Origin of the sequence: uncultured Brachyspira sp., from assembly GCF_910588665.1 — a bacterium.
GTDB lineage: Bacteria > Spirochaetota > Brachyspiria > Brachyspirales > Brachyspiraceae > Brachyspira.
Window position 1 is genome coordinate 1 of sequence record NZ_CAJUPR010000014.1, and the last position, 45,178, is coordinate 45,178.

General features: G+C 28.1%; 39 protein-coding genes and 2 tRNA genes. 18 read left to right on the plus strand and 23 right to left on the minus strand.

What is annotated here, in order from left to right:
• Positions 1-294: 294 nt before the first annotated feature.
• On the plus strand, positions 295-1,215 hold the full coding sequence (locus tag QZ306_RS09305; protein WP_295163299.1) for a hypothetical protein: 921 nt from the start codon (positions 295-297) through the stop codon (positions 1,213-1,215).
• Between the two features lie 4 nt (positions 1,216-1,219).
• Here the strand turns inward: QZ306_RS09305 and QZ306_RS09310 are convergent, their stop codons facing one another.
• The gene (locus tag QZ306_RS09310; RefSeq protein ID WP_295163300.1) at positions 1,220-1,840 is read right to left on the minus strand and encodes an HAD family phosphatase; all 621 of its coding nucleotides are present in this window, start codon (positions 1,838-1,840) and stop codon (positions 1,220-1,222) included.
• 93 nt (positions 1,841-1,933) lie between these two features.
• Here QZ306_RS09310 and QZ306_RS09315 point away from each other — a divergent pair, with 93 nt between their 5' ends.
• On the plus strand, positions 1,934-3,520 hold the full coding sequence (locus QZ306_RS09315) for an AAA family ATPase (protein ID WP_295163302.1): 1,587 nt from the start codon (positions 1,934-1,936) through the stop codon (positions 3,518-3,520).
• A complete protein-coding gene (locus QZ306_RS09320; RefSeq protein ID WP_295163304.1) occupies positions 3,507-4,913 on the plus strand; it encodes a VWA domain-containing protein in 1,407 nt (468 codons plus the stop codon). The genes QZ306_RS09315 and QZ306_RS09320 overlap by 14 nt, the downstream gene beginning before the upstream one ends.
• A 1-nt stretch (position 4,914) precedes the next feature.
• On the opposite strand, the gene murI is transcribed toward QZ306_RS09320, so the two are convergent.
• Entirely contained in the window at positions 4,915-5,742 is an 828-nt protein-coding gene (murI, locus tag QZ306_RS09325) for a glutamate racemase (RefSeq protein WP_295163306.1), read from the minus strand.
• Positions 5,743-5,910: 168 nt separating this feature from the next.
• Here murI and QZ306_RS09330 point away from each other — a divergent pair, with 168 nt between their 5' ends.
• The 7 genes from QZ306_RS09330 (at position 5,911) to hflX (ending at position 13,398) form a co-directional block, all read left to right on the plus strand.
• Positions 5,911-6,156 (plus strand): OadG family transporter subunit, encoded by a 246-nt coding sequence (locus QZ306_RS09330; protein ID WP_295163308.1) that lies wholly within the window; start codon positions 5,911-5,913, stop codon positions 6,154-6,156.
• A 36-nt stretch (positions 6,157-6,192) separates the two neighbouring features.
• The gene (locus tag QZ306_RS09335; RefSeq protein WP_295163310.1) at positions 6,193-7,998 is read left to right on the plus strand and encodes a biotin/lipoyl-containing protein; all 1,806 of its coding nucleotides are present in this window, start codon (positions 6,193-6,195) and stop codon (positions 7,996-7,998) included.
• Between the two features lie 34 nt (positions 7,999-8,032).
• Entirely contained in the window at positions 8,033-9,409 is a 1,377-nt protein-coding gene (locus QZ306_RS09340) for a sodium ion-translocating decarboxylase subunit beta (protein ID WP_295163312.1), read from the plus strand.
• Between the two features lie 207 nt (positions 9,410-9,616).
• Positions 9,617-10,573: an ABC transporter ATP-binding protein gene (locus tag QZ306_RS09345; RefSeq protein ID WP_295163314.1), complete on the plus strand. Its 957-nt coding sequence runs from the start codon at positions 9,617-9,619 to the stop codon at positions 10,571-10,573.
• 116 nt (positions 10,574-10,689) lie between these two features.
• Positions 10,690-11,679: an ABC transporter ATP-binding protein gene (locus QZ306_RS09350; protein ID WP_295163316.1), complete on the plus strand. Its 990-nt coding sequence runs from the start codon at positions 10,690-10,692 to the stop codon at positions 11,677-11,679.
• Between the two features lie 35 nt (positions 11,680-11,714).
• Positions 11,715-12,287: a bis(5'-nucleosyl)-tetraphosphatase (symmetrical) YqeK gene (yqeK, locus tag QZ306_RS09355; protein ID WP_295163318.1), complete on the plus strand. Its 573-nt coding sequence runs from the start codon at positions 11,715-11,717 to the stop codon at positions 12,285-12,287.
• 7 nt (positions 12,288-12,294) lie between these two features.
• Entirely contained in the window at positions 12,295-13,398 is a 1,104-nt protein-coding gene (gene hflX, locus QZ306_RS09360; RefSeq protein ID WP_295163320.1) for a GTPase HflX, read from the plus strand.
• Positions 13,399-13,404: 6 nt separating this feature from the next.
• Here the strand turns inward: hflX and QZ306_RS09365 are convergent, their stop codons facing one another.
• The 6 genes from QZ306_RS09365 to QZ306_RS09390 all read right to left on the minus strand — a co-directional run bounded on the left by QZ306_RS09365 (position 13,405) and on the right by QZ306_RS09390 (position 22,464).
• A complete protein-coding gene (locus QZ306_RS09365; protein ID WP_295163321.1) occupies positions 13,405-13,797 on the minus strand; it encodes a CAP domain-containing protein in 393 nt (130 codons plus the stop codon).
• Positions 13,798-13,904: 107 nt separating this feature from the next.
• A complete protein-coding gene (locus QZ306_RS09370; protein ID WP_295163322.1) occupies positions 13,905-15,614 on the minus strand; it encodes a DNA adenine methylase in 1,710 nt (569 codons plus the stop codon).
• 320 nt (positions 15,615-15,934) lie between these two features.
• Positions 15,935-16,897, minus strand: a complete 963-nt coding sequence (gene thrB / locus QZ306_RS09375; RefSeq protein WP_295163323.1) for a homoserine kinase — start codon at positions 16,895-16,897, stop codon at positions 15,935-15,937.
• Positions 16,898-16,899: 2 nt separating this feature from the next.
• Positions 16,900-17,952 (minus strand): threonine synthase, encoded by a 1,053-nt coding sequence (gene thrC / locus QZ306_RS09380; RefSeq protein ID WP_295163324.1) that lies wholly within the window; start codon positions 17,950-17,952, stop codon positions 16,900-16,902.
• A gap of 240 nt (positions 17,953-18,192) precedes the next feature.
• Positions 18,193-21,630, minus strand: a complete 3,438-nt coding sequence (locus tag QZ306_RS09385) for a DNA translocase FtsK (RefSeq protein ID WP_295163325.1) — start codon at positions 21,628-21,630, stop codon at positions 18,193-18,195.
• 24 nt (positions 21,631-21,654) lie between these two features.
• The gene (locus QZ306_RS09390; RefSeq protein ID WP_295163327.1) at positions 21,655-22,464 is read right to left on the minus strand and encodes an undecaprenyl-diphosphate phosphatase; all 810 of its coding nucleotides are present in this window, start codon (positions 22,462-22,464) and stop codon (positions 21,655-21,657) included.
• A gap of 174 nt (positions 22,465-22,638) precedes the next feature.
• On the opposite strand from QZ306_RS09390, the gene QZ306_RS09395 reads away from it, so the two are divergent.
• The gene (locus tag QZ306_RS09395; RefSeq protein WP_295163329.1) at positions 22,639-24,369 is read left to right on the plus strand and encodes a hypothetical protein; all 1,731 of its coding nucleotides are present in this window, start codon (positions 22,639-22,641) and stop codon (positions 24,367-24,369) included.
• A gap of 9 nt (positions 24,370-24,378) precedes the next feature.
• Here QZ306_RS09395 and QZ306_RS09400 read toward each other — a convergent pair whose 3' ends face one another.
• The 3 genes from QZ306_RS09400 to QZ306_RS09410 all read right to left on the minus strand — a co-directional run bounded on the left by QZ306_RS09400 (position 24,379) and on the right by QZ306_RS09410 (position 24,966).
• Positions 24,379-24,720: an ankyrin repeat domain-containing protein gene (locus tag QZ306_RS09400; RefSeq protein ID WP_295163331.1), complete on the minus strand. Its 342-nt coding sequence runs from the start codon at positions 24,718-24,720 to the stop codon at positions 24,379-24,381.
• A 66-nt stretch (positions 24,721-24,786) separates the two neighbouring features.
• Positions 24,787-24,860 (minus strand) — tRNA-Ala (locus QZ306_RS09405).
• 32 nt (positions 24,861-24,892) lie between these two features.
• A tRNA-Ile gene (locus tag QZ306_RS09410) sits at positions 24,893-24,966 on the minus strand.
• A 170-nt stretch (positions 24,967-25,136) separates the two neighbouring features.
• Between QZ306_RS09410 and QZ306_RS09415 the strand changes: the two genes are divergently transcribed.
• The 7 genes from QZ306_RS09415 to QZ306_RS09445 all read left to right on the plus strand — a co-directional run bounded on the left by QZ306_RS09415 (position 25,137) and on the right by QZ306_RS09445 (position 32,929).
• Positions 25,137-26,450 carry an AI-2E family transporter gene (locus tag QZ306_RS09415; RefSeq protein WP_295163333.1) on the plus strand — a complete coding sequence of 438 codons (1,314 nt, stop codon included), beginning with the start codon at positions 25,137-25,139 and terminating at the stop codon, positions 26,448-26,450.
• Positions 26,447-26,977: an SRPBCC family protein gene (locus tag QZ306_RS09420; protein ID WP_295163335.1), complete on the plus strand. Its 531-nt coding sequence runs from the start codon at positions 26,447-26,449 to the stop codon at positions 26,975-26,977. The genes QZ306_RS09415 and QZ306_RS09420 overlap by 4 nt, the downstream gene beginning before the upstream one ends.
• A 73-nt stretch (positions 26,978-27,050) precedes the next feature.
• Positions 27,051-27,995: a phosphatidylglycerol lysyltransferase domain-containing protein gene (locus QZ306_RS09425; protein ID WP_295163337.1), complete on the plus strand. Its 945-nt coding sequence runs from the start codon at positions 27,051-27,053 to the stop codon at positions 27,993-27,995.
• Positions 27,996-28,121: 126 nt separating this feature from the next.
• Positions 28,122-28,364, plus strand: a complete 243-nt coding sequence (locus QZ306_RS09430) for an FmdB family zinc ribbon protein (RefSeq protein ID WP_295163339.1) — start codon at positions 28,122-28,124, stop codon at positions 28,362-28,364.
• Positions 28,365-28,430: 66 nt separating this feature from the next.
• Positions 28,431-29,459, plus strand: a complete 1,029-nt coding sequence (gene rlmN / locus QZ306_RS09435) for a 23S rRNA (adenine(2503)-C(2))-methyltransferase RlmN (protein ID WP_295163340.1) — start codon at positions 28,431-28,433, stop codon at positions 29,457-29,459.
• A gap of 75 nt (positions 29,460-29,534) precedes the next feature.
• Positions 29,535-32,198 carry a DUF4132 domain-containing protein gene (locus QZ306_RS09440; protein ID WP_295163342.1) on the plus strand — a complete coding sequence of 888 codons (2,664 nt, stop codon included), beginning with the start codon at positions 29,535-29,537 and terminating at the stop codon, positions 32,196-32,198.
• Positions 32,199-32,206: 8 nt separating this feature from the next.
• Positions 32,207-32,929 carry a polyprenol monophosphomannose synthase gene (locus QZ306_RS09445; RefSeq protein WP_295163344.1) on the plus strand — a complete coding sequence of 241 codons (723 nt, stop codon included), beginning with the start codon at positions 32,207-32,209 and terminating at the stop codon, positions 32,927-32,929.
• On the opposite strand, the gene aroA is transcribed toward QZ306_RS09445, so the two are convergent.
• From aroA to QZ306_RS09505, 12 genes are all read right to left on the minus strand, one after another.
• Positions 32,926-34,185, minus strand: coding sequence for a 3-phosphoshikimate 1-carboxyvinyltransferase (gene aroA, locus QZ306_RS09450; protein ID WP_295163346.1), 1,260 nt, complete (start codon positions 34,183-34,185; stop codon positions 32,926-32,928). The genes QZ306_RS09445 and aroA overlap by 4 nt on opposite strands.
• Before the next feature lie 32 nt (positions 34,186-34,217).
• On the minus strand, positions 34,218-35,174 hold the full coding sequence (ftsY, locus tag QZ306_RS09455; protein WP_295163348.1) for a signal recognition particle-docking protein FtsY: 957 nt from the start codon (positions 35,172-35,174) through the stop codon (positions 34,218-34,220).
• A gap of 132 nt (positions 35,175-35,306) precedes the next feature.
• Positions 35,307-35,915 carry a rubrerythrin family protein gene (locus tag QZ306_RS09460; RefSeq protein WP_295163350.1) on the minus strand — a complete coding sequence of 203 codons (609 nt, stop codon included), beginning with the start codon at positions 35,913-35,915 and terminating at the stop codon, positions 35,307-35,309.
• Positions 35,916-36,193: 278 nt separating this feature from the next.
• The gene (locus QZ306_RS09465) at positions 36,194-37,381 is read right to left on the minus strand and encodes a PLP-dependent aminotransferase family protein (RefSeq protein WP_295163352.1); all 1,188 of its coding nucleotides are present in this window, start codon (positions 37,379-37,381) and stop codon (positions 36,194-36,196) included.
• Between the two features lie 154 nt (positions 37,382-37,535).
• Positions 37,536-39,743, minus strand: coding sequence for a transcript cleavage factor (locus QZ306_RS09470; RefSeq protein ID WP_295163353.1), 2,208 nt, complete (start codon positions 39,741-39,743; stop codon positions 37,536-37,538).
• Between the two features lie 5 nt (positions 39,744-39,748).
• On the minus strand, positions 39,749-40,729 hold the full coding sequence (locus QZ306_RS09475; RefSeq protein WP_295163355.1) for a hypothetical protein: 981 nt from the start codon (positions 40,727-40,729) through the stop codon (positions 39,749-39,751).
• 295 nt (positions 40,730-41,024) lie between these two features.
• Entirely contained in the window at positions 41,025-41,207 is a 183-nt protein-coding gene (locus tag QZ306_RS09480) for a hypothetical protein (protein WP_295163356.1), read from the minus strand.
• Between the two features lie 100 nt (positions 41,208-41,307).
• A complete protein-coding gene (locus QZ306_RS09485) occupies positions 41,308-42,015 on the minus strand; it encodes a phosphatase (RefSeq protein WP_295163358.1) in 708 nt (235 codons plus the stop codon).
• A gap of 9 nt (positions 42,016-42,024) precedes the next feature.
• On the minus strand, positions 42,025-42,648 hold the full coding sequence (locus tag QZ306_RS09490; RefSeq protein ID WP_295163360.1) for an AAA family ATPase: 624 nt from the start codon (positions 42,646-42,648) through the stop codon (positions 42,025-42,027).
• A gap of 105 nt (positions 42,649-42,753) precedes the next feature.
• A complete protein-coding gene (locus QZ306_RS09495; protein WP_295163362.1) occupies positions 42,754-43,554 on the minus strand; it encodes an AAA family ATPase in 801 nt (266 codons plus the stop codon).
• Position 43,555: 1 nt separating this feature from the next.
• Positions 43,556-43,750, minus strand: coding sequence for a hypothetical protein (locus QZ306_RS09500; protein WP_295163364.1), 195 nt, complete (start codon positions 43,748-43,750; stop codon positions 43,556-43,558).
• A 124-nt stretch (positions 43,751-43,874) separates the two neighbouring features.
• Positions 43,875-44,834, minus strand: coding sequence for a radical SAM protein (locus QZ306_RS09505; protein ID WP_295163366.1), 960 nt, complete (start codon positions 44,832-44,834; stop codon positions 43,875-43,877).
• Between the last annotated feature and the right edge of the window lie 344 nt (positions 44,835-45,178).

A 45,178-nucleotide genomic window follows, 5' to 3' on the forward strand; every position in this document is an offset into this window, starting at 1 on the left:
AAAACTCAAAACTCAAAACTCAAAACTCAAAACTCAAAACTCAAAACTCAAAACTCAATAATATTATACTATAAAATATATTCTCTTTCCTATAAGAATCAATTGCTATTGCAAAACTTTTTTTATAATAAATATATATTAGTTTTTAAAAAAAATTATTTGATCATTAAAAATAAAATTATATATTTTAATATACGCTTTAAATATGCATGCATAATAACTCTTTTCTGCATATATATAATCTGATAAATATTTTTCATCAATTATATATCTCATAAATTAAAGGAGTTTTTTATGTACTTGGCGCCTGTAGGCTTAGTGGTTTATAATAGAATAGAACATACAAAAAGAGTAATTGAAGCATTAAAGAAAAATACTTTAGCCTCTGATACGGACTTATATATATTTTCAGATGCTCCAAGCAGAAAAGAAGATGAAAAAGCCGTTTTTGAAATCAGGGAATATATTAAAACGCTGAATGACGGATTTAAAAATGTTTATATATATGAATCTCAAAAAAACTTAGGCATAAAATATTCCACAATTAAAGCCGTAAATACAATATTTGAAAAGCATGAGTATTTTATCGGTTTGGAAGATGATATTGAAACTAATAAATATTTTCTTGAGTTTATGAATAATGCCTTAAATTATTATAAAGATGATGAAGATGTTATTTCAGTAACAGCATTTTCTCATAAGCATGCCACTGAAAAACATAAATATGATGTTATATTTACTTATGCTTTTCATAGCTGGGGCTGGGGTACTTGGAGAAGTAAATGGCAATGCATAAATTGGGATACATGCGATATTTCTTGGTATAATAAAAGCATTAAGCATAAAATATTAGGCTCTGTTTTTTCTTGGTTTCATTTACTGGCTGTAAAAAAATCGGTGAAGCATAATTATAAAAATAATTTATGGGATGTTTATTTTTCATTTATTATGTATAAAAGAAAAAAATTATGCGTTTGGCCTTCAAAAAAATCTTTTACAAATAATATAGGTTTCGACGGTACAGGATATCATAAGTTTAATTTTCATCATGGTTATTTTGAAATGAATTTAGATAATGATAATATGCATATAGAGTTTTCATCAGATAAAAAAATGAATTTTTTTGAATATTTAATTATATCTATAAAGATAGGAATATTCAGCTGGACTAAAGGATTTATAAGTATGTTTTTCAATAATTTTTTAAAAAAATAATAAACTATAATACAGACCATTTTTCAATCTTTATAACCCAAGCATTTGTTTTATTAGCAGCTTCAAGTCCTACTCTGCTGTCTTCAAATATAATGCTTTCTTTCTCGGACACCTTAAAATGCTCCATACATTTAAAGAATATTTCAGGGTCAGGTTTTTTATTTTCTATATCATCTCCAGTTAAAATTAAATCAAATAATCCGTTAAGGTTAAACTCTTTTAGTATGCCGTATACTCCGTTAGGAGAGGCGGTTGTTGCCAATGCCGTATATTTCTTATTTTCTTTTTTATCTTTATTTTCAATTAAAGTTTCTAACATAAAAGGATGCATATTAATCATATTAAGATTTCCTAAATATATTTCTTCTTTTTTGTTATGTATTTCTTCTATAAGCTGATTATTTTTACCGTCATCATCTGCAAGCTTATTCTTTAATTTTAAAATACTTCTTATAAATACTTTATAATGAAGCCCGAAACATTTATTATAATAATATTCTTTATCCAATTCTATATTAAATTGCTTTAAAGCATTGTAATATGAATAATAATTTAAGCAGGCGCTGTCTATCATAGTACCGTCCATATCGAATATCAAGAGCTTTATTTTTTCTAATTGAATCATTTTTTATTTCCATTTTGAAATTTAATATTAGTCAATTATATCATAATAAAATAAATAATTCCAATTTATAATAAAAATGCTATAATAAATATTATGAAAGATACTAAATCAAGAATAGAAAAAATTATTAAGCTTCTTTCTGAAGATCTTTATGAAAGAGAGGAAATAGCGGCATTAACTTTGCTTAGCGCTTTGGCAGGAAAGCCCGTGTTTTTATACGGTCCTCCGGGTACGGCTAAAAGTTTTATAGCAAAGAGAGTATCTTCGGCATTTAAAGATTCTAAATATTTCGGATATTTGATGCATAGATTCAGCACGCCTGAGGACATATTCGGACCTATTAGTTTAGAGGAATTAAAAAACGACAGATATGTCAGGAAAACAGAAGGCTATCTGCCAGATTGCGATTTTGCATTTTTAGATGAAATTTGGAAAAGCACTCCTGCAATATTAAATACGCTTCTTACAATAATAAATGAAAGAGTTTTTAAAAACGGTTATGAAGAAATAAAAGTTCCGCTTAAGGCATTGATTTCGGCAAGTAATGAAACTCCGCCAGAAGGACAGGGACTTGAGGCTTTATATGACAGATTTATTATGCGTTTAATGGTAAGCCCTATAAAAAATAAAAATAATTTTGAAAAAATACTTCAGAATACTGAAAGTCATTCATATATAGATATTGATGATGATTTAAAAATTTCATCAGATGAATGGATAAAAATAAGAAAAGAAGCAGGCAATATAAAGCTTTCAAAAACGGTTATTGATATAATTCATAATATAAAGCTTTCCATAGAAAAATTTAATGAAGATAATAAGAATATCGCAATATATGTGTCAGATAGAAGATGGCAGCATATTTCATATTTATTAAAAATGTCAGCATATTTAAGCAGAAAAAACGAGGCGGATATTTATGAAGCTTTTTTAATAGAATATTGCTTATGGAGCAGCGAAGAGCATATTGATGCTGTAAAGAAAATCGTTGAAAGCTCTATTAAAAAATCATGCCGTTTTTATAATGATAATATTAATGAATGGAGAGAAAACTTTCAAAAAATTCAGAAAAATATTGATGAAGAGTTTTATAATTTAGAAAAAAAATATGATACGGAAAATATTGATGATAAGCCGCATATAGCTAAAACTTTATCAGTAAATATAGATAAATACGGCAATAAGGGAGAAACAATAATTTATATACCTATAAAACAATTAGGAAAGAAAGGATATTTTTATCCGTTGGATATAGGGCGAAATCAAACCAGAAAATTCAGATGCAATTTTAACTCTTCTGATAAATGCACTGTTGAAATAAACTCAGCCTTATTTGCCAATGGTTTTTCTGCCGATATGCTTTCAAAAAATTATGAGTTTTTAGATTATGCAGAACCTGAATATTATATGAAGAAAACAAGTATGAAAAAGCAGACTAAAGAGAAAAAAGAAGAATATTTAAATCTTATAAACTCTCTGCTATTAAGTATTGAAAATATTATAAATACTTCAAAAAATAATTTTAATAAAAGTAAATCATATTCAAAGAGCGTTTTTATGCCCGGAGAAAAATTCTGCTTATATGAAGATATATTTAATTCCTATACGGCAGGTCTTGAAAGCGAAAAATTGGATGCCGAAAGATTAAAAAGCGAAATAGAAAATTATGAAGCAATTTAATATAGATTCTTATAACAAAGAGATAAATAAAACAGAAGTTATGGCTAGAGGCTTATTTTACGGCTCTTTTAACAATATTGATGATGACAGATTGAAAAATGAACTTGAAATAAAGATTACAAAATGGAAAAAAGATTTAGATACTTTTGTTCATGAAAATAATCCTTATAATGATAATAAAATAGAATTAGATATTGCATTAAAAAAACTAAAAAATAAATATGCATCCGAAGAGGATATATTAAACGATTTAAATAGCTTTAGTATTTTATCAAGTGATGCAAATACCGATTTTTGGAAAGATAAAATAAATAGCGGTTATAATTTAAATATTATTAAAAATAATATTGTTTCATTATGGGAAAAAAATTATAATATAAAAAATAATGATTGGCTTGTATATACCGTAAAAGAAAGAAGAAAAAAATTTATTAATGATATAGAATCTTGGATAATTTTATTAAAAAAATTAAAATATATGTCAAATATTTTAAGAATAAAAACGGGAGTATTATGGGATTTCAGAGCAGGAGAACTTGAGGAAAAGGATATATCTTTATTAAATAGATGGGTTGATTTTATTAATGAGTATAAAGATATAGAAATTATATGCGATACTATGGGAAAAAGAGCTGATGCTGAAAAATCTTTAACGAATATTGAGTTTAAAAATACATACAAATATACAAATAAGATGATAAGTTCTAAAGAAGAGATTGTCGGAATATATTTTGCAAAAGACATAGAAAATATTATTCCAGAGGAACTTTCTCTTTTATGCAATGAAAACAGTGAGAAGCTATTTAAACTAAAATATATAGAAAACAGACTTATGTGTTTTGATAAAAAAGCTTATGCATTTAATGAAAATGAATTTAACAGAATTAAAGCTGGATATAAAGAAGGCAAAGGAGATATGATTATATGCATAGACACAAGCGGTTCTATGAAAGGCATTAATGAATATATCGCCAAAGCCGTAATGTTTAAAATGGTTATGCAGGCTTTATCGGAAAACAGAAATGTTTATCTTATCAATTTCAGCACAGAAATATATTCATGCAGATTCAGCAGATATAACGGGATTGAAGATTTAATAAAATTTTTAAAGCTTAGCTACTATGGAGGATCCGATATATATAAGGCTCTTTATGAAGCAAATAGGATTATGAATACTTCAAGCTTCAAAAATGCCGATGTGCTGGTATTATCCGATTTTATAATGGAAGATATTCCTAATAATTTAGCTGCTATATGCTTAAGCCAGAGAAACAGGGGAAATAAATTTTTTGCAGTATCAATAGGAAAATTTCCATTCGGATATTCATATAGAAAAGTATTTAATAAGCATTGGATATTTGATATTGATAAAGGCATAAAAGAAATTTATTAATTTATAATTTTATTTGATTAAAATCATATATTTCGTCTTTGGACATAAATATATTTATGATTTTTTTTTCTCTTTCTATATTTTCAGTTGTGTATATATTTATTTTTTTTTGATTTCGCATATTAAGAATATTGTTTTTTTCTAAATATTTTTTTACGGATAAGGCTGTATAATAGGAAGGATCTATTATATTTTTTATTGAATTACTAATATCGGTTTTCAGTAAATTTTGTATATCGTTAATTATATGAGGATAATGAGTGCATGCCAGTATTAAAGTATCCGATTCTTTATCTATATTTTTTAAATAATTTTTCAGCACATCGAATCTGTTTTTATGACTATCCCAATTATTTTCTATCATAGGGCATAATTCTTTGCATATTACCTGAGTAACTTCAGCATTCCTGCTTTGTTGTGTTATTTTATCTTTGTATATATTTGAATGTATTGTAAACTCTGTGCCCATTATTGATATATTATTGTTTTTTGTATTATTCAAAGCTTCTCTTATGCCATTTGATATAACCTCTATTATAGGAATTTCATATTTCTGCTTTAAAATGTCATAAGCGCAGGCAGATATGGTATTGCATGCTATTATTAAAATTTTGCATTTTTTGCTTATTAGAAATTCCGTCATTTTCAATGTAAGATTTATTATTTCATCTTTTGATTTGTCTCCGTAGGGAATGTTGATATTATCTCCGATATATATATAATTTTCATTAGGCAGTATTTTTAATAATTGTTTTAAAACTGTTAATCCTCCAAAACCTGAATCAAAAATTGCTATCGGCATATCTGATATAGATGAATTAATATTCATATATTACCTTAATTTAAGCTGACTAAATCGGTATTATTATATAAAGTATTTATATAAAGTCAATAATATTGTGAAATAAACATTGTATTTTGTAATAAAATTACTTGTATATAAGTAAAAAATAGTGTATAATTTAATAATTGAAATTTATATAAATAGGAGTTTTTAATGAACAGCAGTATCATAGAAGCGCTACAAATAATGATCATAGGAATAGTCATTGTTGTATTGTTTTTAATCATATTAGTATATGTTATGAAGCTAGTTGCAGCTATAGTTGCTCAGGTAGATAAATTAATGCCTCCTCCTAAAACGGAAGCTGCTCCTTTACCTTCGGCAGTTCAAGCATCGGGTAATGATAAAATGACGGCTATTGCTATTGCTTTGGCGCATATTCATATCGCTAAAAAATAAAAAAGTTATATAATAGTAAAATAAGGAGAAATGATAATGGCTAAAAAAGAAATAAAATTTATGCTAACGGCATTCAGAGACGGTTTTCAATCCGTTTACGGCGCTAGAGTATTATCTAAAGATTTTATGCCTGCTGTAGAGGCATTTGTAAAAGCAGGCGTTACATATTTTGAATCGGGCGGAGGAGCTACTTTTCAAAGCGCATTTTTCTATAATAATGAAAATGCTTTTGATGTAATGGACACTTTCAGAAAAACTGTCGGTAATGATGTTAATTTACAAACTTTAGCCAGAGGGGTTAATGTTGTAGGTTTGGAATCTCAGCCTAGAGAAATGATAAAAATGCATGCTCAGTTATTTAAAAAGCATGGCATAACTACAATAAGAAATTTTGACGCTTTAAATGATGTAAATAATCTTATTTTCAGCGGAAAATGCATTAAGGAAGCAGGACTTAAGCATCAGGTATGCGTCAGTATGATGGCCTTGCCCCCTGGATGCGAAGGCGCTCATGATGCCGATTTTTATATTAAAGTATTAAAGCAGATTAAGGATAATGTTGATTTTGATTCCGTATGCTTTAAAGATGCTTCAGGCACTACCACTCCTCAAGTTGTTTATGATACAGTTAAAGAAGCTAGAAAACTTTTAGGTTCCGATATGCATATACAAGTTCATAGTCATGAAACTGCAGGCATAGGCGCTGTTCAATACAGAGCCGCTTTAGATGCAGGATGCGATTGCATTGACCTTTCAGCCGCTCCTGTATCAGGAGGTACCTGTCAAACCGATTTAATTGTTATGTGGCATGCCTTGAGAGGCACAGATTATACTCTTAATATAGATATAGATAAAATAAGAGAGGCTGAGGAAGTATTTAAAGACTGCATGAAAGATTATTTCCTTCCTCCTGAAAGCAGAACCGTAGAGCCTATGATTCCTTTTGCTCCTATGCCGGGCGGTGCTTTGACTGCAAATACTCAGATGATGAGAGACATTAATGTTATGAATAGATTCCCTGAAGTTATAAAAGCTATGACTGAGGTTGTTAAAAAAGGAGGATTCGGTACTTCCGTAACTCCAGTATCGCAGTTCTATTTTCAGCAGGCTTTTAATAATGTAATGCAGGGAAATTGGAAAAAAATAGCCGATGGTTACGGCAAAATGGTATTAGGTTATTTCGGCAAAACTCCTTCAGCTCCAGATCCTGAAATAGTAAAAATAGCAGGCGAACAATTAGGCTTGCAGCCTACAACAGAACTTGCTATGGATATAGATGATAAAAATCCTAAAAAAGGAAGAAAAGCCGCTGAACAGGCATTAAAAGATGCAGGCATAACAGATCTTTCCGATGAAAATGTATTTATAGCAGCCGCTTGTAAAGAAAAAGGCATACAATTTCTTAAAGGAGAAGCTAAACTCGGCATTAGAAAAAATGCAGGAGCTTCTTCTTCAGACGGTATTAAAGCTGCAGGTAATGAGGTTACAGTTACTGTTGGGGGGTCAAGCTACGGTATAAAAATAGAAAACGGAAAAGCTCTAGTTGATGGCGTAAGCTATGATTATACAATTAAAGACGGTATTGCTGCAGGCTCCGTTCAGTCATCAGCTCCTGCTTCAGGAGGTTCTGCTACACCTGTTACTGCAGGTTTGCCGGGTACGGTTCTTAAAATACTTGCCCCAGCAGGAACACAAGTTCAGGACGGTACTACTATATTGGTAGTGGAGGCTATGAAAATGGAAGTAGAAATAAAATCAACTATTAACGGCACGGTAAAAGAAGTTAAAGTTAAACCGGGCGATGCTGTAGTTGCAGGTCAGGAATTAGCTATTGTCGGCTAATAATTTATACCTGTCTTTAAGGAGATAAAAAATAATGAAAAAAATATTTTTAGTATTTGCACTTATCTTTATGACAGCATCTGTGGTGCTGCCTCAGGAAAGTACTGATAAACCTCTTAATATAAAAGATTCGCTTATTTCTTTAGTGAGAAATACAGCTTTTGGAGGACTATTTCCCAGAAGCGAGCAGGAAATAGCCGAAACTAAGATGAAAGCTGAAAACAGCAGGCAGGAAAAATATCAAACTAAATTAAACGATATTAAAGTAAAATCTGTACCTCTATGGCAGAATGCAGTAATGATTTGTGTGGGGCTTCTTTTAGTTTATCTTGCAATTGCTAAAGGATTTGAACCTCTTCTTCTTATTCCTATAGGTATGGGCGGAATACTTGCCAATATCCCTATTGCTAATATTGCCTCTTTGCCTATAGTGGAAATTATTAATGGAATACCTATAACTTTAAATAGCGGAGGCTTTTTAGGTCAGATTTATACTTTTGGTATTGAATCAGGATTATTTCCGTTATTTATATTTATAGGTGTAGGAGCTATGACAGATTTCGGCCCGCTTATTGCAAACCCTAAAACTGCATTATTAGGCGCTGCAGCTCAAATAGGAATATTCGGTACTTTGCTAGGTGCTATGATTATATCCGCTTATGTGCCTGTTATTTCCTTCTCTCTAAAAGATGCCGCTTCAATAGGTATAATAGGAGGAGCCGACGGTCCTACAGCCATATTTACATCTTCAAGACTTTCTCCGCATCTATTGGGAGCTATAGCTGTTGCCGCTTATTCATATATGGCTTTAGTTCCTATTATTCAGCCACCTATTATGAAAATGCTTACTACCGAAAATGAAAGAAAAATTGAAATGAAGCAGCTTCGTCCTGTAAGCAAAAGAGAAAAAATTATTTTCCCTCTTGCAGTTATAATTTTGGTTGCTCTGCTTTTGCCTGATGCAGCGCCTCTTATTGGGGCTTTAATGTTCGGAAACCTTATAAAAGAATCTGGAGTTACTGATAGGCTTTCAAAAACGGCTCAGAATGAATTAATAAATATAGTAACAATTATGCTCGGATTATCTGTAGGAAGTAAATTGGCTGCCGATAAATTCCTACGCTTTGAAACGCTTGGTATATTGGTATTAGGCTTAATAGCGTTTTCTATGGGTACTGCAGGAGGAGTTTTTCTTGCTAAATTTATGAATGTATTCAGCAAAGAAAAAATCAATCCGCTTATAGGAGCAGCAGGAGTGTCCGCTGTACCTATGGCTGCAAGAGTTGCTAATAAAGTGGGTCAGGAATCTAATCCTCATAATTTCCTGCTTATGCATGCTATGGGTCCTAATGTTTCAGGCGTAATAGGTTCTGCAGTTGCCGCAGGAGTGCTTTTGGCTATACTTGGTTAATATAATTAATTTAATATTATAAGGGAGTAAATCTTATTTAGATTTACTCCTTTATTATTTGCTAAATAAAAAAAGTGTAAAATATAAAGCAGTCAATATATACCGCATTTTTCCAGTAAATAAAAACAAAAAATATAATTGTAAAATATTAATATTGTATTATAATTAACATAATATTTTTTTATTTTGAATTAAAATGGAAATAAAATGCAGGATATATTAAAAGTAGAAAATTTAAAAATGTATTATCATACTTCAAACGGTATAGTCAAATCAATTAATGATATTAGTTTTGAAATAAAAAAAGGAGAAACTTTAGGAATTGTCGGAGAATCGGGATGCGGAAAAACTAGTCTTGCTGCATCTATTTTAAGAATGCCTCCTGTACCCGGAAAATATGAAGGCGGGAGAATTATTATTGACAATGAAAATATCATTGATATGAAAGAAGAATATATCAGAAAAAATATAAGATGGTCAAAAATTTCTATGGTTTTTCAGGGGGCTATGAATTCCCTTACTCCTGTATACACTATAGGCAGTCAGATGCTTGAAACTTTAAATAGGCATATTGATATGGATAAATCTCAGGCATATAAACTTATAAAAGAATACCTAGAATATGTAGGTCTTCATTCAAGCACCGCTGAAAGATATCCTCATGAACTTTCAGGAGGCATGAAGCAGAGAGCCGTTATAGCATCAGCATTATTTTTAAAACCTAAACTAATTATACTTGATGAGCCTACTACAGCATTAGATGTTATAGTTCAGGCTCAGATAATAAATTTGCTTAAAAAATTAAAAAAAGATTTCGACTTATCATTTATATTTATAACTCATGATCTGGCATTGGAGGCTGAAATTTCAGACAGAGTATGCGTAATGTATGCAGGAAAAATAGCGGAACTTGCATTTAATGAGGATATATATAAAAATGCAAAACATCCGTATACAAAAAGACTGTTAGCAGCTACCCCAAGACTAAATAAATCATTAAGCAAATTAGAGTTTATAGAAGGCGCTCCTCCTGATTTATTAAATCCTCCGAATGGCTGTATGTTTTATGAAAGATGCAAAGAAAAAATAGATAAATGCAGATATGAAGAACCTATACTAAAAGATACAGGAAATAATCATTTATGCGCTTGTCATTTAATTTAATAATATTATTCAACTTTAATTAAAAAATAAAATTATATAAAATAATATTAAAATACTTGATTTCTGTATTATAATATATTACTATTATTTAAGAATTAAACTATTAAGAGATATAAATGAATCCTGATATAATATTAAAACTTGAAAATGTAAAAAAATACTTTACTGCGCATACCAATATTATTGAAAGTTTTATAAAAAAATCAAAAGTAATAAAAGCCGTTGATGATATCAGCTTCAATGTAAATAGAGGAAAAATATTCGCAATTATAGGAGAATCAGGAAGCGGAAAAACCACTGTAGGAAAACTTATAATGAAATTAATAACTCCTACCTCAGGAAATATTATATTTGAAAATGAAAACATTAATAATTTCAACAAAGAAGAAGCATCAAGATATAGAAGAAATGTTCAGATGATATTTCAGGATCCCTATGCTTCTATGAATCCAAGATTTAAAATAAAAGATGTATTAAAAGAGCCTCTTTATATTCATAATATTGAAGGCGATGAAAAAAAATATAATGAAATGGTTATTAAAGCTTTAAGCGATGTAAAGATAAATCCGCCTGAAGAGTTTATGGAAAGATATCCGCATATGCTTTCTGGAGGTCAGCGTCAGAGAATAGCAGCGGCAAGAGCTTTGATACTAAATCCTAAATTGATAGTTGCAGATGAACCTGTTTCTATGATAGACTTATCCACCAGAGCGGAAATTTTATATATGATGAAAGAACTTCAGATAAAAAAGAATTTAAGTTATATATATATTACTCATGATCTATCAACTGCAGGATATTTTGCAGACACAATAGCCGTAATGTATTTAGGAAATATTGTAGAGATAGGCAATTCTGATGAAATAATAAATAATCCTAAACACCCTTATACTAAAGCATTAATTGCCGCAGTGCCTGACGCCTCTTCAGGAAGAGTGAATATAATAAAAGAACTTCCCATCAAAGGAGAAATACCAAATGATGTACCATCAGGATGCAGATTTCATACAAGATGCATATATGCCAAAAGTGAATGCAGAAATACCATTCCTAAATCAAAAAATATTAATGATAATCATTTCGTATCATGCTTATTTGCAGGTTGATAAAATATATTTAATATAATAGGAGATTACAGATAATGGAAAAGCTTAGTAATAAAGAATTAGAAATTATAGAATATATAAAAAAATTTCTGCCTTTTAGAGAAAAACATATATTATCTGCGAGAGAGCTTTCTGTAGAAATATCCAAAAAATACGGCATAGACATATATAAAGCCTCAATTGCAGCTTTATGCCATGATTTGGGAAAAAGATACAAAGACGATGAAATGAAAAAAATAATAATAGAAAATGATAATACAGAATATCCAAGCTATATAACGGGAGCTTTGATACATGCAAGAGTAAGTTCCATAATAGCTGAAAAAGAATTAAACATAACTGACAAAGAAATTTTAAATGCTGTGGAAAGCCATACTGTCGGACATGGAAATATGAGTATGCTTGATAAAATAATATACGCCGCCGATTATCTTGAGCCTACCCGTAATCTTGAAGCAGCCGATAAAATCAGAGAAAAAATTTTTATAGATTTTGATAATGCATTTCTTGAAATTGTATTGGAATCGGTTATTTTTGTTATGAGCAAAAGGCAGTATTTATCTGATAAAACTATAGAACTTTATAATTCACTGATAATTAGGCAGTAAATTTTTTATGCATAGTAAAAATAATATATTAAAAAAAGCATATATAATACTCATACAGCATAAAAACAATAAAATAAATGCAGATAATATTTTAAATGAACTATATATGCTATGCAATACGGCAGGATACGAAGCTGCAGGCAGATACTCATTTATACAGCAGAAAATATATTCAGATGCTTATATAGGAAAAGGTAAATTGGAAAGTCTGAAAGAGAAAGCTTACATTGAGGATGTAAAATATTTTATATTTGATAATGAACTTAGCGGCTCTCAGGTAAATAAAATAGAAGAAGGTTCAAATATAACGGCACTTACAAGAACGGAAATAATATTAGAAATATTTGCCATACGGGCTAAAACTATGACTGCAAAGATGCAGGTAGAATTAGCTTTTTTAGAATTTGAATATCCGAGATTAAAAGGAAAAAGAACAAATTTAAGTCAAATAAAAGGAGGCATCGGATTAAGAGGAGGTGCAGGTGAAAAACAATTGGAATATGACAGAAGAAGGGCAAGAGAAAGAATACATAAATTAAAAAATCAATTAAAAAAAGCAGAAAAATCCGCTGTTACTGGAAGAAAAGGAAGAGAAAATACATTTAGGATTGCAATAGTAGGATACACCAATGCAGGGAAAAGCACATTATTTAATTTGCTTTGCAAAGAAAGCGTATATGTTGAAGATAAATTATTTGCCACTTTAGATACTCATACTAGAAAATTATATATAAGCGATGATGCCCCTATGGAAGTTATAATAAGCGATACAGTAGGTTTTATAGACAGACTTCCGCATACTTTAGTGGCATCTTTTAAATCCACATTGTCTGAGGTTGCAGAGGCTGATTTGCTTTTGCATTTATCCGATGCAGGCGACAAAAATATAGATGAAAAACTTATTCATGTTGAAAGTATTATTAAGGAAATAAATGCATCTCATATAAAAAGTATTCTTGTATTTAATAAATCCGACAGCATAGATGAAATACAGAAAAATAAAATACTAACTTCTTATGATGATGCCCTATTTATAAGTACCAAAAACAATATTAATATAGAAACTTTGAGAAAGAAAATACTTGATATTATATTAGAATTAAAAAAATAATCTGTTTTATCTTACTAACTGTGCAAATATTACAGCCCAATAATCTTCTCCGTTGCTGTAATAATGAGCTATACCTACATGCGTAAATTTATCGCTTAGAATATTAAGTTTATACTGATTTGAATTCATCCAATAACTTACAACAGTCTGAGGATTTTTAAATCTGTAAGCTATATTTTCATCAGACGAATAAACAATCACTCTGTTCTCATAAATTAATTCATCATATTTAGTATTATTCGGTCTGATATGCGAAAAATTAACGGATAGTTCTTTAGCTCTTATATCGGCAATTTCATTTAAAGTATCATTAATTTCCAACGGATATAAATTTTTCTTTTCTCTTATATCATTAAATATTTCTAATGTATCGGCTATATCGCTATTTTGAGTATACAAAAAACTAAATCCGAAAATCATTATAAAGGCAATTTTTATAAAAATATTAATCATATATAATCACTTCATTATTTTTTATATATTTAAAAATATATAATGTTTTTTTATTATTTTTCAAGTCTAATTAATAATTTATTTTTGCTTGTTTCAGAAATATTTGAATGCTTTATATTATAAATAATTCTCTGTTTTATTTTATAAATAATACTTATTTCATTATTACAGTAAGATATAATATCTAAAATACTGCTGGTAATATCAATCAAATATTCGCTGGATTTTTTAGTGCATAATCTGCTGTAAACCTTAAGTACATATTCTCCGAAATATTTAATAAGCCTCACATTATTAGAAAGAATGGCGCTGTTAAAATGATAAAAATATATTTTAAGAGCCTCAACGCTGTTTTCTTTTACATATTTATCCAAAAACATAGAAAACATTTTTATATAATCTAAATTCTTATTTTTAAGACTATTGCATATCTCATCTTTATTTATTATATGAGTTGAATACTGCAAATTTAATATTATTATATTTTCTTTATCATAATCAAATGTAATATTATCTTTAGAACAATCTAATGGATTATCAAGCTTTAATCTTATATCCTCTATATACTTTAAATTCTTATTAACAGAACTTAATTTTTTCTTTTCCGTATCAATTACAAATAAATACTCTATATTTTTAGTTCTATTAACTATAGATCTTTTGGCTCCCCTATACTTAGTGTACTCAGAGCTTACAATACTTAAATGTCCCCTATTTTCTAATATAGATATTAAATCGTCATATTCTATTATACCGTCAGTAGAATAGCTCATAACCACATGCTTTGAATCTATATTGTCCAGCAGACTTATCAAAGTGTCTTTTGCTGTTTTTTTATAGCAATATAAAGATCTTGTCTTTATCCAATCTTTTCTAATACCGCCTTTATTTATTTTTTTACCGTTTAAATAAATATTTTTATTAATATCGGGTTTATCCCATAAAGCTATTGTATTTAACAGATGATAATTGCTTCCGTATTGATGCTGATTATAAGGAGGATCTAAATATACTAAATCAAAATGATTATTCTTATTTTTTACAACAAATTGATTAGCATCTTCCATACTTACATGGCAATTCCTGCCAGAATATAAAGGTATCTGCTTTAATGATATACGAGCCAATATTCTATGCAAAGCATCTTTATTTCTTCCTCCAAAACCTGCATGAAAAGCTTTGAATACTCCTGAAGTATTTGTATGAGTAGCGGCTTCATATATAAGAGAAGCTATTAAATAATAATATTCTTTTTTATCCAAAACATTATTTTTATAAAGTCTCTCTATATTATATCTTATAATATCAATTTTCTTGGCATTGTAATGAGTGTAAAATAATCTTTCATTTTCCAAATCAGGATTATTATCATCTAAAGGAGCATAATATTTGGATATATATCTCTCTTCATCGTCTATATGTTCAATATTATTAATCATATTTATGGTATTAATAAGCCCGCCTGTATGAACAAACATATTATCTAAATCTTCAATATTTATGGATAAATGAGCGTAGTTTAAAATATAAGAATAATATTCCCAATCATTAGAATAAACTTCCAAATTTAAAGTTTTTAAAAGTCTGGATACACTTCCGCTGCCTGCAAATAAATCCAATGCATTTTTTATTTTATTATTTTCTAATATTCTCAAAATTGTACTTTCTATAAATGGAAGAAGTCTTCTTTTATTGCCAATATATGCTATCAAATTTTCTTTTAAGTATTTATCTTTTATACTGTCTTTAGTATTAATTATCATAATCTTATTATCATAATATAGTTTACATAACTATATTAACATAATACAAATAAAATATCAATATAATAATAAATATTTATTTTATGTAAAGTATTTAATATTTTTGCATAATTAAATTATAATATTTAAGTTTTAATGAGAGAAATAAATTTAAATAGGTTATATTTATATTCAATGATAAAAATAATTAAAAAATAAGAATAGCTTAGTCCTTAAATTTTTACTGCTGTATATGGCGGTGTTATTCTTACTCATACTTAAATTTTAATTAACAATTAATAATAAAAAACATACAGATAATATTTCAGTATGTTTTTTATCTATTTTATTATTATACCTTTCATCGGTATATTTAAAACTTTTATTTCAGATTCTATTTTCTTTTTAGAAAAACTATTTTTCATAGCATAAGATACTTCTTTAATTATTTTTTCATCATTTCTGACTAAAGCAAGTATTGAAGAGCCAGCTCCACTTATAGTAACAGAATATGCGCCGCACTTTTTTGCCTTTTTAAATAATTCTTTTAATCCTGGTATAAACTTTGCTCTGTAATCTTGATGAAGTTTATCATCGGTTGCAACTTCAAGCAAATCAAATCTATTTGAATAAAATGCAGATGTGAGAAGAGCAGCTCTGGAAATATTAAACACTGCATCTTTAAAATCTATCTCTTTTGGCAATGCATCTCTTGCAGTTTCAGTGCTTAAATAAAAATCAGGAACGGCTACTACAGCTTTTAAGCTTTTAGGAGGATTTATTTTTACATATTTAAAATCTTCATTTTTACGGACAACTCCTGATATTATACCGCCCAATATTGCAGGAGACACATTATCCGAATGACCTTCTAATTGTACAGCCATATTTAATATATCATATTCAGCCGAAAGCTTATTTCCTAATATATAATTAGCGCTGAGAAGTCCGCCTATTATAGCCGCAGAACTGCTTCCAAGACCTCTTGAAAGCGGTATTCTGTTTATGCATTTTATGATATATCCTCTATTTGGTTTTTCCTTTAGTCTTTTATATACTAATTTCATAGCAGAAAGTATCATATTATCATCTTTAGATATTTCTTTTTCGCCCTCACCTATTATTTCAAATTCTATTTTTTTTGAATTTTCATTAGAGTAAATATGTATTTCATTATACAAATCCAAAGCAATCCCGATACTATCAAATCCGGAACCGATATTTGCAGATGTTGCTGGTATTTTAAAAGTTGCAAGTTTATTATTTTTTAATATTTTAGATTTGCTGTCCCAAAGTCTCTTCATTATTATATTCCTATAGCCTTTCTTATATCTTCCGCATTATTATCAACTTTTATAGGCTTTTCGGATATTTTTACCGCATTATCAGCATCCTTAAGTCCGTTCCCAGTCAGTACGGAAACTACTAAAGAGCCTTTTTTTATTTTTCCTGCTTTGCATGATTTTATAATACCTGCAATAGAAGCGGCAGATGCAGGTTCTGCAAATATTCCTTCTTCCGAAGCAAGCATTTTATAAGCTTCTAATATCTCATCATCAGTAACGGAATTTATAAAGCCTTTTGACTGCTTTGCTGCATTAACTGCAAGTTTCCAGCTTGCAGGATTTCCTATTTTTATAGCGGTGGCTAATGTTTGAGGATTCTCTATAACCTTATTCTGCACTATAGCAGCAGAGCCTTCAGCCTCAAAACCTATCATCTTTGGAAGATTGTATATTTTACCATTTTCCTTATACTCTTTAAATCCAAGCCAATAGGCGGATATATTTCCTGCATTTCCGACAGGTACGGATAAATAGTCAGGCGCCTTGCCCAATACATCGCAAATCTCAAATGAAGATGTTTTCTGTCCCTGAAGTCTGTAAGGATTTATAGAATTTACCAATGTTATAGGAGATTTATTTGTAATATCCACAGCCGCTTTCAAAGCATCGTCAAAGTTTCCTTTAATAGCTATAACCTTAGCTCCGTACATTAAAGCCTGAGCTAATTTTCCTAAAGCAATATTTCCGTCAGGTATGACTACCACACAGCTTATACCGCTTTTAGATGCATAAGCTGCGGCAGATGCAGAAGTATTTCCTGTAGAAGCACACATTATAACTTTAGAACCCTCTTCAATAGCCTTAGAAACGGCCATAACCATTCCTCTGTCTTTAAATGAACCTGTGGGATTAAGCCCGTCATATTTTAAATATAATTCCAAGCCTAAATCCCTGCCTATTCTTTCGGCTTTTATCAGCGGAGTATTTCCTTCATGCAAAGTTATTAATGGAGTTTTATTTGTAACAGGAAGATATTTTTTGTATTCTTTTAAAAGTCCTCTCCATGCTTTCATAATATTGTCCTTTCTTATTTGTTGATTATTTTATTATCATTAATAGTATAGAATATAATATAAATTATATTTTTTCAAGTTTTTAATTAAAGTCAAAATATAAAATATTATATAATCACTGATTAATATAGATTTATTATGCAGTATTAATCTTATATTATTTATTATTATCTGATATTATAAATAAAAATCGGGAGAATTAATTTTTAACTTTACCCCATTTTATAAGCATATATATCTTTATTCGTCTAAAGTTATTAAAACCTCTCTGGGTTTGCTTCCGTTTTCAGGTCCTACTATGCCCTGACGCTCCATTATCTCAACTATTCTTGCGGCTCTGTTATAACCTATTTTTAAACGGCGCTGTAAAAATGAAGCGCTTGCTTTTCCCGTCCTTGCAACGAGCTTCACAGCATCTTCCCAAAGCTCTTCGTCAAGTATATCTTCTTCGTCCGTATTTTTATCGTCTGCATCGCTTCCCTCTAAAGCTGCAATCAAACTCTCATCAAACATAGGAGACATTTGTCCTGATAAATAATCAACAACCTTCTTAACTTCATTATCGGATACAAAAGCCCCCTGAACTCTGTCAGGCATCTGACTTCCTGAAGAACAAAATAAAGCATCTCCTTTGCCTAATAATTGTTCGGCTCCAGACATATCAATTATAATTCTTGAATTGGTTTTATTAGGCACTTGGAATGCCACTCTTGTAGGCAAATTAGCTTTTATAACACCTGTAACTACATCTGCTGAAGGTCTTTGAGTAGCTATAATCAAATGTATTCCAACTGCCCTGCTCATCCCTGCCAAACGAGATATCAAATCCTCAACCTCTTTTGATGCAACAACCATTAAGTTATGAAGCTCATCTATAACAAGAACTATATACGGAAATAACTCTAAGGGCTCTCCGTTAAATTCTGTTTCTCCTTCTTTTAATAATTGCCTAACCTTCTCATTATATGTTTTTACATTTCTTACAAAAAATCTCTCCATTCTCTCATATCTTTTTTCCATTATATCCACAATATATCTTAATACTATAGTGGCTTTTTTCTCATCGGAAACAACAGGCGACATTAAATGAGGTATACCGTTATATATGGAAAGCTCTACTCTCTTTTTATCCACAAATATAAACTTTAATTCATCTGGTCTGAACTTATATAAAAGCGAAAGTATTATTGTAGATAAGCATACGCTTTTACCCGAACCCGTAGTGCCTGCAACAAGTAAATGCGGAGCTTCCGACATATCTGATACAACATTATTTCCGTATATTCCTTTTCCAAGCACAAAAGGTATATCCAATTTTGACTGTCTGAAATCGGTACTTTCCAGAACATCTCTCAAAAAAACTGCATTTCTGACTTTATTAGGTATCTCTATTCCTATAACAGAGCGTCCTGGTATAGGAGCTATTATTCTTACACTCTCAGAAGCTAATGCTAATGCTATATTATCCGTAAGGTTTGATATTTTTGAAACTCTTATTCCTGATGCGATTTCAAGTTCATATCTTGTGATAACAGGTCCTCTTGATACTCCAGTAACTTTTGCCTCTATATTAAAATCAAGCAATGTATGCTCCAGCTGCATTGCCGTTTGCTTAATTGACTCCATCATAGCGCCATCATTAACGGGTATGGATCTGTTCAGCAAATCAAAAGGCGGATATTTATAATGCTTATCAACATATTTTGTATCAAAATTTGATTGTATTCTATCCGAATCAAAATTATTCATTGATTTTGTACCTATAACAGATTTCATAGGTTTTAATGTATCAACCGTTTTCTGAGATTCTATATTTATAAACCCTGCTTCTTTTTGAGGGTTATCTTTTATATATTCTTCTATATTTTTATTTTCTTCATATTCTTCATCTGCTGTATTATACGAAGCAGTATTTTCAGATGATTTATTATAATCTGTTAAATCATTATCAGACTCCAGAAATTGCCCATCGGTATTTACTTTGCTGCTATAATTATCTGCTGTTTTTAATCTGTTATCCTCCATACTGCCTGCATTATAAAGCTCTTTTTCATCTAAATCAAATTTATCTATTTTACTATCTGCAATATTATTATAATTAGGTATATGATTATATCTGTTATACTCTCTTTTTGCTCCGTAGCCCATAGCAAATTCAAAAGCTTTTCTTTTGCCGTTATCTGATGCTGCTGAATTATTATAAGGTGAAACATATTCAATATTTTTATCTGTACTATGCTCATTATTTAATTTAATTAGTATCTCAGCTTCTTCTTCACTTTTTTTATTTTCTTTACTGTCCGTATTTTCTTCAGTTAGTGCTTGAAGTTCATTAAAACCATATTCTTTATCTGCTGATATTTTTTCTATATAATTATAATCATATAGAAAATCATCTGTATTATTTGCTTTTATATATTGCTCTTCAACATTATACTTTGCATAATTATTAACAGAATCATTATAAGCCGCTCTTTTAAACTCGGACTTTTTTAAATAATTAATATTATAATCAAGATTCTCGAATTTATTTAAATCATCTTCAAATTCCTTACTTTTTTTTTTATCTGTAAAATCTATACAAAAATTATATTCCTTTTCAATACTATTTTTATAATAGGTATTATTTCCGCTGCCGAATACGGCTTCCGCCAAAGCTAATCCCAAATCTTCTTCTGTATTTTCCAATGTATTTACATTTATACCATTAAATTTAATATCTCTTAATTCATTTAAAATATTATCAGCTTCTTTATTATCTGAATTTGCATCATTAAAAAATGTACTGGTAAAATTATTTCTATTTAAAAGTTTTTCTCTGTATTTTTTTTCATCAAAATAATAATTTTTATTCTCTATTTTTTCTATAAAAGGCAGAATTTTAAAATCCAAATCTGAAACTTCTTTTGCATAAAATATAGGTATATAATCTTTAGTATAAACTTTTTCATTATTAGAACTATTTATATGAGATTCATTATTTTTTACAGACTTTATATCCAAATCTTTTATTCCGTTTACAACTTTTTCTTCTATATATCTAATTTTTTCAAAATCAACATTTTTTAAAATATCTCTAAAATAATGAACTAAATCCATTATGGAAACTTTGGCAAAAATTATAGCAGTTATTATAAGAGCTGATATTACTATCATAACAGCGCCTGTTTTTCCGAATATTAACACTAAAGAGCCCCCGATAAACTCTCCAAGCATACCGCCTTTATTATAAAAATCCAAACTTCCTAAAAATATATTTAATAATACGCTTAAAAGTATCATTAATACAGATGAAGATACGGAAGACATTAATATTTTATCAGTTGAATTTTTTAATATAATATTAACTCCAGCATATATAAAAAATGCAGGTATAACATAACAGGAAAATCCGAATGCTAAAAATGAATAGCTTGATATATAAGCCCCAAATATACCAAGCAAATTTCTAATTTCATTATTAGAATTCAAATCCTCCATATTCATACTGAAATATGAAAGCAGCAATATTCCCGCAGACAAAAAACATAAAAATCCCGCTATATCAAAAAAAGGATTTCTATTTTCATATTCTTCATAAAAATTATTATTATAATTTTCATCTTCTATATTTTTTTCAAATTTCTTATGCTCTGCTCTCTTTTGTATTGTTAATTTCTTTTTAAATAATCCTAACATAATAAAACTCCAATACCTAAAAAATCATACTTTCATGAAATAAAAGAAAACAGCCATTCCAGCTATAATACAATAAAAACCGAAATAGAAAAGTTTTCCGTTTTTTAAAAATGACATCAAAAACTTTAAAGCAATAAATCCGAATATAAATGCAGTAATAAAACCTACAGCTGCATATTTAATATCAAAATATACAATATCTTTTAATGATAAAAGAAGCGCTCCGAATATTGCAGGCAAAGATATTAAAAATGAAAATCTTCCAGCCAAATCTCTATTAAGTCCTAAAAATAAAGCAATACTTATAGTCATTCCAGATCTTGATATTCCCGGAAATATAGCTGCAGACTGAGCAAGCCCTATAAAAAATGAATCTTTATATGTCATAGTAAATATATCTTTTAAATCATTGCCGTAAATATTTTTATCTAATCTTCTGGTAAGGAGAAGTATGGAGCCTGTTATAATAAGATTAATACCTATTCTGTCTAAATTTAAATTGCTTAAATACTTTTCTAAAAAAAGACCTGTTACGGCAATAGGTATGGAAGCTATTATTACCATAACAGACATTCTGAACCCTTCATTATTAACGCTTGAATTACGGAAATCTTTAAGTCCTAAAAAAAATCCGCTTACAGCTTTTATTATATCTTTATTAAATATAATGCAGGTTGCTAAAAATGTTCCGAAATGAAGAGCAATCTCAAATGATAATATATTTTCCGAATAAAAATTCAGAAAATACTCAGCTATTCTCAAATGCCCCGAACTTGATACAGGTAAAAACTCCGTTACCGCTTGTATAAAACCTAATATTACAACTTTATTCATTAAACTACCCCGACGTTTACATAATATCACTATAATTTTCGGATTGTTTAAAAAAAACAATAGAAAAAAATTATGTAAACTCAATTAATAAAAATAAACTGAAAATAAAAAAATATTTTGCAATTTTTATCTACTCTAGTATAATTTAACGATACAAAATTATGAGTATTTTTTATGAAAGATATATTAAAATATATAAAATACAGAATTGACCGAATGCTTAATAGAGGCTTATTATACCAGTTAATACTATTAATATTTGCAATAATAATTCTTCTTTTAATAGTTTCAGTATTTATAATAATATTTTTTAAATATCCTGCAAAAGATGCATTTTGGGATAGTTTAATGCAGTTTATTGATACCGGCAATATATCATCTGTGGAGGGAAATAAAGGAATATTAATAACTTTTTTAATTGTTACTTTTATAGGAGTATGCGGATGGGGTTCTCTTATAGCTATGATAAATAAAGCGCTTCAGGACAGAATTAATAATCTAAGCAAAGGAAATGCTTTTATTATGGAAAAGAATCATTCTATTATTTTAGGATACGGAGAGGAAGCCCTAACTATAATAGAAAACTTTATAAAAACCAAAGCAAAAACTATTGTAATACTTTCTGAACATAATATTGATATAATAAGAAAAAGAATATCTTTTATAAAAGGATATAAAAAAACTAATATAATAATAAGAGAAGGAGCTCTGGGCAGAATTGAAAATATTAAATTACTTAATATAGCAAAATCATCAAGCGTATCAATAATAAATAATGATGATACAGAATCACTTAATATACTTTTGGCTTTAAAAAAAATTGTAGAAGAAGAAAAAATTGACAGCAGAATAAATATATGCATGCTTGTGCATGAAGAAGATACAATTGAAATTATAAAATCTATTGAAGATAAATATTTTGTCATACATATAATTTATAAGTATGAAATATTATACAAGCTTATAGCTCAAAGCATAATTTATACGGGGCTAAGCAATGTTTATGAGGAATTATTTTCCAATGATGGAAATGTGTTTTATATAGAAAAAGATCATAATTTTAACGGCTCTAAATTTGAAGAAGCCGCTTTAAAATATCTTGACAGAGGAATGATATTATTGGGCATAACCAAAGAAGACAGAAGTCAATTATTAATACCAAACTATGAGCATTTATTAAAAAAAGAAAACAGACTTGTACTGCTTTCAAAAAACAATAATGATGATTATTCAAAAGAATATGATAATATAAAGCCGAATATTATAAAATATAAAAATAATATATTACTGATATGCGAGGAAAAAAGATATGATGAAATAATAAAAGAAATTTCTGAATATATGGAAAATCATAATATAAGCATACTCAGCTATAATTTAATAAAATCTCAAAAAAATAAATATAAGTTCATAAGGCAGAAATTAAAAGATGAAGCTATAACAAAAATAGTATTAATATCCGAAGACAATATTACTGATGTTAAAAGCATCAATATACTTCTGATTATAAGACAGGTTATAAGAAAAGAAAATTTAAATATAGCCATATTATCTTTATTGAACTCCATACAAAAAAGAAATTTAATATACTCCGATGATGTGAGAGATTTTATAGTAAGCGGTAAATTAATAGGAATGCTTATGGCTCAGGCATCATTAAGTTCAAATATATTATATATTTTCTACGGACTTTTAAGCAAAAACGGAAAGGATATAATAATATCGCCTTATTCAGATTACTTTGACGAATCTAAAATTTTTAAAGAAGCATATTTATATTTGCTTAGAAAAAAAATTATAATAATTGGAATAAAAAGATATAATGATATTGTTTTAAATCCTAATAATAGCTGCATGCTAAACAGAAAAGATGAAATTATAATAATAACAAATTATATTTTATAATAAATGAAGCTATTCAAGCAGTTTTATTATATCTGTATAATTTTTTTGCTTAGCGTAAAACAAAGCATTATTTCCGTATTTATTTGCTATTAACTTATCGGCATTAGCTTTTATAAGCAATTCAACCGATTTTATATGTCCACCCATACTTGCTAGTATAAGAGCTGTATTTCCTACATCATCTTGTATATTAATATTGATATTTTTATCAATAATTTTTTCTATAATATCCTCATCGCCGAAAACTGCAGCATCTAAGAAAGCTTCCTCATCTTGACTTAAAGCGTATATATTACTAAAAGGGATTAATATAATGGACAGCATCATAGTTATGGATAATAACATCTTCATAATTCTGATAAGTTCTTAAAATCATAAAATTATATTGTATTTAAAAATTACTTTTTAATAAAAATATGGAGGTTATGGGGATCGAACCCACGACCTACTGCTTGCAAGGCAGTTGCTCTCCCAAACTGAGCTAAACCCCCGTTATATGCAATAAAAAAGGAACCTGAGCGTGTGGGCCTGGGAGGAATTGAACCACCGACCTTTCGATTATCAGTCGAACGCTCTAGCCATCTGAGCTACAGGCCCTTAGAATCATTTATTAATAATATGGGCTGAATTATACCACAAATAAAAAAAATAGCAATACCATTTATTAAAAAATACAATATTTTTCAATAAAGTTTATAAATATCATTGTAAAAAAAATATTTATATTATATTATTAACATAACTAATTTAAATAAAAAATATATTATATGATTAACAAAAACGGTTATACTTCCAAAGACAATAATAATTCTCTGACACATAACAGAGTTTTAATTATAGGAGGAGATATATTATTAATAGCAATAATAACCAGTGCTTTTTTTTATTTTTGCTATTTAATAAAAAATATAATAAATCCTATTATCTTATTTATTATTATTATAGCAGCATTAATACCTTTTTGGAAATATATATGGGCAAAAATTTCATTAGTATTAATATTAGCGCTGTTCTCTTTATGGATTATAAAAGAAGCAGGATATTTAGTTGCACCTTTTATATGGGGTATATTTACTGCATATTTATTTAATCCTCTGATAAGTAAAATACAATATAAAATGCCTAGAATATTAGCGGTGCTAATGATATTCATACCGCTTTTAATAATAGCTATAATATTCGTTGTATTTATAATACCAAGAATCATAGAAGAGATTGGAATAATATTAAAAAGCCTGCCTCAATATGTGGATAAAACATATAACTTAATTTCATCAGTTTTAATTTCAATATCAGATAAATTAAACAGAACCATAGGAAAAAGTTTTGATATAAACTTAGAAATAGATTCTAATGCAATAAAAGATTTTCTATTTGGAAATAACGGAATTATGACTTTATTTTACAAAAAAGCAATGGATTTAAGATTTCAAAATATAAACAGCGTTATTTCCATATTCAGCATTATATTTTCATATTTTGTAATACTGCCTTTTGTTACTTTTTATTTAATGCTGGATTTTAAAAATATACAGGTAAATATAATAAAATTAATACCTATAAGATGGCAGAAATATGTAAGTAATATAATAAGAAGATCAAATTATATTATAAACAGCTATATAAGAGGAATGACAGTACTTGCTGTATCATTCTTTATAATAACTTATATGCTGCTTTCTATAGCAAATATGAAATACGCACTTGTACTAGCTTTACTTAGAGGATTATTAAATTATATACCGTTTATAGGACCTTTCATCGCTTTTGCAAGCGCATTATTTACAGGAATTATAACCGATATTGTATGGTGGCATGGAGCTTTAAAAATATGCGCTATATACGGATTTATACAGATACTTGATTCAGGACTTATTGCGCCTAAAATACTTGGAGATTCCGTTCAAATTCACCCTATTGCCGTAATGTTCAGCACAATTATAGGAGGCGTATTATTCGGATTTTTAGGAGTTTTATTTGCAGTGCCTTTCTGCAGTATAATACTGTTAATACTAAAAAATTTCTTTGATAAATATTACAATTCAAAATTTTATACTTTAAATAGAAGGGAAAATAAATGATTATTTATGTAATACCTATATTCATAATACTGCCTCTGATACTTATGGCTGTTATGATATTTCTTCCGACTTTTATAGGAAAAAGAATCCCTCCTTCTTTTTCAAAAGAAAAAACTCAAATACTTAATATGCAAAGAAATGAACTATATAATCTTATCATAAATTATGAAAATTATCCCGCTTGGTTAAAATATATTTCCACAGTTCATACCGAAAAAATATCTGGAAACAAATTAAAAATTATGCAGACTTATTCAAACAGAAGAACTTATCAGGAATTAATAGAGGTAAGAAGAATAGAAAACAGCGAAATATCTATAGTAAAAACAGAAAATGAATTTACGGCTTTATGGACTTATATATTTGAAGATGCAGAAAACGGCAAAACCAAAATGACTATAAAAGAAACTATGTATGTATATCATCCATATTTGAGATTTATGCTTAAATATATACTTACAGATGAAAACTGCAAAAGCGATTTTTTTAGAAGAGTAAAAATCTTTATTAATAAAAACAGCCAATAGTATATATGCATCATTTACATTAATTAATTTTGATATATAATATGCAGTCAATAAAATAAAAAGGATAAAATATATGCTTGATTTTGAGCCTATCACTTTAGAAAAACAAGAACTTTATAATAAATATTTTTCCATAACTCCTCAGCAATCGGCAGATTATACATTTATGAATATGCTTGGACTGAAAGATATATATATGATTGAATGGGCATTTACTGAAAAATTAGTTTGGATAAGACAGAAGTCTCCGTATACTATATATTGGGCACCTGTCGGAGATTGGTTTAATTCCGATTTCTGCAATGGTATCAGTCCTTGCGAAATATCAGGAGAGGCTATTATAAGAATACCGAAAGAACTTGCCTTATTTTGGGAAAAAACTACAAAAATAAAAATGAAAGATTCCAGAGACGAATGGGAATATATATACGATTTTAATGAGCTTGCATCCCTCCCTGGCAAAAAATTTCATAACAAAAAAAATCTGTATAATCAATTTATAAAAAATGAATTTGAATACAAACCTATAGATAAAACCATTATACAAGATATACTTGATTTTGAATCCGAATGGGAGGAATATGAAAAAAATAATCAAAATTATATGGAAGAATGCGAAACTTTCAAAAGCGGAAAATTATTATCGCATGAAGTAAGAGCTGAGGCTGATACTATAATGATAAAAACATTGCTTGCTAATTGGGATATTATAAAAAATATAATAGGAGGTGCTATTTATATTGATAAAAAAGTTGCGGCATATACGATAGCTGATTTGAGTATGAGAGATACTATAGTAGTTCATTCTGAGAGAGGAGATAGAAACTATAAAGGAACTTATCAGGCAATAAACAGAATGTTTTTAGAAAATTTAAAAAATTATATAAGCGATTATGAAAGATTTAAATTTGTAAACAGAGAGCAGGATGTTGGGGATTTGGGACTTAGAAAGGCAAAACTGTCCTATAATCCGATTAGCTATATAGAAAAATATAAAGGTTTTTGCACAGACTTTTAAATAAAAAAAATATATATATATGCATTTTATTTTATACAGCTCTTAAATATAATAATAAATAATTATACTTGACAGATTTTTATTTAAATATATATTATTCAAAATAATTTAAAATAAGGAAAAACTATGCCTACTTATGAATATAAATGCGAAAATTGCGGAAATGAGTTTGAAGAGTTTCAGTCAATAACAGCCGAAGCTAAAGCGTACTGTACTAAATGCGGAAGCGAAGCTAAAAGAATGATATCATTAAACAGCGGTATTATTTTTAAAGGCAAAGGATTCTATGTTAATGATTATAAGTCAAAAAATGATAATTCAAGTTCTGCCGGCAATAATGATAATACCCCACCTAAAATAAGCTGCTGAGTAATATAAGTTTATAGAAAAAATAAAATTATTAATAATAAAAATAATAAACTTTTAAGAATAATTATGGCTAAAAAGATATCTATAATGAATATATCGGAAAATGAATTATCAAGATTCTGTATAGAGAATAATTTTCCTAAATTTCATGCCTCGCAAATACTTAATTGGATATATAAAAAATATGCATTAAGTTTTGAGGAGATGAGCAATATACCTAAAAATTTAAGAAACTTATTAGATGAATACTATTTTATACATAATTCAAAAATAGAAAATATATCGGAAGATGAATACGGAACGCAGAAATTATTAATTTCATTATATGATAAGAAAAAAATAGAATCCGTTATACTGAATAAAAAAGACAGAGTAACTTTTTGTTTATCATCTCAGGTAGGATGCGGATACGGCTGTGCCTTCTGTGCAACGGGAAGTATGGGCTTATCTAGAAACTTAACAGCAGATGAAATACTTGCCGAGTTTATTTTAATGAGAGCTGTAACTAAAAAAGTTAATTCTATTGTTTTTATGGGTATGGGAGAGCCTTTAGCAAATACAAAAAACCTTTTCAAAGCAATAGAAACCATCAATTCTTTTAAAGGTTTTAATTTAGGTATAAGACATATAACAATATCAACTTCAGGAGAGGCTGCAGGAATAAAACAGCTTATAGAAAAAGATTTAGACTGCAGATTAGCTGTTTCATTACATTCTCTGAAAAATGAAATCAGAGATAAAATTATGCCTATAAATAAAAGATATCCGATAGAAAATCTTACAGCTGTTCTTAAAAGATACAGTAAAAACGGAAAAAGAATGATAACTTTTGAATGGGTTCTTATTAAAGATATAAATGATTCGGTTAATGATGCATACAGAATAGTTAACTTAAAAAAAGAATTTCCTTTCAAAGTTAATGTCATACCTATGAATCCTGTAGATCATGCGCCTCATTTACAGAGACCTAATAAAGATATTATATTAAGATTTAAATCCATACTTAAAGATAACGGAATTGAAGTAATTGAAAGATTTAAGCAAGGTCAGGAAATACTTGCAGCCTGCGGACAATTAGCTGTTAAAAATTTTTAAGTTAATATTATAGTATTTATTTTAATAATAGTATAATATTAAAAACAGATAATTTTTATAAATAAAGGGTAATTTATGGAGAAATTTAATAGTTCTTTATTCAGCAGAAGATACGATGGCTATAATTTAGAAAAAGAGATATGCATTATTAATAAAGGAATAATTGAAAATGATGTATATGCTTTAGACTTTTTAAGAGAAGCCAATTGTACTTATAATAGAGACAGAGAATATTTCTATTCATTATATAAAACCTTAGAAAACAGCAGCAATTGCGGAATGTATCTAATATTAACAGCCGTACTTTTAAAAAATGAAGATGAAAAAGCTAATTTGGAAATAGCCGATAAAAAAATAGATTTACTTATTCAAAAAATGTACAATTCATACTATGTAAAATATAATATTGCGGAACATATAGGAACTCCAAACAGTATAACTGTAATAAATAATGATATTATATATGAAGATGATAAAAGATATGAGTTAATAAAAAAATTTCATACAAAAAAATCGGCATTCGGATATTACAGTGCTTTAAGACCATATAGACCTTACAATATAAAAAAAACTCCAAGCGCAGATGATATAGAGTTTATAAAAAAATGTATATTAAACAATTACAGAATATATTATATTTTACTGCTTTCCGATTACTCTAAAAAATCCAAAAAACTTCTTAATATAATACTAAAAACCAATAATTATAAATGCTTAATATATTTAATTTTAATCAGAAAAGAAGGCTTCAATATAACATATCAGGAAAGTTTAGACTATCTTCTTAATCTTGATATGCCTTTATCAGATATTATTATTTCTTATATATTTTTCTATTCATATAATGATAGAATATCATATTACAATTCATTTGCAGTACAAATAAAGAATAATGATTTTAATAATTTCTTCTATTCTATTATAAAGAAAAACTCTGAATATTTTGAAAACTTATTCTCAAATAAAAATTTCATAAACAGAGTCACAAAAAACAGTAGAAACTTTATTCCGTTTTTAAATGAACTTTACAGCAAAGAAATAGATTTTAAATCAAGCAAGATATTATGTTCTCTTTTAGGAAGTAAATCGCCTAATATAAGAAAAGCATCTATAAAAATAATAAACCGTAAAAAAAATGAATCTTATAAATACCTAAAAACTTTAAATAGCAATTTAGCTAAAGATATATTAAAAAAATGGAAAAATAAAAAGATAATTAAATCGGGCTTCAAAGATATTAATAGCATAGTAGCTTTTGTTAATAAAAATTATAATAAAAAATATGAAAAAAATCTATTATGCTTAGACGAATCATTATTATACGGCGTTAAAATGAAAGATTCTAATGAAGTTATACCAATAATTATTATAAAATATATATATTTGGAATATTCAAAACTCAAACTGCCTACAAAGATAAAATATTTAGATAAAATTATTTCATATTTCAATTTTGATTCATTTATCAATGTAATAAAAAACATATATGACAGATGGATATTTGAAGGAGCTGATATAACTTATAAATATGTTATGATGCTGTATTTAGTATATGAATCGGAATATAAAATAGAAAAAGTAATTTATAATTTAAAAAATTGGTGCGAATCTGGAAGAATTTCGCTTGCAAATTATGCTATATCAGCATTAGCTTTCAATGGAAGTATTTACTCCCTCATTCTTATAGATTATATACAAACTAATTTTAAATACTATCAAATAAAAAATACTTCCAAATCGGCATTTAAATCCGCTGCAAAGAAACTTAATATTTCAGAAGATGGATTAGAAGATAAAATAATACCTAATTTTTCTATAAATAAATACGGTAAAAAAATATTAAAAGACGATTTTAATTCATTTACTTTAACTATAAATGAAAAATTATATATTGAAAAAATATACGATAATAAAAATAAAGAATATATATCAAAAATAGATAAATACTGCAATATAAGTGAAAAATTACTAGATGAATTTCATAGCTTAAAAAACAATATAAAGTCTATATATAGATTTCAATCTCTAAGACTGCATAAAGCATTGATGACTGGAAAAAAATGGCAGGCAAATAATTGGAAAAATATATTTATAGAAAATTATATTATGAGTCTGCTATCGGATATTTTTATATGGACTGTATATAGTAAAAATGATAAAATATTAAAACATGTCAGATATGATAAAAAATCAAATAAATTCTTTACATTAGATAACGAAGAATATAAAATAAACAGTCGTCATAAATTATCATTAGCAAGCTCTATAGAAATGACAGATGAAGAAATTAAAAAGGCTAAAAAACTATTGGCTAATTTAAATATAAAACAGCCTTTTAATCAAATGCAGAAAATTAATTTTAATTTTAAAGAGGGAGATATAAAAGAAAATATTATTATAAAATACAGAAATAAAGAAGCAAAAATAAAAGTATTCAAAAAATTAGCAGATTCTATAAATATGGAATTAGACTATGAAAACTCATATATAGTGGGATATAAGATTATAGAAACATCAATATCTGTTGGTATAAAAATTAATTTAATAGGTATAGATAATGCTATAGATGATAATGATATAATTATGTTCGGAGATATCGTATTTTATAATATAGATAATAATGAAGTATTTTCATATAAAAATATAATGGATCCTAGAACATCTCATGAAAGATATGTAAAATACATAATGTTTAATATAGATAATCATATAAGAAAAAATAAAATCAATAAATTTTAAGGAAAAAAATGAAAGCCGTTATAGTACTTCCAACATATAATGAAAAAGATAATATAGAAAAAATGTTAAACACCGTGTTAGAACTGCCAAAATATATAGAGATATTAGTTGCAGATGATAATAGTCCTGACGGTACCGCAAGTATAGTTGAAAAATATCTTAATAATAACAGAGTACATCTTTTAAAAAGAGAAAAAAAGGAAGGACTTGGACCTGCATATATTGCGGGGTTTCAGCATTCATTTAAATACAATCCTGATTATATAATAGAAATGGACGCAGATTTTTCTCATGATCCTAATTTTGTAATAAAGTTTATAAATAGAATGGAAGAAGAAAAACTTGATTTGGTTATAGGCTCAAGATACTGTAATGGAATAAGTGTTGTAAACTGGCCTCTAAGAAGACTTTTTTTATCATACTATGGAAACAGATATGCCTCATTTATATTAGGATCTAAAATTATGGATATTACAGGCGGATTTAAATGCTTTAGAGCATCCGTATTGAAAAATATGAATTTCAAAAATATACTTTCTGCAGGGTATTCCTTTCAAATAGAGATGAATTACTCTTTTGAAAGCAACGGATATAAGGTGAAAGAAGAACCTATAATATTTTATGAAAGAAGAAACGGGCAATCAAAAATGTCTAAAAACATAATAGCAGAGGCTTTATTCAGGGTAATAAGGTTAAGATTTAGAAATAAGAAAAAATATTTTAATAGTTAGATAATTACAGCGCCTATACTTCTGAACTGATCTATAAAATTAAAAGAAGATTTATTAATAGACATAGCATCATCTATTACAATATCACTCTCAGAAACAATTGAAGCTACTGCAAGAGACATAGCTATTCTATGATCATTATGAGAAGTTGTATTTCCTCCTTCCAGCTTCTCAACGCCTTCTATATATATTTCATTTTCAGTAACTTTTATCTTAGCGCCTATTTTGTTAAAACTATCTTTAAGATCATCTATTCTATCGCTTTCTTTATATTTCAATCTGGAAGCATTATATAATTTAGTAACGCCCTTAGCTGTGGACGCCAATGCAGTAATAATAGGAGCCAAATCTGGTATATTGGAAACGTCTATATCCATAGCATTAAGTCTCCCAGTTTTTTTTACTGTTATGGAATTATCGCTATTATAAATTATAGAAGCCCCCATAAATTTAAGTATATTAATAATTTCCTTATCGCCCTGTATTGAATATTTATTAAGACCGTATAAGGCAACTTCTCCTCCCAAAGCACCCGCAGCAGCAAAAAATGCGGCATGAGACCAATCAGATTCTATTTCATAATCAATTGAACAATATTTCTGATTACCGTATACTTCTATTATATTATTTCCTTGTCTGCAAACTTCTATGCATGCGGATTTAATAATTTTTAAAGTCATCATAACATAAGGAGCGGATTGAAGCTCGCCTTCTATAATAATTTTAGAATCTCCGTCTAATAAAGGCAATGCAAATAAAAGTCCGCTTACAAACTGGCTGCTTACATTTCCAGCAACTTTAAAATCTCCGCTTTTTAATTTTCCTGAAACATTAAGAAAATCTTCACCTAATTCAAATTCCAATCCCTGCTCTTTCCATATATTTTTATAAATATCTATAGGCCTTGAAAATAATTTTTTAGATCCTTCAAATTTACAATCAATACCCAATGCTGATATAATAGGAATTAAAAGTCTTAAACTAGTGCCTGATTCTTTTACATCTATATTAAGTTTATTTTTAATAATATCTTTAGGTATAACTTTAAGTCCGTCATCAATAATTTCTAAATCGGAAAAATTAGAGACAGCTTCTTTAGTAACTTCTATATCAGCACCTATATTCTTAATCCAAGGCTTTATTATGCTTGGCTTTTCAGATAAAGATGATGCTATTAAAACCCTATGCGCATCGCTTTTGCTCATTTGAATATAAATAGATCCGAATATCTCAGAAGGCTTAATAGTTAAAGACATAATACAACTCCAATATAAAGTTTAATTAAATTTCACTGCAGTACGGCATCAACAAAACTCTCAGCATTAAACTCTTTAAAATCATCAACTTTCTCTCCTAATCCTTCATAGTATATAGGAAGCGATAAATAATGCGCCACGCTTAGGGCAACACCTCCTTTAGCGGAACTGTCCAATTTTGAAACTATAGCTCCTTGTATATCCAAAGCATTAGTAAAAACTTTAGCCTGTTCTATGCCGTTATGCCCCACATTGGCGTCCAATACCAATACAGGAATAAAATTAAATTCGGAAAATCTTTCCTTAGCTATTTTTTTCATTTTTTCAAGCTGTCTTAGTAAATTTTCCTGATTATGAAATCTTCCTGCGGTATCTACTATTACTATATCCGCATTTGATGATTTAGCTTTATCCAATGCTGAAAATAATACGCTTGCAGGATCTCCCGCCTGCTGACCTTTAACTATTGCAACAGAAAGCCTATTAGCCCATTCTTCCAACTGCTCTATAGCCGCCGCTCTAAATGTATCAGCCGCCGCTATTATAATTTTATGTTCATCTTTAAGTATATTTGCCAGTTTTGCTATTGATGTTGTTTTACCTACCCCATTAACTCCTACTATAAATAATATGTTTTTATCTTTTAATTCTAATTTTTTTGATATGAATTTTGATACTAATATTTTTCTTAAATATTCTTTTGCATCGGAAGGCTCTTTAATATTGTCTTTTTCTATTGCTTCTCTTAATTTTGAAATAATATCTTTTGTAGTTTCGACACCTGCATCTGCGGTTATCAATTTATTTTCTAAACCTGCAAAAAACTCATCATTAATTGACGATGTATTAAAAATAGATGATAAAGAAAATTTATTTTTAGAACTTGTTAAAGATACTTTAGGCTTGCTTTTAGATTTTATTATTAATAATACTGAAAGAATAATTAAAATTATTATAAAAGTGCAGACTATAACATTCATATAAGGCATTTATTAACTTCTCCAATTAAAAATTATTTAAAATATAATATAAGCTATTAATAATTTGTCAAGTTATAATAAAATAAAAAGCATTGATAATAATTAAATTATCAATGCTTTAATTCTTAGCTATAAATATAATTAACTAAAAGCCTGAAAAGAACTAGCTGAGGCATTGCATAAAGGACATTTATCAGGAGCCGAACCTGCTTCAACATATCCGCAAACAGGGCATAAATAATAAACTGTAGGCAAAGTTTTATTAGCATTTAAATCCTGCATAGTTTTATTGTATAATGCAGCATGAGTTTTTTCAACGGAAGCTATTCTATTCATTAAATCGGAAACATTTTTATTATTTTCTGATAAGGCAACCTTGCTGAAAACTGGATACATTTTTGTATACTCATAAGTTTCGCCTGCTATACCGCTTTTTAAATTATCATTATCAGTACCTGATTTAACAGTATTAATTTTAGCCGTTAATGCCTTAGATGATATTTTTGAAGATACAGCCATATCGCTTAAAAGTTTGGCATGCAAAGCTTCCGCAGCAGAAGCGGCTTTAAACATTGCAGCAACACTTTTATTCTGAGTTCTTTTAGCAAACTCGGCATAGCTTGCAGATGCATTCATCTCGCCATTATATGATTGCTCAATAGCATCTAAAGTAGATTTAGCTGTTTGTCCGTATACAAAACTAGCAAAAATAAATAAAGACAGCATAAATAAAGTTAATTTCTTAATCATTTTTTTTCCTTTTGACTTAATTTTTATATGCGCATATATATAATATAGAACAATTAATTTAAATGAAAGTAAAACAAAAATAATTTATTATTATACTTGACAACTATGTACTCCTTAGGATCGCTTTTTTTATTATAGTTTTATATTTTATTATTTCTATTATTGTTTTTTTATTTTTTAATTTATTATTTAATATATTTATAATGTTATTTTTTGCGTCATCAAAAAAGAAGCTAAAGAACGAGTACAATAATATTTTAAATAAATAATAAAAATTATTATTTACGCATTTTTTCAATAACTTTTGACAATATTAATATGCCTTTGTCAATATCTTCAGGTTTAGAATTGGTATAATTAAGTCTTACAGTGCCTAAACCTCTTTTAGCTTCATAAAAAGGCTCTCCTGCAGCAACTGCAACTCCTTCATCGGAAGCTTTCCTTGAAAATTCAACGGCATCAATTCCTTTAGGAAGCGACGCCCATATAAACATACCTCCTTCAGGATGCGTCCAATGCATATCGCTGGGAAAATATTTATTCATAGCTTCCAGCATATAATTACATTGCCTGCCGTATAAATCTATTATTCTTTTTATATGTTCATCATAGTCATTATCCTCAAGATACTGACTCACAACCAACTGAGAAAATGTAGATGTATGCAAATCTATAAGCTGTTTATAATCTTTCATTTTAGTATATAATTCTTTATTTCTGCATGCTATCCAGCCCAATCTCATACCTGGAACAACAGTTTTAGAGAAAGTTCCAAGCAGTATAGCCTGCTCTCCCAAATATATTCCTAAAGATTTTTGAGGCTCGCCTCTGAATCTTAACTCTCCGTAGGGATTATCTTCTATAAAAAAAGTATCCTTATCTTTTATAATATCTGCTATGCTCTCTCTAACGGCATTTGTATATGTTATTCCTGTGGGATTTTGAAAGTTAGGAACGGAATAAAAAAACTTATGATTATATTTATTCACAGCCTCTTTAAACTCGTTAATATCCGCACCGTCTTCATTTAAATTAATAGTATGAATATTAGGATTATAAAGATGAAATGACTGTAAAGCAGCCAAATAAGACGGATCTTCAACTAAAACATCATCATCAGGATCTATCAGACATGAAGAAATAATATCCAATGCCTGCTGAGAACCATTAGTAATGAGTATATCATTAGAATTAATATCAATACCTTGTTTTTTATATCTGTTTGAAATAAACTCTCTTAAAGGTCCGTATCCTTCAGCACTATTATATTGCAGAGAATAGGCGCCTTTAGTATCCAGAACTTTATTTACAGCGGCTTTAATTTCTTCTACAGGAAAAGATTTTGGATTAGGCAAACCGCCTGCAAATGATATTAAATCGCCCTTAGCTGCAACCTCAAGCATAATTTTAACAAAACTGCTTTGAAAATCTTCTTTTAATGCTCTTTTTGATAATCTTAATTTCATAGTAATATCCATTTAAAAATTTGTTCTATATTATACACTACTATTAACAATAATGCTACATTATTTTTTGATTTTTTATATATAGTAATTTCATAAAACTAACTGTATATAAAAAATACAGACTTTTAAAAATCCGCAGATTTATATTAATTTGCTATATTTTCCAATTAGGAAAGCGTTTTATAACGGCAGAAATAATATCCGTTTTATAATGCTGCTCCAAATTAACAAGCTTTTGAAATTCACTGAATATTATTTTAACATCATCTTCAGATTCATTTTCTATAAATTTAAGCAAATAAGCTTTATCAAATACCAAATCATAAACAGACTTCAAAAGTTTTCTGGACTGAGCGGAAGTTTCTTTTTTATCAACTATCTTTAATAAATGAGGTATTATATTAAGAAGTCCTATCATAAGGGAATTTTTATTGATATTTATATTAACTTCTGCATTATCATAATATTCACCGTCTAATATCTTTTGTGCAAAATAAACAAACGATTCTGGACACTCTCTGTAATGAAGAAATATATCATCTATAGTTTTTGCAAGCATATTAGCTTTCCCATCTTCAAATAATTTATTTACTATAAGATAATGATTTTTAACATGAGAAGAATAAAGCATTTTTAATATTATATTATAATAGTCATCTCTTCTTCCGTCCCAAATTGCTTTTATAAATTTTTCCCTGTAATTAGATGAAGGAAGAATTTCATAAATATGAGTATAATCATCAATATCTTTAACTATATCCGAAAGCAAAGGTATGCCGCTGCATAAATTTGACTGACTTCTTAAATATATTATGCTTACTATTCTTGCATCATTCGGCGATTTTTTATCCTTAGAAACATTAACAAAATAGCTGTTCATTTCTTCTGCTTCTTCGGAATTCATATTGGAAGTATATGTCAAATATTCCATATATATTTGATATTTTTCAAAGAAATTATCCGCTTTATTAAATTTAGATAAACTCTCGGCATCATAAGTATCAGCTTCTTCATTATATAGGAAAGTATTTTTATCAAATTTAACAGCAGTAGAAGCTCTCACATATTTCTTAGCGCCTTCAATCCACTTAGTATACAATGACTCTGACAACACAACATAAGGTTTTGATGTTAATTCATGCTTTAAATCTTTTGTAGTAATGCTTTTTTTATATTTTAAAATAATAGTTAAAAGCTCTGTAGGGTTTTCCTCAGCTATTTTTTTAATTTCATTAATTCTATAAGCCTTATATACATTAATGTCATCATCAGGCAATGTTGTAAGGGATTGTATAGCCATATCAAATGTCATTTTTCTAATATCTTCCTGAGATACAAATTTTATATTAACATTATTAATATCTATAGACTTAATTTTACCTACACCGAAGTTTCTGTGAATAACATATTTATCAACATCATATTGTATATACTTCTCAAAAATATCTATGCAGTCTTTAGGCTTCTTATTTACATTCGTAATAGAAGATATCTCCTCTATTTTTTCAAAAAGCGTATGATTGGGATATAAAGCCTTATATACATCTACAAGTCTGTGTCTGAAAAATTTAGCCTTTTTATTATTCTGCGCCACTATATCCTGTTCATAATTAAGAAGATTTTTTATAGTTTTTAATGCATCGCTGTATCTGTTATTTTCAAAGTAATGAAAAAATATTATCTTCCAAACATCTATCATTATATTAGAATCTACTAATGTGTTTAAAGCATTTTCATACTTAAGCAGATAATTATAATTATCAGGCTCATATTCCAATACCTTTTTAATATCGCTTTCTGCATTATTTCTTTCTCTTAAAAGATTCCTTTCAAAAGCAATTTTATAATAATGCACAGCGCTGCTTATATCTCCTGACATCTCTTTTGTATGCGCTATCTTTTCTGGAAGTTCAGGATTAGAAACATCAAATCTTATAAGTCTTTCCCAAATCTCCAATGCTTCGGCATCTCTATTGCTGCTTTGATAATAGCTTGCCAAATATCTTAAAGCATAATCGCTTTCATAATATTCATCTAAAATCTTATGGCATATAAACTCTACTATATTCCACTTTTTAGCATTTTTAAAAATACCTAAAAGTTTCTCCAAACTCATATCCGAATAATTTAAAGTCTTTAAATTTAAAAATCCGTTTGCATATAATGCTGATATATGATTAGGATTTTTCTCAAGCTGCATCTTCGCAGTCTCCATAGCCGTATTTATATAATTAATGTCATTTATATCGTTAATAATACTTGATAAATCTGCAAAGTATTTAGCGGTATAATTAAGCAGCGGTTTTCTAGTGAATGTTTCTTCTGAAAATATCTTTTCCAATTTTTGCAGAGCTTCTGACATGTTAATCACTCCTTATATAATATTTTTATGTAGTATTGCAGTAAGTCTTTATCTATCATAGCCATTTTTCTGCCCCATACTTTAATCTCTTCTGCATCGGAATCGCTTTGTCTCATAATAAGATATGCCGTTAAAAAAGAGTATGAAGATAAAAGCTTTGGGGCTGTTATTTCTCTTAATTTTAACTTTCTGTAATCTGCCTCCAGACGAGATATATTTCTTCTAAGCTCAAACTCTTCCTGTTCGCTCAAAGGCCTTTTCACATCTAATATATTCATAAGTTCGCCGTAAGCGCTCATCCATAATATTATCTCTTCCTGACTATTATTATGAACTCCTCTTTTAATTATTATATCTTTGATTTCTCTAAGTATTTCTATTCTTATATTTTCAAACTCTATGCTTAAAGGATCATAAAATAAAGCATCTCTTATATACATTTTGCACTTTTTCTCATCGCCTAATATATTATAAAGCATAGCAATATAACTGAGAGTCTTTGAATTATAAGGCTCTATAGTATTTAAATATTCATAAGACTTTAATGCTCTGGAATAATCCTTTAATTCTATAAAAGCATTGGAAAGCAAATGCAGCTCTTCAGCGCCTTCAATATCATTGGTATTCAGCTGCATTATTAATTCTATAATTTTATTATATACATAATAATGTATAGCTTTAATTGATATTAAATTATCATCATAAGATTTACCTCTTACAAAAATACTAAATTTTTTATACGAAGCATCTAAAAGCCTGCAATATTCTATACTGTTTCTCTCTGCGCTTTTAAACTTTTCCAGTCTGTTAATCCAAAATTTAACGCAAGATATATTTTCATATAGATTTTCACATTCAAAATCTTTTGACATAATCCTATCAAAATCTTCCATAGATTCCGTAAACAAACCATGCTTTAATTTAGTTTCTATAATGCCGAAAATATCTTTAACCGTCTCCTTTCTAGAAAATAATTCTTCTTCCATTATAATTTAAAATAAACTACTCCTATAAAGTTAAAAACGTATAGAGATATACGCATACTATCTATAAATATAATCAAATAAATACAAATTGTCAAGCAAAAAATACATTAATTATTATAGGCGCATATAAAACCCGACTTTTAATAATATTCTTTATATATTAAGATAAGAATTATATAAATTGTAAGAAGTTATTAATACAACATATTCTTAAAAGTAAAAATAATATAATAATATAAATATAATCAAAAATAGATGACTGCAATCCCACTGCTGTATTTTCACTTTAAAAAATCTATAACATAAGAAAAAATATCTTACCAATTATTCCCACTATTATTATGCCTAATGCGGGAAGAGTTGATATTTTAATATTTATAAGACTGTCATGCTTTATATTAAATACGGCAAAAGTATACAAACTCATAGATAAAATGGTGCAAGATAATAAAAAACTTATTTTACTTACTTCAAACATATTAAGAGAATCCAAAACAGGCTTTGTTATTATACCTCATTCTATTCCTCATACTGCACCTATGGAAGAAACAAAAAATCTGATAATTAAAAAAATACTATCATTTTTCTATATTAAGATATCCAATCAATCTGTCATAATCAGCATTGAGTACAAGTCTTTCAGGAAAGTCTATAGATTTTAATAATTCCAAAGCATCTTTATGATCTCCGACTTTATATTTTGAATGGGCATCGGATGTAACTACAATATTAACTTCATATTTTTTACAGGTTAAAGCAATTTCCCTGCATATAGCAAAACTTCCTTTTCTTATAATAAATGATGAAGAATTAATTTCTATAAGCTTATTATATTCTCTGCATAACTTTACTATATATTCGATATCAAATTCAAATTTAGGATTTCCTATATGTCCCAAACAGTCAATATCATCATTTTTTATAACTTCGGCGTATCCGTTAGTATGTTCTTTTTTAGAAAAGGGATGTATAGAATCTTCATGATAGGAAGCTATAGCAAAATCTAAATAATTTAATATATCTGAACTCAAATCTAATTTTCCATGATAATTAATTATATTAGCTTCGCAGCCTCTAAGAAGTCTTACTCCGTTTATATAATCAGGCAGATTATGCATAGCTCTGAAATGCACAGCTTTAGCTCCGTCGCTGGAAGCAGGTCCATGATCGGTTACAGATAAAACCAAAAAACCTTTTTCTTTAGCCGAAATCATCATTTCATCAACTGTACTGTAAGCATGTTCGCTTACCAGCGTATGAGTATGTAAATCAGCTATTATTTTCATAAGATTTACCTATTTATCAGATATTGATTTTACCGCATCCAATATTATTTTTACAGTATTATCTGCTCCTATAAAATCACTGTTCAAGCAAATATGATAATTTCTTGCATCTCCCCAATTCTTTCCAGTATAATAATTATAATGCTTAGCTCTTAATTTATCCCTTTCTCTAAGTATTTTCTCTATATTTGAACTGTCTAATTTATATTCGCTGACTGCTCTTTTAATTTTACTGTTCATATCCGAATAAATAAATACATTAATACAATTATCCATTCCCTCCAATACATGATTAGCGCATCTTCCAACTATGACACAGGAATTTTTTGATGCTATTTCTTTAATAACATTACTTTGGGCAAAAAACATAGTATCTTGCAAAGACTCTCCGCTTCCGAAAACCATATTTCCTGCATAAGAACAAGTTATTGCAAAATTAAAAAGAGAAGATCCCGTTAATTTCTGTTCATTTTCTTTTATATATTCTGATGAAAAACCTGTCTTATCCGAAGCCATTTCTATTATAGCTTTATCATAAAAAGGTATATCTAATTTTTTTGCAGTCATTTCTCCTATATATCTTCCGCCGCTTCCGAATTCTCTGCTTATAGTTATAACAATATTTTTACTCATAACATATACTCCATAATATGCACTTGCAACAGTTTAGCAGTATTATATATATTTGTCAAATTAAAAAACATAGCGCATAATAATTTAAAATACTTTTATTAAAAATCAGAAAAAGTCTGAAAAAGTTTTTTCTTTTGCATTTTCATCTTTCATAACTCCTATATCATACAAATACCTAGTAACCGATAATGAAAAACTACCTTTTATAGGAGTTTTAGGATATAGTATTATAATAGGCGTTCTCTTTTGTACTGAAATCATAACTTTTTCTTCATCAAAAAGAACAGGGCCCAAAAGAACCAAATTAATATCTAATGAAAATTTTGCAGTTACTTTTTTAACTTCTCTATATAAATTAATAGCCCAGTCTATATTTTTTACTTTATTAACTATAAGATACATTTTATCGGTCATATTATTAACATATATCATCTTCATAAGCCTGTAAAGATCCGTAAGCGATGTTATTTCAGGATTAGCTATAAGAATAATATCATCAGACATCTCATAAAAACGCATCATAGGCTGAGTAATTCCAGCAGCATAATCTATGACAACATAATCATAATCTTCAGCCAAAATCTTTAAATCCTTAGCAAGATTTGACAAATTAAAATCATTTTCAAATTGTACAAATCTCTGTATATTAACTCCTGCACTTATAACATCTATGCCATGTTCGCTTTTTATAACGCAGTCTTTTAATGTCAAAGCACCTTCAAAATATTCCTGTAATTTAGATTGAGGTTTTACATGAAGCAGTATAAAAACATTAGAACAGTTAATATCTATGTCAAATATTAAAACCTTATATCCTCTAGAAGCCAGTTCTGCAGAGAAATTTACAGAGCATAAAGTTTTTCCTGCACCGCCCTTTCCGCTGGAAAAAGATATTATTCTTCCCATATTATTGTCCTGTATACAATTTTAATACCTGAGCCACTCTAAAACGAACATTCTCGTCCCAATCCAGTATATGCGGCTTTAATGCTTTAATTACAGCCGTTTTGTTGGTATTATCTACATTTTTTGCCAATTCTTCAAGAGCTTCAAGTCTTTTTTCAACCTCTTCGCTTTCCAAAAGTGCAAAAATTTCTTTCATAAACTTTCCTTAAAAAATCAAACAAATAATACTTTACTTAATTATACATTATATAATATTTTTGTCAAAATATAAAATGATTAATTAAATTTAATTTTTATTCTGTTTAATAAAATTATCGTCATTATAAAAAAGGTTTTTCTTTAGTAAAATCGGGCAGATAATTTTCAGAACTTTCTATTTCCTGAATTAATAGATTCTCAAATCCCAAATCCAAAGCATAATTAACTATATCATCATATTCTTTTTTATACAATTTTCTGTTAATATTTTCAAAACTCAAAGCTTTAAACTTAGGACTATACTGCGACATTAAAGATATAAAGCTATTTAAAAATCCTCTTTCCTTAAGCTCTATCAATATATCATAAGAATCCGATTCATTATTAGGAAGAACTAAATGTCTTATTATAATGCCTCTTTCAGCAATTTTTCTGTCATTAATATATAAATCTCCAACCTGACTTTTCATTATTTCCAAAGCATTTACTGCAGTATTAAAATAATTTTCAGCTTTTGAATATTTAAAAGCTTTATCATCAAAAACATATTTTAAATCAGGCAGATATATATCAACAATGCCTTCTAAACAATCTAAAAGTTCTTTTGTATCATAACCATTTGTATTATAAACTATAGGCAAATTGAGCCCTTTTTCCAAAGCGTATTTTAATCCTTTCAAAACAGGATATATCACATGAGAGGCACTTACCAAATTTATATTTTCAGCCCCCTGATTTTCCAAATACAAAAAATAATCGCCCAATGTTTTGGTATTAATTATACTGCCCAATCCTTCAGAGCTTATCTGATAATTCTGACAAAATACACAGTTTAAATTACATCTTGAAAAAAATACCGTACCGCTTCCGCCTTCTCCTGCAAGCATAGGTTCTTCTCCGAAATGCAAAGTATGAGAAGCTGTTTTTATATGCTCCGTATCTTCAAAAATTTTACATCTTCCTATATTGTTTTTATTTCTATCAACATGACATATATGTCCGCAGCATATACAGCTGTTATAAAGAAGTTCAGCTTTTTCTAAAGCTTTGTATATATTTTTTAAATGTTTTTCATTATACATAATTTATCCCTATTAATTAAAAAATTATATATAAAAATATTATGCCTTTAAAATTAATAATTATTTATTGTCTGCTTCTAAATATTTAATAGCCCATTCAACTATTATGATGCATTGTGTTCTTACTCAGTAATTTTTTTGAGAAACATGCATTATTTTATCTTAAAATGCAAACTATAATACTGATTAATTTAACGCAATACATTTTATTAATAACTTTATAATATTCTTATAAATCGCTGTATTAAGTAATAATTATTAAACTGATATAAAAAAATTTATTCTGCATAAAAATTATAAAATAAAACAGCCTATTATATTATAATAATAGACCGCTTCATTTT

What these genes read in the sequence shown, in the direction of transcription:
- QZ306_RS09390 (WP_295163327.1), bottom strand. Translation starts at nt 22,464, where the DNA reads ATGAATAAAGTTGTAATATTAGGTTTTATACAAGCGGTAACGGAGTTT.
- QZ306_RS09500 (WP_295163364.1), bottom strand. Translation starts at nt 43,750, where the DNA reads ATGAAAGAAATTTTTGCACTTTTGGAAAGCGAAGAGGTTGAAAAAAGA.
- QZ306_RS09350 (WP_295163316.1), top strand. Translation starts at nt 10,690, where the DNA reads ATGAATCCTGATATAATATTAAAACTTGAAAATGTAAAAAAATACTTT.
- murI (WP_295163306.1), bottom strand. Translation starts at nt 5,742, where the DNA reads ATGAATATTAATTCATCTATATCAGATATGCCGATAGCAATTTTTGAT.
- QZ306_RS09465 (WP_295163352.1), bottom strand. Translation starts at nt 37,381, where the DNA reads ATGAAATTAAGATTATCAAAAAGAGCATTAAAAGAAGATTTTCAAAGC.
- aroA (WP_295163346.1), bottom strand. Translation starts at nt 34,185, where the DNA reads ATGTCTTTAACTATTAAGCCTTCTGAGATATTCGGATCTATTTATATT.
- QZ306_RS09420 (WP_295163335.1), top strand. Translation starts at nt 26,447, where the DNA reads ATGATTATTTATGTAATACCTATATTCATAATACTGCCTCTGATACTT.
- QZ306_RS09315 (WP_295163302.1), top strand. Translation starts at nt 1,934, where the DNA reads ATGAAAGATACTAAATCAAGAATAGAAAAAATTATTAAGCTTCTTTCT.
- QZ306_RS09485 (WP_295163358.1), bottom strand. Translation starts at nt 42,015, where the DNA reads ATGAAAATAATAGCTGATTTACATACTCATACGCTGGTAAGCGAACAT.
- hflX (WP_295163320.1), top strand. Translation starts at nt 12,295, where the DNA reads ATGCATAGTAAAAATAATATATTAAAAAAAGCATATATAATACTCATA.
- QZ306_RS09495 (WP_295163362.1), bottom strand. Translation starts at nt 43,554, where the DNA reads ATGGGAAGAATAATATCTTTTTCCAGCGGAAAGGGCGGTGCAGGAAAA.
- QZ306_RS09385 (WP_295163325.1), bottom strand. Translation starts at nt 21,630, where the DNA reads ATGTTAGGATTATTTAAAAAGAAATTAACAATACAAAAGAGAGCAGAG.
- QZ306_RS09340 (WP_295163312.1), top strand. Translation starts at nt 8,033, where the DNA reads ATGAAAAAAATATTTTTAGTATTTGCACTTATCTTTATGACAGCATCT.
- QZ306_RS09440 (WP_295163342.1), top strand. Translation starts at nt 29,535, where the DNA reads ATGGAGAAATTTAATAGTTCTTTATTCAGCAGAAGATACGATGGCTAT.
- thrB (WP_295163323.1), bottom strand. Translation starts at nt 16,897, where the DNA reads ATGAAGAGACTTTGGGACAGCAAATCTAAAATATTAAAAAATAATAAA.
- QZ306_RS09415 (WP_295163333.1), top strand. Translation starts at nt 25,137, where the DNA reads ATGATTAACAAAAACGGTTATACTTCCAAAGACAATAATAATTCTCTG.
- QZ306_RS09460 (WP_295163350.1), bottom strand. Translation starts at nt 35,915, where the DNA reads ATGATTAAGAAATTAACTTTATTTATGCTGTCTTTATTTATTTTTGCT.
- QZ306_RS09305 (WP_295163299.1), top strand. Translation starts at nt 295, where the DNA reads ATGTACTTGGCGCCTGTAGGCTTAGTGGTTTATAATAGAATAGAACAT.
- QZ306_RS09395 (WP_295163329.1), top strand. Translation starts at nt 22,639, where the DNA reads ATGAAAGATATATTAAAATATATAAAATACAGAATTGACCGAATGCTT.
- QZ306_RS09400 (WP_295163331.1), bottom strand. Translation starts at nt 24,720, where the DNA reads ATGAAGATGTTATTATCCATAACTATGATGCTGTCCATTATATTAATC.
- QZ306_RS09370 (WP_295163322.1), bottom strand. Translation starts at nt 15,614, where the DNA reads ATGATAATTAATACTAAAGACAGTATAAAAGATAAATACTTAAAAGAA.
- QZ306_RS09475 (WP_295163355.1), bottom strand. Translation starts at nt 40,729, where the DNA reads ATGGAAGAAGAATTATTTTCTAGAAAGGAGACGGTTAAAGATATTTTC.
- QZ306_RS09505 (WP_295163366.1), bottom strand. Translation starts at nt 44,834, where the DNA reads ATGTATAATGAAAAACATTTAAAAAATATATACAAAGCTTTAGAAAAA.
- QZ306_RS09430 (WP_295163339.1), top strand. Translation starts at nt 28,122, where the DNA reads ATGCCTACTTATGAATATAAATGCGAAAATTGCGGAAATGAGTTTGAA.
- QZ306_RS09310 (WP_295163300.1), bottom strand. Translation starts at nt 1,840, where the DNA reads ATGATTCAATTAGAAAAAATAAAGCTCTTGATATTCGATATGGACGGT.
- QZ306_RS09490 (WP_295163360.1), bottom strand. Translation starts at nt 42,648, where the DNA reads ATGAGTAAAAATATTGTTATAACTATAAGCAGAGAATTCGGAAGCGGC.
- thrC (WP_295163324.1), bottom strand. Translation starts at nt 17,952, where the DNA reads ATGAAAGCATGGAGAGGACTTTTAAAAGAATACAAAAAATATCTTCCT.
- ftsY (WP_295163348.1), bottom strand. Translation starts at nt 35,174, where the DNA reads ATGCCTTATATGAATGTTATAGTCTGCACTTTTATAATAATTTTAATT.
- QZ306_RS09445 (WP_295163344.1), top strand. Translation starts at nt 32,207, where the DNA reads ATGAAAGCCGTTATAGTACTTCCAACATATAATGAAAAAGATAATATA.
- QZ306_RS09335 (WP_295163310.1), top strand. Translation starts at nt 6,193, where the DNA reads ATGGCTAAAAAAGAAATAAAATTTATGCTAACGGCATTCAGAGACGGT.
- yqeK (WP_295163318.1), top strand. Translation starts at nt 11,715, where the DNA reads ATGGAAAAGCTTAGTAATAAAGAATTAGAAATTATAGAATATATAAAA.
- QZ306_RS09330 (WP_295163308.1), top strand. Translation starts at nt 5,911, where the DNA reads ATGAACAGCAGTATCATAGAAGCGCTACAAATAATGATCATAGGAATA.
- rlmN (WP_295163340.1), top strand. Translation starts at nt 28,431, where the DNA reads ATGGCTAAAAAGATATCTATAATGAATATATCGGAAAATGAATTATCA.
- QZ306_RS09425 (WP_295163337.1), top strand. Translation starts at nt 27,051, where the DNA reads ATGCTTGATTTTGAGCCTATCACTTTAGAAAAACAAGAACTTTATAAT.
- QZ306_RS09320 (WP_295163304.1), top strand. Translation starts at nt 3,507, where the DNA reads ATGAAGCAATTTAATATAGATTCTTATAACAAAGAGATAAATAAAACA.
- QZ306_RS09470 (WP_295163353.1), bottom strand. Translation starts at nt 39,743, where the DNA reads ATGTCAGAAGCTCTGCAAAAATTGGAAAAGATATTTTCAGAAGAAACA.
- QZ306_RS09345 (WP_295163314.1), top strand. Translation starts at nt 9,617, where the DNA reads ATGCAGGATATATTAAAAGTAGAAAATTTAAAAATGTATTATCATACT.
- QZ306_RS09480 (WP_295163356.1), bottom strand. Translation starts at nt 41,207, where the DNA reads ATGTTTGAAGTAAGTAAAATAAGTTTTTTATTATCTTGCACCATTTTA.